General features: G+C 65.6%; 55 protein-coding genes and 1 tRNA gene (2 of these 56 running past the window's edge). 26 read left to right on the top strand and 30 right to left on the bottom strand.

Going from position 1 to position 55,437, the window contains the following annotated elements:
* Positions 1-1,072: the 3' portion of a PAS domain-containing hybrid sensor histidine kinase/response regulator family protein gene (locus D6B98_RS17560; protein WP_126258192.1), read on the top strand. The gene continues 449 nt to the left of window position 1, outside the view; only the last 1,072 of its 1,521 coding nucleotides appear in the window; its start codon lies off the left edge, out of view; the stop codon is at positions 1,070-1,072.
* Between the two features lie 138 nt (positions 1,073-1,210).
* Here the strand turns inward: D6B98_RS17560 and D6B98_RS17555 are convergent, their stop codons facing one another.
* The 4 genes from D6B98_RS17555 to D6B98_RS17540 all read right to left on the bottom strand — a co-directional run bounded on the left by D6B98_RS17555 (position 1,211) and on the right by D6B98_RS17540 (position 5,820).
* Positions 1,211-1,510: an acylphosphatase gene (locus D6B98_RS17555; protein ID WP_126258191.1), complete on the bottom strand. Its 300-nt coding sequence runs from the start codon at positions 1,508-1,510 to the stop codon at positions 1,211-1,213.
* A complete protein-coding gene (locus D6B98_RS17550; protein ID WP_126258190.1) occupies positions 1,507-2,373 on the bottom strand; it encodes an isocitrate lyase/PEP mutase family protein in 867 nt (288 codons plus the stop codon). Before D6B98_RS17550 ends, D6B98_RS17555 begins: the two co-directional genes overlap by 4 nt.
* Before the next feature lie 158 nt (positions 2,374-2,531).
* Positions 2,532-4,547, bottom strand: coding sequence for an acetyl-CoA carboxylase biotin carboxylase subunit (locus tag D6B98_RS17545; RefSeq protein ID WP_126258189.1), 2,016 nt, complete (start codon positions 4,545-4,547; stop codon positions 2,532-2,534).
* Between the two features lie 190 nt (positions 4,548-4,737).
* Positions 4,738-5,820 (bottom strand): zinc-binding metallopeptidase family protein, encoded by a 1,083-nt coding sequence (locus D6B98_RS17540; RefSeq protein ID WP_126258188.1) that lies wholly within the window; start codon positions 5,818-5,820, stop codon positions 4,738-4,740.
* A 221-nt stretch (positions 5,821-6,041) separates the two neighbouring features.
* On the opposite strand from D6B98_RS17540, the gene D6B98_RS17535 reads away from it, so the two are divergent.
* The 3 genes from D6B98_RS17535 (at position 6,042) to D6B98_RS17525 (ending at position 10,296) form a co-directional block, all read left to right on the top strand.
* Positions 6,042-8,519, top strand: coding sequence for a hybrid sensor histidine kinase/response regulator (locus D6B98_RS17535; RefSeq protein ID WP_126258187.1), 2,478 nt, complete (start codon positions 6,042-6,044; stop codon positions 8,517-8,519).
* A 158-nt stretch (positions 8,520-8,677) separates the two neighbouring features.
* Complete coding sequence (locus D6B98_RS17530; protein ID WP_126258186.1) at positions 8,678-9,937, top strand: arsenic transporter; 1,260 nt, start codon at positions 8,678-8,680, stop codon at positions 9,935-9,937.
* A 122-nt stretch (positions 9,938-10,059) separates the two neighbouring features.
* Positions 10,060-10,296 carry a hypothetical protein gene (locus tag D6B98_RS17525; RefSeq protein WP_164718682.1) on the top strand — a complete coding sequence of 79 codons (237 nt, stop codon included), beginning with the start codon at positions 10,060-10,062 and terminating at the stop codon, positions 10,294-10,296.
* 69 nt (positions 10,297-10,365) lie between these two features.
* Here the strand turns inward: D6B98_RS17525 and D6B98_RS17520 are convergent, their stop codons facing one another.
* Together D6B98_RS17520 and D6B98_RS17515 are read right to left on the bottom strand one after the other, a co-directional pair.
* The gene (locus D6B98_RS17520; RefSeq protein WP_126258185.1) at positions 10,366-11,730 is read right to left on the bottom strand and encodes an MFS transporter; all 1,365 of its coding nucleotides are present in this window, start codon (positions 11,728-11,730) and stop codon (positions 10,366-10,368) included.
* A gap of 28 nt (positions 11,731-11,758) precedes the next feature.
* Positions 11,759-12,526: a GntR family transcriptional regulator gene (locus D6B98_RS17515; protein ID WP_126258184.1), complete on the bottom strand. Its 768-nt coding sequence runs from the start codon at positions 12,524-12,526 to the stop codon at positions 11,759-11,761.
* 178 nt (positions 12,527-12,704) lie between these two features.
* Here D6B98_RS17515 and D6B98_RS17510 point away from each other — a divergent pair, with 178 nt between their 5' ends.
* From D6B98_RS17510 to D6B98_RS17500, 3 genes are read left to right on the top strand one after another with little or no spacing between them, the layout of a single operon-like run.
* Positions 12,705-13,904, top strand: a complete 1,200-nt coding sequence (locus D6B98_RS17510; RefSeq protein WP_164718681.1) for a mandelate racemase/muconate lactonizing enzyme family protein — start codon at positions 12,705-12,707, stop codon at positions 13,902-13,904.
* Positions 13,905-13,916: 12 nt separating this feature from the next.
* Positions 13,917-14,684, top strand: a complete 768-nt coding sequence (locus tag D6B98_RS17505) for a glucose 1-dehydrogenase (protein WP_126258182.1) — start codon at positions 13,917-13,919, stop codon at positions 14,682-14,684.
* A 21-nt stretch (positions 14,685-14,705) separates the two neighbouring features.
* Positions 14,706-15,737 (top strand): L-idonate 5-dehydrogenase, encoded by a 1,032-nt coding sequence (locus tag D6B98_RS17500; protein ID WP_126258181.1) that lies wholly within the window; start codon positions 14,706-14,708, stop codon positions 15,735-15,737.
* Positions 15,738-15,743: 6 nt separating this feature from the next.
* Here the strand turns inward: D6B98_RS17500 and D6B98_RS17495 are convergent, their stop codons facing one another.
* Entirely contained in the window at positions 15,744-16,604 is an 861-nt protein-coding gene (locus D6B98_RS17495) for a DUF3280 domain-containing protein (RefSeq protein ID WP_126258180.1), read from the bottom strand.
* 191 nt (positions 16,605-16,795) lie between these two features.
* On the opposite strand from D6B98_RS17495, the gene D6B98_RS17490 reads away from it, so the two are divergent.
* Together D6B98_RS17490 and D6B98_RS17485 are read left to right on the top strand one after the other, a co-directional pair.
* The gene (locus D6B98_RS17490) at positions 16,796-18,181 is read left to right on the top strand and encodes a sensor histidine kinase (RefSeq protein WP_126258179.1); all 1,386 of its coding nucleotides are present in this window, start codon (positions 16,796-16,798) and stop codon (positions 18,179-18,181) included.
* Entirely contained in the window at positions 18,178-18,840 is a 663-nt protein-coding gene (locus D6B98_RS17485) for a response regulator (RefSeq protein ID WP_126258178.1), read from the top strand. The genes D6B98_RS17490 and D6B98_RS17485 overlap by 4 nt, the downstream gene beginning before the upstream one ends.
* A 21-nt stretch (positions 18,841-18,861) precedes the next feature.
* On the opposite strand, the gene D6B98_RS17480 is transcribed toward D6B98_RS17485, so the two are convergent.
* Positions 18,862-19,845 carry a VOC family protein gene (locus D6B98_RS17480; protein ID WP_164718680.1) on the bottom strand — a complete coding sequence of 328 codons (984 nt, stop codon included), beginning with the start codon at positions 19,843-19,845 and terminating at the stop codon, positions 18,862-18,864.
* A 144-nt stretch (positions 19,846-19,989) separates the two neighbouring features.
* Between D6B98_RS17480 and D6B98_RS17475 the strand changes: the two genes are divergently transcribed.
* The gene (locus D6B98_RS17475) at positions 19,990-20,781 is read left to right on the top strand and encodes a DNA-binding transcriptional regulator (protein WP_126258177.1); all 792 of its coding nucleotides are present in this window, start codon (positions 19,990-19,992) and stop codon (positions 20,779-20,781) included.
* Between the two features lie 97 nt (positions 20,782-20,878).
* Here the strand turns inward: D6B98_RS17475 and D6B98_RS40870 are convergent, their stop codons facing one another.
* The 3 genes from D6B98_RS40870 to D6B98_RS17465 are packed head-to-tail and all read right to left on the bottom strand — an operon-like array spanning position 20,879 to position 23,225.
* Positions 20,879-21,262: a cytochrome P450 gene (locus D6B98_RS40870; RefSeq protein WP_245481410.1), complete on the bottom strand. Its 384-nt coding sequence runs from the start codon at positions 21,260-21,262 to the stop codon at positions 20,879-20,881.
* A gap of 27 nt (positions 21,263-21,289) precedes the next feature.
* Positions 21,290-22,054 carry a cytochrome P450 family protein gene (locus tag D6B98_RS17470; protein WP_245481409.1) on the bottom strand — a complete coding sequence of 255 codons (765 nt, stop codon included), beginning with the start codon at positions 22,052-22,054 and terminating at the stop codon, positions 21,290-21,292.
* A 22-nt stretch (positions 22,055-22,076) separates the two neighbouring features.
* Positions 22,077-23,225: an ABC transporter substrate-binding protein gene (locus D6B98_RS17465; RefSeq protein ID WP_126258176.1), complete on the bottom strand. Its 1,149-nt coding sequence runs from the start codon at positions 23,223-23,225 to the stop codon at positions 22,077-22,079.
* 215 nt (positions 23,226-23,440) lie between these two features.
* Between D6B98_RS17465 and mhpA the strand changes: the two genes are divergently transcribed.
* Both mhpA and D6B98_RS17455 read left to right on the top strand, forming a co-directional pair.
* Positions 23,441-24,949 carry a bifunctional 3-(3-hydroxy-phenyl)propionate/3-hydroxycinnamic acid hydroxylase MhpA gene (gene mhpA, locus D6B98_RS17460; protein WP_126258175.1) on the top strand — a complete coding sequence of 503 codons (1,509 nt, stop codon included), beginning with the start codon at positions 23,441-23,443 and terminating at the stop codon, positions 24,947-24,949.
* Positions 24,950-24,974: 25 nt separating this feature from the next.
* Entirely contained in the window at positions 24,975-25,826 is an 852-nt protein-coding gene (locus D6B98_RS17455; RefSeq protein WP_126258174.1) for a fumarylacetoacetate hydrolase family protein, read from the top strand.
* A 24-nt stretch (positions 25,827-25,850) separates the two neighbouring features.
* Here D6B98_RS17455 and D6B98_RS17450 read toward each other — a convergent pair whose 3' ends face one another.
* Positions 25,851-26,693: a hypothetical protein gene (locus D6B98_RS17450; RefSeq protein WP_126258173.1), complete on the bottom strand. Its 843-nt coding sequence runs from the start codon at positions 26,691-26,693 to the stop codon at positions 25,851-25,853.
* A gap of 214 nt (positions 26,694-26,907) precedes the next feature.
* On the opposite strand from D6B98_RS17450, the gene D6B98_RS17445 reads away from it, so the two are divergent.
* The 3 genes from D6B98_RS17445 (at position 26,908) to D6B98_RS17435 (ending at position 30,105) form a co-directional block, all read left to right on the top strand.
* Entirely contained in the window at positions 26,908-27,792 is an 885-nt protein-coding gene (locus tag D6B98_RS17445) for an IclR family transcriptional regulator (protein ID WP_126258172.1), read from the top strand.
* An 82-nt stretch (positions 27,793-27,874) separates the two neighbouring features.
* Complete coding sequence (locus D6B98_RS17440; protein WP_126258171.1) at positions 27,875-28,861, top strand: Bug family tripartite tricarboxylate transporter substrate binding protein; 987 nt, start codon at positions 27,875-27,877, stop codon at positions 28,859-28,861.
* Positions 28,862-28,884: 23 nt separating this feature from the next.
* Positions 28,885-30,105, top strand: coding sequence for an ABC transporter substrate-binding protein (locus tag D6B98_RS17435; RefSeq protein ID WP_126258170.1), 1,221 nt, complete (start codon positions 28,885-28,887; stop codon positions 30,103-30,105).
* Between the two features lie 55 nt (positions 30,106-30,160).
* Here D6B98_RS17435 and D6B98_RS17430 read toward each other — a convergent pair whose 3' ends face one another.
* Together D6B98_RS17430 and D6B98_RS17425 are read right to left on the bottom strand one after the other, a co-directional pair.
* On the bottom strand, positions 30,161-30,652 hold the full coding sequence (locus D6B98_RS17430) for an SRPBCC family protein (protein WP_126258169.1): 492 nt from the start codon (positions 30,650-30,652) through the stop codon (positions 30,161-30,163).
* Positions 30,649-31,041 (bottom strand): ArsR/SmtB family transcription factor, encoded by a 393-nt coding sequence (locus D6B98_RS17425; protein WP_164718679.1) that lies wholly within the window; start codon positions 31,039-31,041, stop codon positions 30,649-30,651. Before D6B98_RS17425 ends, D6B98_RS17430 begins: the two co-directional genes overlap by 4 nt.
* Before the next feature lie 285 nt (positions 31,042-31,326).
* Here D6B98_RS17425 and D6B98_RS17420 point away from each other — a divergent pair, with 285 nt between their 5' ends.
* On the top strand, positions 31,327-32,382 hold the full coding sequence (locus tag D6B98_RS17420; protein ID WP_164718678.1) for a serine hydrolase: 1,056 nt from the start codon (positions 31,327-31,329) through the stop codon (positions 32,380-32,382).
* A gap of 8 nt (positions 32,383-32,390) precedes the next feature.
* Here D6B98_RS17420 and D6B98_RS17415 read toward each other — a convergent pair whose 3' ends face one another.
* A complete protein-coding gene (locus tag D6B98_RS17415) occupies positions 32,391-33,095 on the bottom strand; it encodes an SDR family oxidoreductase (RefSeq protein WP_126258166.1) in 705 nt (234 codons plus the stop codon).
* A 117-nt stretch (positions 33,096-33,212) separates the two neighbouring features.
* On the opposite strand from D6B98_RS17415, the gene D6B98_RS17410 reads away from it, so the two are divergent.
* Positions 33,213-34,052, top strand: a complete 840-nt coding sequence (locus tag D6B98_RS17410; RefSeq protein WP_126258165.1) for a GNAT family N-acetyltransferase — start codon at positions 33,213-33,215, stop codon at positions 34,050-34,052.
* Between the two features lie 107 nt (positions 34,053-34,159).
* Here D6B98_RS17410 and D6B98_RS17405 read toward each other — a convergent pair whose 3' ends face one another.
* On the bottom strand, positions 34,160-34,606 hold the full coding sequence (locus D6B98_RS17405; RefSeq protein ID WP_164718677.1) for a hypothetical protein: 447 nt from the start codon (positions 34,604-34,606) through the stop codon (positions 34,160-34,162).
* 1,476 nt (positions 34,607-36,082) lie between these two features.
* On the bottom strand, positions 36,083-36,655 hold the full coding sequence (locus D6B98_RS17395) for a hypothetical protein (protein ID WP_126258164.1): 573 nt from the start codon (positions 36,653-36,655) through the stop codon (positions 36,083-36,085).
* Positions 36,656-37,047: 392 nt separating this feature from the next.
* Between D6B98_RS17395 and D6B98_RS17390 the strand changes: the two genes are divergently transcribed.
* Positions 37,048-37,707 carry a peroxiredoxin gene (locus D6B98_RS17390; RefSeq protein ID WP_126258163.1) on the top strand — a complete coding sequence of 220 codons (660 nt, stop codon included), beginning with the start codon at positions 37,048-37,050 and terminating at the stop codon, positions 37,705-37,707.
* Between the two features lie 94 nt (positions 37,708-37,801).
* On the opposite strand, the gene D6B98_RS17385 is transcribed toward D6B98_RS17390, so the two are convergent.
* The gene (locus tag D6B98_RS17385) at positions 37,802-39,532 is read right to left on the bottom strand and encodes a methyl-accepting chemotaxis protein (protein ID WP_126258162.1); all 1,731 of its coding nucleotides are present in this window, start codon (positions 39,530-39,532) and stop codon (positions 37,802-37,804) included.
* Positions 39,533-39,646: 114 nt separating this feature from the next.
* Between D6B98_RS17385 and D6B98_RS17380 the strand changes: the two genes are divergently transcribed.
* A complete protein-coding gene (locus D6B98_RS17380; protein WP_164718694.1) occupies positions 39,647-41,092 on the top strand; it encodes a cryptochrome/photolyase family protein in 1,446 nt (481 codons plus the stop codon).
* Positions 41,093-41,160: 68 nt separating this feature from the next.
* Positions 41,161-41,487 carry a histone gene (locus D6B98_RS17375; protein WP_126258161.1) on the top strand — a complete coding sequence of 109 codons (327 nt, stop codon included), beginning with the start codon at positions 41,161-41,163 and terminating at the stop codon, positions 41,485-41,487.
* A 77-nt stretch (positions 41,488-41,564) separates the two neighbouring features.
* On the opposite strand, the gene D6B98_RS17370 is transcribed toward D6B98_RS17375, so the two are convergent.
* Positions 41,565-42,437, bottom strand: a complete 873-nt coding sequence (locus D6B98_RS17370) for a DMT family transporter (protein ID WP_126258160.1) — start codon at positions 42,435-42,437, stop codon at positions 41,565-41,567.
* 98 nt (positions 42,438-42,535) lie between these two features.
* A complete protein-coding gene (locus D6B98_RS17365) occupies positions 42,536-42,982 on the bottom strand; it encodes a hypothetical protein (RefSeq protein WP_126258159.1) in 447 nt (148 codons plus the stop codon).
* A 292-nt stretch (positions 42,983-43,274) separates the two neighbouring features.
* Here D6B98_RS17365 and D6B98_RS17360 point away from each other — a divergent pair, with 292 nt between their 5' ends.
* The gene (locus tag D6B98_RS17360; RefSeq protein WP_126258158.1) at positions 43,275-43,538 is read left to right on the top strand and encodes a hypothetical protein; all 264 of its coding nucleotides are present in this window, start codon (positions 43,275-43,277) and stop codon (positions 43,536-43,538) included.
* A 33-nt stretch (positions 43,539-43,571) separates the two neighbouring features.
* Here the strand turns inward: D6B98_RS17360 and D6B98_RS17355 are convergent, their stop codons facing one another.
* A complete protein-coding gene (locus tag D6B98_RS17355) occupies positions 43,572-44,033 on the bottom strand; it encodes a host attachment protein (RefSeq protein ID WP_126258157.1) in 462 nt (153 codons plus the stop codon).
* 38 nt (positions 44,034-44,071) lie between these two features.
* Entirely contained in the window at positions 44,072-44,482 is a 411-nt protein-coding gene (locus D6B98_RS17350) for a DUF3775 domain-containing protein (protein ID WP_126258156.1), read from the bottom strand.
* Positions 44,483-44,719: 237 nt separating this feature from the next.
* On the opposite strand from D6B98_RS17350, the gene D6B98_RS17345 reads away from it, so the two are divergent.
* The 3 genes from D6B98_RS17345 to D6B98_RS17335 all read left to right on the top strand — a co-directional run bounded on the left by D6B98_RS17345 (position 44,720) and on the right by D6B98_RS17335 (position 46,428).
* Positions 44,720-45,010, top strand: a complete 291-nt coding sequence (locus D6B98_RS17345; RefSeq protein ID WP_126258155.1) for a hypothetical protein — start codon at positions 44,720-44,722, stop codon at positions 45,008-45,010.
* 169 nt (positions 45,011-45,179) lie between these two features.
* Positions 45,180-45,347, top strand: coding sequence for a hypothetical protein (locus tag D6B98_RS17340; RefSeq protein WP_347338956.1), 168 nt, complete (start codon positions 45,180-45,182; stop codon positions 45,345-45,347).
* A gap of 112 nt (positions 45,348-45,459) precedes the next feature.
* A complete protein-coding gene (locus tag D6B98_RS17335) occupies positions 45,460-46,428 on the top strand; it encodes an AraC family transcriptional regulator (protein WP_164718676.1) in 969 nt (322 codons plus the stop codon).
* Positions 46,429-46,506: 78 nt separating this feature from the next.
* Here D6B98_RS17335 and D6B98_RS17330 read toward each other — a convergent pair.
* The 3 genes from D6B98_RS17330 to D6B98_RS17320 form a co-directional block, all read right to left on the bottom strand.
* A tRNA-Arg gene (locus D6B98_RS17330) sits at positions 46,507-46,583 on the bottom strand.
* A 149-nt stretch (positions 46,584-46,732) separates the two neighbouring features.
* On the bottom strand, positions 46,733-47,260 hold the full coding sequence (locus D6B98_RS17325) for a hypothetical protein (RefSeq protein ID WP_126258153.1): 528 nt from the start codon (positions 47,258-47,260) through the stop codon (positions 46,733-46,735).
* Between the two features lie 160 nt (positions 47,261-47,420).
* Positions 47,421-47,993: a hypothetical protein gene (locus tag D6B98_RS17320; protein WP_126258152.1), complete on the bottom strand. Its 573-nt coding sequence runs from the start codon at positions 47,991-47,993 to the stop codon at positions 47,421-47,423.
* A gap of 180 nt (positions 47,994-48,173) precedes the next feature.
* Between D6B98_RS17320 and D6B98_RS17315 the strand changes: the two genes are divergently transcribed.
* Positions 48,174-48,557 carry a VOC family protein gene (locus tag D6B98_RS17315; protein WP_126258151.1) on the top strand — a complete coding sequence of 128 codons (384 nt, stop codon included), beginning with the start codon at positions 48,174-48,176 and terminating at the stop codon, positions 48,555-48,557.
* Between the two features lie 149 nt (positions 48,558-48,706).
* Here the strand turns inward: D6B98_RS17315 and D6B98_RS17310 are convergent, their stop codons facing one another.
* Complete coding sequence (locus D6B98_RS17310) at positions 48,707-49,204, bottom strand: hypothetical protein (RefSeq protein WP_126258150.1); 498 nt, start codon at positions 49,202-49,204, stop codon at positions 48,707-48,709.
* 255 nt (positions 49,205-49,459) lie between these two features.
* Here D6B98_RS17310 and D6B98_RS17305 point away from each other — a divergent pair, with 255 nt between their 5' ends.
* On the top strand, positions 49,460-49,813 hold the full coding sequence (locus D6B98_RS17305) for a GrlR family regulatory protein (protein ID WP_164718693.1): 354 nt from the start codon (positions 49,460-49,462) through the stop codon (positions 49,811-49,813).
* A gap of 55 nt (positions 49,814-49,868) precedes the next feature.
* Here the strand turns inward: D6B98_RS17305 and D6B98_RS17300 are convergent, their stop codons facing one another.
* The 4 genes from D6B98_RS17300 to D6B98_RS17285 form a co-directional block, all read right to left on the bottom strand.
* Entirely contained in the window at positions 49,869-52,556 is a 2,688-nt protein-coding gene (locus D6B98_RS17300) for a PAS domain S-box protein (RefSeq protein ID WP_126258148.1), read from the bottom strand.
* Positions 52,557-52,677: 121 nt separating this feature from the next.
* Complete coding sequence (locus D6B98_RS17295) at positions 52,678-53,592, bottom strand: DMT family transporter (RefSeq protein WP_126258147.1); 915 nt, start codon at positions 53,590-53,592, stop codon at positions 52,678-52,680.
* Between the two features lie 77 nt (positions 53,593-53,669).
* Positions 53,670-54,485 (bottom strand): NUDIX hydrolase, encoded by an 816-nt coding sequence (locus D6B98_RS17290; RefSeq protein WP_126258146.1) that lies wholly within the window; start codon positions 54,483-54,485, stop codon positions 53,670-53,672.
* Positions 54,486-54,489: 4 nt separating this feature from the next.
* A protein-coding gene (locus D6B98_RS17285; protein WP_126258145.1) for a dihydrodipicolinate synthase family protein crosses the window boundary here: on the bottom strand, positions 54,490-55,437 show its 3' portion. The gene runs 6 nt beyond the window's last position; the window shows 948 of its 954 coding nt (coding positions 7-954); its start codon lies off the right edge, out of view; its stop codon occupies positions 54,490-54,492.

The following is a 55,437-nucleotide window of genomic DNA, read 5'->3' as shown; positions in this document are numbered from 1 at the left end:
GTTCGACGCGCTCGGTCAACTCACCGGCGGGGTCGCCCACGACTTCAACAACCTCCTGATGATCATCAGCGGCAGCCTCCACATGCTGAAGCGAGGGGCCGACGACGCGGCCAAGCTTCAGCGCGCGATCTCGGCGATCGAGACCGCCACCAGGCGCGGCGCCGCGCTGACCAACCAGTTGCTCACCTTCGCGCGGCGGCAGAGCGTCAACCCGCAGGCGATCGACTTCGCCGAACGCATCGCCGCCATCCGCGAGGTGCTCGATGCCGGCGTCGGCAGCTCCGTCCGGCTGGCCTTCGACATCCGCCGCGACGTCTGGCCGATCAAGACGGACGCCTCCGAACTCGAGACCGCGCTGCTCAACCTCGTCATCAATGCCCGCGACGCCATGCCCGATGGCGGCACGGTGACCATCGGCGCGCGCAATGTCGTGCTGGACGAAGCGCCGCTCGTCGGCGATTTCGTCGCGATCGACGTCTCCGATACCGGGCTCGGCATCCCCTCCGACGTGCTCGACAAGATCTTCGAACCGTTTTTCACGACCAAGCCGATCGGAAAGGGCACGGGCCTCGGCCTTTCTCAGGTGCACGGCTTCGCGCATCAGGCCGGCGGCACCGTGAAGGTCGCAAGCGAGCTCGGCAAGGGCACCACATTCACCGTCCTTCTGCCGCGCGGAGAAGACGCCCCATCGCAGGACACGACCGGGGAGCCGGCGTTCCGGGGCAGCGGCACGGTGTTGCTGGTGGAGGACAATCCGGACGTCGCCCTCGTCAGCATCGGCCTGCTGGAGCAGCTCGGCTATCAGGTGCGCCGGGTCGCCGACGCCGAAGCCGCCTTGCGCGAGATCGAGACCAACGGCGTCGACTTCGTGTTCTCGGACATCGTCATGCCCGGCAAGATGGACGGCCTCACCCTCGCCTATCATCTCCGCCAGATTCGCCCCGGCCTGCCCATCCTGCTCGCCACCGGCTACAGCGAGGTCGCCGCCGGCGTGCGTGGCGACTTCCCGATCCTGCGCAAGCCGTATGAGATCCACGAGCTGAGCGAGGCCATCGCCAAGCTGCCGAGGTGAACTTTTTCTTCTTCACCTCTCCCCGCCCCTCACTGCGTCATGGCCGGGCTTGACCCGGCCATCCACGCCTCGCCGCTCGGCATAAGAACGTGGATGACCGGGACAGGCCCGGGCATGACGACTCTTCGTCAGAGCCACCTACACCGTCGGCAACACCGAAAACGCCTCCCCTGCCCGGCGCAAGTTCAGCTCATCCGCACCGGCGGTCTCGCTCGTCACACTGTCGACGCGCGAGGATGGCGGGCCGTGGCGGCAAAGTGCGACCATGTCGGCGACATGCTTCGGCGCGCCGGCGAACAGCGCTTCCACGCTGCCGTCGCGGCGGTTGCGAACCCAGCCTTCAAGGCCGCTTGCCGTCGCCTGATACTCGACCCAGGCCCGATAGCCGACGCCCTGCACGCGCCCGCGGATCATCACCTGGAGAATTGCCCGGCTCATTTCTTCAATCCGAGGAGGTCGGCGCTGCGCGCCCTGACATCGGCCTCGCGCATGATGCGGGCCGTCAGCTCCGAGGATGCGAGCCCTCTGAGGCTTTTTGGCGAAGCACCCTCGCGAAGCGCCTTCAGGGTCTCGTACACGGCCTGTGTCGCGGCGGCGATCGGCGCATGGCCCTGCAGCGCGATGCGAACGCGCTGACCCGCGAGGTAATCGAGCGCGTTCAAGTCCTCGGGCGCGCCGCCGAGCACGATCGGCAGGCGCGTCGCAGCGCTCACCGCCTCGAGCTCGGCGCGCGACTTGATGCCGGTGAAGAACAGCGCATCGACACCGGCGGCTTCATAGGCCTTGGCGCGGCGGATCGCATCTTCGAGCGAGGTGATCGAGGCCGCTCCCGTGCGGCCCATGATCACCAGCGAGGCATCAGTGCGGCCGCCGAGCGCGGCCTTCATCTTGCCGACGCCTTCCTCGAGCGAGATCAGCTGCGTCTTCGCCTCGCCGAAGGCAGCCGGCAGCAGCGTGTCCTCGATGGTGAGGCCGGCGGCGCCCGCGGCCTCCAGCTCCTGCACGGCACGGCGCACGTTGAGCGCATTGCCGTAGCCGTGATCGGCATCGACCAGCACGGGCAGCGCGGAGGCGCGCGACATCCGCCGCATCTGCTCGGCAAGTTCGGTGAGCGTGATCAGCGTGTTGTCGGGATCACCGAGCACGGCAAGCGAGGCGACCGAACCGCCGAACATGCCGAGCGGAAAGCCGAGATCCTCGGCGATACGGATCGAGATGGCGTCGTAGACCGAGCCGGGATGGACGCAAGTTGCGCCCGACAGGATGGAGCGAAGTTGCTCGCGGCGGGAACGAAAGGCCATGGGTGCCTCACTCATTTGTAGCGACGCAGCCGCAACAGACTCGGTCATTGCGAGCGCAGCGAAGCAATCCAGGATCTTTCCGCAGAGGCAGTCTGGATTGCTTCGCTGCGCTCGCAATGACGGTGTTCGCGGGGACGCTGAGATCCCCACGAAGCGCTTTACGCAAACTCCAGGATCAGCGCGTCCACCGCCAGCGTCGCGCCGGCGCTGGCGTGGATCTTCTTCACCGTGCCGTCCTGCTCGGCGCGCAGCACGTTCTGCATCTTCATGGCTTCGACCACCGCCAGCGTCTCGCCGGCCTTGACCTCCTGCCCCTCGCTCACCGCGATCGAGACCACGAGGCCGGGCATCGGACAGAGCAGCTTCTTGCCGCTGTCGGAGGCCGTCGTCACCGGCATCAGCCGCGCAGAGGTCGCCTCCGCTTCGGTCCAGACATAGACCGGCACCTCGACACCCTGATGCGCGAGGCGGATGCCGTTGGCGATCGGACGCGCCTGCACCGCGACGAGGTGGCCGTCGATGGTGCCCTGCCAGACCGGATCGCCGGGCTTCCACGGCGACTGCAAGAGATGCGCATTGCCGGCCTTGCCCTCCGCGTCAACGAAGTGGATCGCGATCGCCTCGCCCTCGCGCGCGACCTCGAGCTGGATCTCCTGGCGGTCGAGCCAGACCGCGCGGCGCCGCTCGCGCTGCACGACGCGGCCGCCCATCTGGCCCGAGATCTGCCGCTTGCGCTCCCCCAGCACGTGATCGATCGCGGCGCCGACCGCGGCGATGCGCCGTGCGACCTCGCCTTCCGGCACGCGCACCGCAAAGCCCTTGGGAAACTCCTCGGCAATGAAGCCGGTCGACAGCCGCCCCTCGCGCCAGCGCGGATGATGCATCAGCGCCGACAGGAACGGGATGTTGTGACGGATGCCGTCGACATAGAACGAATCCAGCGCGGTCGACTGCGCCTCGATCGCAGCCGCGCGCGACGGCGCGTGGGTGACGAGCTTGGCGATCATCGGATCGTAGTGGATCGAGATCTCACCGCCCTCCTGCACGCCGGTGTCGTTGCGGATGGTGATGCCGTCCTGGCTCGCTTCCGCCGGCGGGCGATACTTCACGAGCCGCCCGATCGAGGGCAGGAAGTTGCGGAACGGATCTTCGGCATAGAGACGCGATTCCACCGCCCAGCCGGTCAGCGTGACGTCCTTCTGCGCGAGGGCGAGCTTCTCGCCGGCGGCAACGCGGATCATCTGCTCGACGAGATCGATGCCGGTGACGAGTTCGGTAACGGGATGCTCGACCTGGAGGCGCGTGTTCATCTCCAGGAAATAGAAGCTCTTGTCCTGCCCGGCGACGAACTCGACGGTGCCGGCGGAATCATAGTTCACGGCCTTGGCCAGCGCGACGGCCTGCTCGCCCATCTTGCGGCGCGTCGCCTCGTCGAGCAGCGGCGACGGCGCCTCCTCGATGACCTTCTGGTTGCGGCGCTGGATCGAGCATTCGCGCTCGCCGAGATAGATGACGTTGCCGTGCTTGTCGCCCAGCACCTGGATCTCGATGTGGCGGGGATCGACGATGAACTTTTCGACGAAGACGCGGTCGTCGCCGAACGAGGCCTTCGCCTCGGCCTTGGCGAGATTGAAGCCTTCGGCGACCTCGGCCTTCGAATGCGCGATGCGCATGCCCTTGCCGCCGCCGCCCGCGGAGGCCTTGATCATCACGGGATAGCCGATCTCGTCGGCGATCTTGACCGCGTGCTTGTCGTCCTCGATGACGCCGAGATGGCCCGGCACGGTCGAGACCTTGGCCTTGGCGGCCGCCTTCTTCGACTCGATCTTGTCGCCCATCGCCGCGATCGCGCCGGGGTTGGGACCGACGAAGACGATCCCGGCCGCCTCCAGCGCGCGCGGAAACGACTCGCGCTCGGACAGGAAGCCGTAGCCGGGATGCACGGCCTCGGCGCCCGTCTTGCGGCAGGCCTCCACGATCTTCTCGATCACCAGATAGCTCTCGGCGGCCGCCGGCGGACCGATCAGCACGGCCTCGTCGGCCATCTCGACATGGAGGGCGTCGCGGTCGGCCTCGGAATAGACCGCAACGGTCTGAATTCCCATGCGGCGAGCGGTCTTGATGACCCGGCAGGCGATTTCACCGCGATTGGCGATCAGAATGCGTTTGAACATGCTTTTTCTTGAGTCTCGACCTTGGGCGGGACCCTTCCCTGACCGTTGGGGCCTATGGGGGACGGGGCGTGTGGCTTCCGTGGTACATCAAAATGGGCTGGAGGCAACGGTCTAAATCCGGCCCGCTGCTGGCGTACCAGCGCAAGACCGAGACCGGTTCGGGAACGGGGCTGCCGAGCCCCCTTGTGCCCTACGCCTTCCCGGGCCCGGACGCGGACTTGGCCACATCCTGGACCAGGCCGTGAATGAAGCCCAGCTTGCCGACCACCGCGGGCGACAGGATGAACGGGTAGAGGTCGCGCAGGCCCATGGCGCGGTTGACGTTGTTCATAGCGAAGGTGAAGGGCAGCCATGCGTTGACCAGCGCCTCGACATCGCGGGCCTCGTAGGGGTTGAAGCGGATGCGCGCCGTCAACTCCCCGTCGCGGTCGACCTTGGGGCGCACCTCCATGCCGAACTCGCCAGCCATTTCCAGAGCATCCACGATGTGGACATAGTGCGCCCAGGTCTCGGCAAAATCTTCCCAAGGGTGGGTCGTGGCATAGGCCGAGACGTAGGTCTGCTGCCAATCCGGCGGCGGGCCTTCGGCATAATGGCGCTGCAGGGCCTGGCCGTAATCGATGGAATCATCACCGAAGACGGCGCGGCATTCCTCGAGCTTGCCGCCGCCCTGCACCAGCACGTCCCAGAAATAGTGCCCGACCTCGTGACGGAAATGCCCGAGCAGCGTGCGGTACGGCTCGCCCATCTCGAGCCTGCGCCGCTCGCGCTCGATGGTGTCGGCTTCGGTGAGCGCGATCGTGATCAGACCGTTGTCGTGGCCGGTCAGGATCCTCTCGCCGCTGTTTGGATCGTCGGCGAGGAAATTGAAGATCAGACCATGCTCGTGGTCTTCATGCCGCGTCCGGAGCGGCAGCTTCCAGCGGATCAGGGAATAGAACAGACGGTGTTTCGCCACCTCCAGCTCGCGCCAGCCGGCGAGCTGGGCCGGATCCGAGAGGTTCGGCACCATCCCATTGTGGCGGCAGGCGCGGCAATAGCCGGTGGCGTCGTCCGCGTCCGTGAGCCAGTTGCAGGCGTCGTAACCGGCGTTCCGGCACAGCATCCGGCTTTCGCCCTTGCTGGCCAGCATCCTCCAGGCCTCTCCGTCCGGCTCGATCGCCGACATCGTCTCCTGCTCCGGCAGGAAAGCGACCCGATGGCCGCAGCGTTCGCAGGCGCGATTCTCGAAATACAGCACGTTGCCGCAGGTCTGGCAGAGAAAGAGCTTCAAGATTTAGCCTCTTCGGAAAGGAGAGCTTCATGGAAGCTGGTCATTGCGCCTCGCGACGACGCGTCCGCCGGCTGATCGTTCCAGTCTCTGGAACAAATTGCCAGACCGGGTATTGGCATGACGTAGTCTTTGCGGTCCGCGCAAGTCCTCATTTTCCCGCGACGCGCTCCCTCGTAGGCAATGGCCATCACGCTCCGTCTGTGTGAATATCGGTCCGGCACGTGCGCTCCCGCATGACAACGGCCGATGCCTTGAACGATCCCTTGCCCGAGACCATCGCCGCCGAAAGGCTGCGCCAGCACCTCGAAGACGTCGCGCGCGAGCGCGACAACGCCTATCGCGCGCTCCAGGAGCGCGAGGCCGAGCTGGCACGCGTCCAGCGCATCGGCAAGGTCGGTGGCGTCGAGGTCGACTTTCGCGAGGGCTTCAAGAATCGCCGTTCACCTGAGTATCTGATCATCCACGGCCTGCCGCCGGAAGCTGCCCAGGAGTCGCACGAGGATTGGGTCAATCGTCTCCATCCCGACGACCGCGACGCCGCCGTCAAGCACTTCATCGATACACTCGCCGGCACCAGCGAAGACTACACCGCGGAATACCGCATCATCCGCCCCAATGACGGCGAGACTCGCTGGATCCGGGTCGTCGCCAAGATCGAACGCGACAAGGATGGCCGCGCCGTCCGCCTCGTCGGCGCCCATATCGACATCACCGACCAGATGCTCGCCCGCGAGACCCTGCGCGAGAGCGAGGAGCGCTTCCGCCTGATCGCCGACAGCGCGCCGGTGCCGATCTGGGTGACCAAGCTCGACCGCAAGCGCTCCTTCGCCAACCAGGCCTATGTCGACTTCGTCGGCCTGCCCTACGATCAGGCCATCGACTTCGACTGGCGCAAGGTGCTGCACCCCGACGACCTGCCGCACGTGCTGCAGCAATCCGTTGAGGGCGAAGCGTCACTCAAGCCCTTCGTGCTGGAAGCGCGTTACAGGAATGCCAGCGGCGAATGGCGCTGGCTGCGCTCGGAATCGCAGCCGCGTTGGGATCCGACCGGCAAGCATATCGGCTTCATCGGCGTGGCCCACGACATCACCGTCGCCAAGCAGGCCGAGATCGAGCTGCGACAACTCAACGAGACGCTGGAACAGCGCATCGCCGAGCGGACTGCCGAGCTCGAGTCCAACGAGTCCCGGCTCCGCGCCATCCTGGCCACCAGCAACCAATATCAGGGCCTGGTCAACCTCGAGGGCGAATTGCTCTATGCCAACCGCACCGCGCTCGACGGCATCAAGGCGAGCGCCGCGGACGTGATCGGAAAGCCGTTCTGGGATACGCCCTGGTTCACAGGCACCGAGGGCATGAGCGCCGCCGTGCGCGAGGCCTTCGACACCGTGCTCAAGGGCGAGCCCGTGCGGCTGGAGATGCGCCTGCGCCTTCCCATCGGCGAGCGCGATTTCGACTTCGGCATGCGCCCCGTGCTCGACCGCCAGGGCAACATCACCGGCGCCGTGCCCGAGGCCGTCGACATCACCGAGCGACGCCTCGGCGAGGAAGCCTTGCGGCAGTCGCAGAAGATGGAAGCGATCGGCCAGCTCACCGGCGGCGTTGCGCATGACTTCAACAACCTCCTCACCATCATCCGCTCGGCCACCGATTTCCTGCGCCGCCGCGAGCTGCCGGAAGAGCGCCGCCGCCGCTATGTCGATGCCATCTCCGAGACGGTCGAACGCGCTTCCAAGCTGACCGCGCAGCTTCTGGCATTCGCGCGCCGGCAGCCGCTGAAACCCCAGATATTCAACGTCGGCAGCCAGGTGGAGGCCGTCGCGCAACTGGTCCGGCCGCTGGTCGGCGGCCGTATCGACATCGCGGTGGAGATTCACGACGCCGACTGCTTCACCGTCGCCGACATCGCCCAGTTCGAGGCCGCGCTGATCAACCTCGCCATCAACGCCCGCGACGCCATGGACGGCGAAGGCCGCCTCACCATCGCCGTGCGCAAGGTCTCCGGCATCCCCAGCCTGCGCGCGCAGTCTGCGCGCAGCGGCGACTACGTCGCCATCTCCGTCGCCGACACCGGCAGCGGCATCGCGCCGGAACATCTCGAATCGATCTTCGAGCCGTTCTTCACCACCAAGGAGGTCGGCAAGGGCACCGGCCTCGGCCTCAGCCAGGCCTTCGGCTTCGCGAAGCAGTCCGAGGGCGACATCGCCGTGACGAGCAGGCAAGGCAAAGGCGCCACCTTCACCATCTACCTGCCGCAGGCACAGAGCCCTGTCGCCGAGAAGGAAGCCGCGGCGCTGACCCACGAAGCCGCCACCACCGGGCGCGGCTACCGCGTGCTCGTGGTCGAGGACAATGACGATGTCGGTCAGTTCTCGACCGAGCTGCTGGAAGATCTCGGCTATGTCGTCCGCCGCGTCGCCAACGCCAACGCGGCCCTTGCCATCCTCGGCGAGAACGAATTCGCCGTCGACCTCGTCTTCTCCGACGTCATCATGCCCGGCATGAACGGCGTCGAGCTCGCCGGCATCATCCGCGAGCGCTATCCCGGCCTGCCCGTGGTGCTCACCTCCGGCTACAGCAACGTGCTCGCCGAAAACGCCCATCGCGGTTTCGAACTGATCCAGAAGCCGTATTCGGTGGAATCGCTGTCGCGCATCCTGCGCAAGGCGATCACGGAGAAGCTGTCGGTGGCGCGGTAGATGTGAGCCAGCAGAAAGCTGTCGTCCCGGACACGCGCGCTTCCAAGCGCGCGCCGATCCGGGTTTTGCAGGTTTTGCCCGCCACATGGGCGGCGCCGTATTGAGGCTGGCGGATCCGTCCCGGGCACGGTAGTCAGGGGCGGATTTTGGAGATCGACTTGCCGACCCCGCCGTCTGCCGCCATCTGGGCCTGGAGCATCATCGTCGTCGCGACCGCAGCCGTCATCATCCGTCCGTTTCGCCTGCCCGAGGCGGTCTGGGCCGTGATCGGCGCGAGCGCGCTGGTGCTGCTCGGCCTGCTGCCATGGCAGGACGCGCTCACCGGAATCGAAAAGGGCCTCGACGTCTACCTCTTCCTGATCGGCATGATGCTGATCGCCGAGCTCGCACGGCTCGAGGGCCTGTTCGACTATCTCGCCGCGCTCGCGGTGGAATACGCGGCCGGCTCGCCGCAGCGGCTGTTCCTGCTGATCTATCTCGTCGGCACGCTGGTGACGGTGCTGCTCTCCAACGACGCCACCGCAATCGTGCTGACGCCCGCCGTCTATGCCGCGACGCGCGCGGCCGGCGCAAAGCCGCTGCCCTATCTCTTCGTTTGCGCCTTCATCGCCAATGCTGCGAGCTTCGTGCTGCCGATCTCCAATCCGGCCAATCTCGTCGTGTTCGGCGCGCGCATGCCGGCGCTGACCGAATGGCTGCGCCTGTTCGCGCTGCCGTCAATGGCCTCGATCCTGCTGACCTACATCGTGCTGCGCCTGACCCAGCACCGCGCGCTGAAGGAGGAGACGATTGCGCGCCGCGTGCCGCATCCCAAGCTCGGCCGCGGCGGCAAGCTGACGGCCGTCGGCATCGTCGCGATCGGCGTCGTGCTGGTCACGGCGTCGGCGCTGGACAGGCAACTGGGCCTGCCGACCTTCATCTGCGGCGGCATGACGGCCACGATCGTGCTGCTGCTCAGCCGGCAGTCGCCTTTGCCGGTGCTGCGGGGCGTGTCCTGGAGCGTGCTGCCGCTGGTCGGCGGGCTCTTCGTCATGGTGGAGGCGCTGATCAGGACCGGCGTGATCGCGCAGCTCAGCGCACTGCTGCACCAGGCGGTGGCCCAATCGGCTCCCCAGGCGGCCTGGAGCGTCGGCATTGCGACCGCGCTTGCCGACAACATCGCCAACAACCTGCCGGTCGGCCTCGTCGCCGGCTCGGTCGCCGCTAGCGATCATTTGCCCGCACCTGTCGTCAGCGCCATCCTGATTGGCGTCGACCTCGGCCCCAATCTGTCGGTCACCGGATCGCTCGCCACCATCCTCTGGCTGGTCGCGCTCCGCCGGGAAAAGATCGAGGTCGGCGCCTGGCCGTTCCTCAAGCTCGGCCTCCTGGTGACGCCGCCCGCATTGATCGGGGCGCTGGCGGCGGCCATCAGGTAAGGCGCAGCTTTCGAAATTGAATGCAAGCTGTTTGCGGTGCGTCAATGCCGGTGGCGACGCCATGGCTAAGAATCGAGTGTCGCGCAAATCGGATGGATATCGCGCGGCAAGGAAGGTTCATCATGCCGATCCAATCGAAGGCGTTGCCGCAGAGCTCCTTTGTGCGCCGCGCGTTCCGGCGCCTCACCGCAGCGAGCGAGGGCGGCGCCGAGACGGCCCACCCCCTGCTGGTCGTCACCGCATTGGTGCTGTTCACCCTGTTCGCCATGGTGGAAATCGACCTCCACTCGGCCCAGCTTCAGGCGATCGGCCTGCTCGGCCATGGCACGGGAATCGATCCGGTCTTCCTGGGTCCGTAGTCGCCGGCGCGCAGCACCCCGAAAATATCTCCCGATCGCGGCGACGACGCCGCGACCGGGCAGCCTTTCTCAGTCGTTCTCGTAGCCGTAGACTTCCGGCAGGATGAAGATCGCGGCAAGCAATCCGATCAGCGGAAAGATCGCGACCATCAGCGTGGCATTGGCCTGCCCGATCGCGGCGAACACCGTCGGAAACAGGAAGATCGCCAGGAACGACGGCAGCTTCACGAACATGTAGGCGAAGCCGCTCGCGGTGCCCCGATACTTGGGCTTGGCGACCATGGTCGGGATCGTCATGCAGTTCGACGCGTCCCAATAATGGCCCCACAACATCGCAGCGGCCGCGAACGGCAGCAGGATCTTGTTGTCGGTGTAGAGCGCGAAGGCCGCGACCAGCAGCGCGGCCAGCACGATCGAGAAGCCCGCGATCGAGATGCCGCGGTGGCCGATCTTCGGCGTCAGCAGCGGACCGACCCAGCCCGACAATGCGGCGAAGGAGAACAGCGCCATCGTCACCAGATTGATGCCGAGCACGCTCGACACGCCGACCATGACGAACAGGACCGGCAGATAGAACGCGAAGGTCGAGAACTCGCTGGCCTGCACGAAGCAGGCGATCCAGCCGTAGAGCGTCGCACGCCAGCGGATCGGATCCTTCCTGAGATCGGCGAGGAATGCGCGGGTCGAGACCTTCGGCACCTCGACGTCCCGGTCCGGCAGCATGTCGAGATTGTCGTTGAACATCTCGCGCGCGACCTGCTTGGCCTCGCGGTAGCGGCCCTTCTGCACCAGCCATACCGCCGTCTCCGGCACGTCGTGCCGCATGATCAGGATGATCAGCGCCGGCACCGCGCCGAGGCCGAGCGTCACCCGCCACAGCATCTCGTGATTCATGTCGATCAGGAGGAAGATCACGATGACGCCGATGGTGAGGACCTCGCCGACCGCGAACATGAACTGCCAGCGGTTGCCCATGACCTCGCGCTCACCCTTGGCCATGGATTCCATGATGTAGGTGTAGCCGGTCGAGATGTCGGAGCCGAGCGGAATGCCGAGCAGGAAACGGATCACGATCAGCCAGGTGATATCGGGCACGAAGGCCTGCGCCAGCGCCAGCACGATGAACAGCACCATCGTGGCCAGGAACATGACGCGGCGGCCGATCTTGTCGGAGAGCCAGCCGCCGAGCAGTGCGCCGATCAGCGCGCCACCCTGCGTGCCGGCCGCAGCAAGCCCGAGCATCAGTGCAGTGGGGTTGTACTGTTCCTTGATGAAGATCAGCACGAAGGCGATCGAATAGAGGTCCCAGGCCTCGACCAGGATCGAGGCCATCATCAGCCAGCCGACCTTGTTGCCCTTGGGGCTGTAGTTCGTGATGAGGTAGCGGACCGCGGCTTCGCTCGCGGTCGGTTGTGGCATCGCCATCGTTGACATTTTCTTGGGTCCTCTTCTTCGAAACTCTCTAGGTGCCGAGCAGCGGCTCGATGCTGCAATCGAGCAGGCGCGGGTCGATCCCCGCCTCCATGCCCGTGAACATCTCGCCCATGTAGTCGATCAGGGCATCGCTCGCCCTCACCGCGTCCTCGACGCGGCGGTTGGCAACAGCCGCGAGAATGGCGAGATGATGATCGATCGTGCCTGACAGATCCGCCTGCCCCGGCATGAAGCGGTGGTGGATGTAGCCGATGCGCCGATACAGCGTGTGCAGCGGCCGCATCGTGTGCACCAGGAACGGCTCGCCGGCCGCCTCCAGCACCAGCGCGTCGATGCGGCGGTCGATATGATTGAATTGGTCGAGCGTCAGACTGGCGCGGCGCTCGCGCAGCAACCGCTCGATATGCAGCGCCTGATTGCGATGCGACAGGCTGGCGCGATCAGCGGCGAGGCGGATCACGAAACGCTCCATGTCGCGGCGCAGCCCCAGCAGCATGCGCTCGCGCGCCAGATCGATCGGCGCGATGTGCAGGCCGTGACGGGGCCGGATGATGATCAGGGTATCGGCCGAGAGACGATTGACGGCGTGATGCACCGGTGTGCGCCCGAAGCCGGTGATGTGCTGCAATTCCAGCATCGTGATGAATTGTCCGGGCTTGAGCTCGCAGTGGACAAGGAGCTCTTCGATCTTCTGGTAGGCCAGCTCGAAGAAATTGAGCCGGTTGCGCCGCGAGGGCTTGCCCTCGCCGTCGTCGTCCTTTCTCACCACCTCGAGCGCGCGCTTGCGCTTTGCCATGTCGTTCTCTCCCGTCGGCCCGCGCTCTCGTTGCTGGATGGCGCCCTGTTTGTGCGAGCCTTAAAACATGTTGTGATATATTACAAGCGGGCGTAAAACTCCCGCGCGACCTGCAACAATGTTGCAGTGCGAAATGAGACGACGGACGCGCGACGTCTGTAATGGGAGGACAATTGCCGTGAAGATCACGTCGATCGAGACGCTGCGTACCGAGGAATTTTCCAACGTCATCTGGGTCCGCGTTCACACCGACACAGGTGTGATCGGGCTTGGCGAAACGTTCTACGGCGCGGGCGCGGTCGAGGCGCAGATCCACGATACCTTTGCCGGCCGCCTGCTCGGCCGCAATCCCCTGCACATCGAAGCGATCCATCGCGACATGCTCAACCTGCCGATGGCACAGTCCTCCACCGGCGTCGAATATCGCGCGGCCTCGGCGATCGACATCGCGCTGTGGGATCTGTTCGGCAAGGTCTGCAATCAGCCGGTGCACCAGATGCTCGGCGGCCTGTGCCGTGACAAGCAGCGCATCTACAATACCTGCGCCGGCACGCAATATGTCCGCTCGACCAATATCAGCCCGGTCTCGAACTGGAATCTCGGCGCCGCCAAGGGGCCCTACGAAGACCTCGACGGCTTCATGAACCGCGCCGACGCGCTGGCCGAAAGCCTGCTCGAAAGCGGCATCTCGGCGATGAAGATCTGGCCGTTCGATCCGGCGGCGCAGGAGAACAAGGGGCTCTACATCACTGCCGCCCAGATGAAGCAGGCGATCGAGCCGTTTGAGAAGATCCGAAAAGCCGTCGGCGACAGGATGGAGATCATGGTCGAGCTCCACTCGCTGTGGAACCTGCCGACCGCCAAGCAGATCGCGCGCGCGCTCGAGCCCTACAAGCCGACCTGGTACGAGGATCCGATCCGGATGAACTCGCCGCAGGCGCTCGCCGAATACGCCCGTTCGACCGACGTCTGGGTCTGCGCCAGCGAGACGCTGGGCTCGCGCTTCCCCTACAAGGACATGCTCGACCGCGACGCCATGCACGTGGTGATGGCCGATCTGTGCTGGACCGGCGGCCTCACCGAAGGCCGCAAGATCGCCGCGATGGCCGAGACCTATCACCGGCCCTTCGCGCCGCACGATTGCATCGGCCCGATCGGCTTCATCGCCGCCATCCACATGTCGTTCAGCCAGCCCAACACGCTGATCCAGGAATCGGTGCGCGCCTTCTACAAGGGCTGGTATAATGAGCTCGTCACCACGATGCCGGTGATCAAGGACGGTTTCGTCTATCCGATGGAGGGTCCCGGCCTCGGCGTCGACCTCCTGCCTGATGTCTTCGACCGCTCCGATCTCACCGTGCGCCGCTCCAACGTCTAAAGGACTTCCGACATGAGCACTTCCCTGTTCGATCTCTCCGGCCGCACCGCGCTCGTGACCGGCTCGTCCCGCGGGCTCGGCCGCGCCATCGCCGAGGGCATGGCGAAGGCCGGCGCCAGGATCATCATCAACGGCGTCGATCCCAAGCGGGTCGAGCAGGCCGTCGCCGAATTCCGTGCGGCCGGCCATCAGGCCGAAGGCGCCGCGTTCAACGTCACCGACGAGCCCGCCATCCTCGCCGCGTTCAGCGACTTCGACAAAAAGGGTATCGCGGTCGACATCCTCGTCAACAATGCCGGCATCCAGCACCGCAAGCCGCTGGTCGAGTTCACCACCGACGAATGGCGCAAGGTGATCGAGACCAACCTCACCAGCGCCTTCGTGATCGGCCGCGAGGCGGCCAAGCGCATGATCCCGCGCAAGCACGGCAAGATTATCAATATCGGCTCGCTCGGCAGCGAGCTCGCCCGCCCCACCATTGCGCCCTACACCGCGGCCAAGGGCGGCATCAGGAACCTGACCCGCTCGATGGCGGTGGAATGGGCCCAGCACGGCATCCAGGCCAATGCGATCGGCCCCGGCTACATGCTGACCGACATGAACGAGGCGCTGGTCAACAATCCCGACTTCAACAATTGGCTGATGGGCCGCATTCCCTCGAAGCGCTGGGGCAAGCCGGACGAGCTGGTGGGTGCGGCGATCTTCCTGGCGTCGGACGCCTCCACCTACGTCAACGGCCAGATCATCTTTGTCGATGGCGGCATGATCGCCGCGATGTGATCGCGAACCAGGAGCAGCCCCATGCGTGCCGTCGTCATTCACGCCCCGAAGGATCTGCGGATCGACCTCTACCCCGATCCGGCGCCCGGCCCGGGCGAGGTCCGCGTCAAGATCGCCAATGGCGGCATCTGCGGCTCCGACCTGCATTACTACCATCACGGCGGTTTCGGCGTCGTCCGCATCCAGCAGCCGATGGCGCTGGGGCATGAGATCGCCGGCGTGGTCGCTGATGTCGGCGACGGCGTCACCTTCGTGAAGCCGGGCACGCGCGTTGCGGTCAACCCGAGCAAGCCGTGCGGTGTGTGCCTGCATTGCCAGGAGGGCATGCGCAACCAATGCCTCGACATGCGCTTCCTCGGCAGCGCGATGCGCTTTCCCCACGTGCAAGGCGGTTTCCGTGAGTTCATCACGGTCGACGCCGCGCAAGCCGTGCCGATCGCGGACAAGCTCTCGCTCGCGGAAGCGGCGGTCGCCGAGCCGCTGGCGGTCTGCCTTCATGCCGGCAAGCAGGCCGGCCCCCTGCTCGGCAAGCGCGTGCTGATCACCGGCTGCGGCCCGATCGGCGCGCTGATGATCCTGGTGTCGCGCTTCGGCGGCGCGGCCGAGATCGTGGTGACCGATGTCGCCGAGGCGCCGCTCGCGGTTGCCAGAAAGCTCGGCGCCAGTCACGCCATCAACGTCGCGGCCGATGCCACCGCGCTCGATCCCTGGCGCGCCGGCAAGGGCGTGTTCGACACGTTGTTCGAAGCCTCCGGCAACCAGGCCGCGCTCCGTACCGCGCTCGATGTGCTGCGCCCCGGCGCCACGCTGGTGCAGCTCGGCCTCGGCGGCGAGATGACGCTGCCGATCAACTCCATCGTCGCCAAGGAATTGCAGCTGCGCGGCACCTTCCGCTTCGACCCCGAGTTCGAGTTGGCGGTGCGCCTGATGGGCGAAGGCCTGATCGACGTCAAGCCGCTGATCACGGCCACCATGCCGTTCGACAACGCCGTCGCCGCCTTCGAGCTCGCCAGCGACCGCTCGCAGTCGATGAAGGTGCAGCTGACGTTCTGAACCGCGCTACTGGCTCTCGATCAGCCGGTCACTGACCAGCCGAACCGCGCCGCGCTTCCAGGAATAGTCCGCGCCGAGACGCAGGCCGCTGTCGCCGCGCACCAGCACTGCCCCGGTGCCGGCATCGCGCAGCTGAAAGCCGAGCGTGTATTCGGTGCGGCTGACTCGCCGCACCACGCCGATCAGCGCTTGATCGGCGCCGAGCGCCTTCGCAATTGCCGCCTCGCAACCGCCGCAGTCGCGCAGCGCACCCGCCGTCGCCGCCTCCCGGCTGACCTCGACGATCCGGTAACGGCCGGATTGGCCGAGCGCCTCGCGCACCGCGCCGGTGGCCTCCGCGAGATGCGATGCGTCCGACGCAGCTGACGCGCCCACCGAGGCTGCGGTCGTATCCTCGAGCTCGAAATCGAACACGGCGAGCGCAATCGGCGCGGGCGCTGCGAGCGCAGCCATGATCTCGCGGGAGACGAAGATCTCGGCGCGCTCCCATGCTTCATCATTGTCGCCGCGGAAGCTGTAGAGCTTGTCCATCACGAGCCTCTTGGCGCCGATGTCGATCACCGCGACCTTGGCCCATTGCACCAGCGTGCTCGTCTTCTGGATCCCGCCGATGACCTTGAACGCGGCACCGTCCTCGGCAGAAGGCACCAGCCGATAGCGTCCACCCTCGCCGATATCCCGCCTGAGCGCGGCCATGAACGCCTGAAGCCGGCGTTCGTGGGCAGCAATCTGGTTGGTCGGCTCGGCCGACGTGTCGGTATAGCTGAAATCCTCCATGGCAACGCCAATGGCGGCCTCGGCGGCAGCAGGAGCATGGGGCAGGACCAAGAGGAGAACAGCAGCAAGGATCAATCGGAAGAAGTGCATGAGCAGGGCCTCGCCAAGACCAGCGGTTGGCAAATCTCGGCGGCAGGCCGAGGCCTCTGCAACGGCGACCGTCCCGGTGAGCCCCGGGAAAATTTCACGACGTTGCACTGCGGTAACGCGCGGCGCTTTCCGCGGCCAGCGTTCTGCCGTTTAATGCGGAGGCGACAAAACCGTTCGCGCAAGGTGCCCCGATGTGGAACCGCCCGAGATTCGATCTCAAGGTCCGTCTGACGTTGCGCGTGGCCGCCATAACCGCCGCCTGCTTCGCCGCAATCTCCGCCTATTTCCTGATCGCCGCCGACCGCGACGCCCATGCCCGCATCGACGGCATCGCCGCGATCGTGGCGAAGTCGCTGGAGCTGCAACAAGGCAAGATCCAATGGCTGCCCGGTCCGCGCTCGGACTTTCCCAACCTTGACCCCGTCGCGGCCTATGTGATGACGCCCGGCCTGTGCCTGGCATTCCGCGGTGCGAGCGGCGAGATGCTCCAGCGGTTCTGCAGCGGTGCACCGGCCCCGGCGAGCCCGCCGCCGCAGGCCTTCGCGGCCTTCTATCGCAGCCTGTTCGATCCGGGCCGCGAGGCCGCACGGCCCGTGACGGTGCGCGGAGCCAAGCTCGGCGAGATCGTGGTGTCGGTCGATCCGGCGGTGCGGACGGCGGAGGCCTGGCACGACGCCGGCCGTCTGACGATCGCGCTTGCGATCGCGCTGCCGCTGTTGTGCCTCCTGGTCTACGCCGCGCTGGCACGCGCGCTGCGCCCGACCCGTCTGATCTGCACCGGCCTCGAGCGGATCGCGGCCAACGACCTCACGGCGCGGCTGCCGCCGTTCGATCTCGCCGAACTGTCCGCAATCCGCGACGGCTTCAACCATCTCGCCGAAAGCCTCGACAATGCGCTGGCCGAACGCAGCGAGCTGACGCGCAAGCTGATCGCGCTGCAGGACGATGAGCGCCGCCATCTCGCCCGCGAGCTGCACGACGAGTTCGGTCAGTCGCTGGCCGCCATCCGCGCGCTGGCCTCCTCTGCCCGCCACACCGCGGCGCAGGACTGCCCTGCTTTGCTGTCCGAATGCGACGGCATCGCGCGAACCGCGACCGGCATGATGGAGACGCTGCGCGGCGCGCTGTTCCGGCTGCGGCCGCCCGACGTCGAGGAGCTCGGCCTCGTTGCGAGCCTGGAAGGCCTCGTCGCCGGCTGGAACGGCCGCAGCCGCGGCGAGACGCGCTTCACGATCCAGTTCGACGGCGCGTTCGAGACCCTGCCGGCCGCGATCAGCGCCAACCTCTACCGCATCGTGCAGGAGGCGCTCACGAACGCCGCCAAGCATGCCGGCGCCACCAAGGTCGGGGTCCAATTGACGATGGCCGGAGAGGAGATCGCACTGGCAATCGACGACGACGGCCGGCCCGGCGATGCCTCGAGCAAGTCCGGCATGGGCCTGCTCGGCATGCGCGAGCGCGTGGCCGCCTTGCGCGGCCGGATGAGCTTCGACGTCGGCCCCAACGGCGGCTCGGCGCTGCGCGTCGTCATTCCGCTCGCCGCCACCGAGCCGCCGGTGCTGGAGCATGCGGCATGACCGCGGCCGATGCGTCGATCCTGCTGGTCGACGACCATTCCGTCGTCCGCGAGGGCTATCGCTCGGTGCTCCAGAAGCAGCCGGGCCTGCGCGTCATTGCCGAAGCGGCCGACGGCGCCGAGGCCTACCGGCTGTACAAATCGGAGGCGCCCGATCTCGTCATCATGGATTTGAGCATGCCCGGCATCGGCGGCATCGAGACGGTCAGGCGGATCAGGCAATGGGACAAGGGTGCAAGGATCCTCATCTTCACCATGCACCAGAATGCGAGCTTCGCCGTGCAGGCGATCCGCGCCGGTGCCAGGGGTTACGTCACCAAGACCAGCCCGCCGGAAACGCTGGTGCGCGCCGTGATGGACGTGCTCGCCGGCAAGATCGCCATCAGTCCCGACATCGACCACGAGCTCGCGCTGAGCCGGCTCGGCGGCGAAAGCTCGGCCGCCGACGTCCTCACCGCCCGTGAGTTCGAGGTGCTGCGGCTGCTGCTCGCCGAGAAGACGACGGACGAGATCGCCGGAACGCTCCATGTCAGCCCGAAGACGGTGGCGAACCTGCATTCGCTGATCAAGGACAAGCTCGGCGTCGGCTCCGACATCGAACTGGTCCGCCTCGCGCTCCGCCAGGGCCTCTTGACGGAGCCCGATCTCGGCGAGGGCTGATCGTCTTCGCGCCACCGCGGATCATTCGCGCGCGACCACCTGGTCCAGCCACGCGCAGTTCAGCGGCGGCACGCGCGGATCGGCGACGCGAACGCCACGGGCGGCCGCATCCAGCCGCATGTCGCGCAATCGCTTGCGCTGCTCTTCCGGCATATGGAGCCGCTCATGGCCCCACAGCGACGGCCCGTCGAAGGTCTCGTGCGGCTGCCAGGTCTCAGGATCGATCACGCGCCCGCCCCAGCCATATTCGATGAAGAAGCCGGAGGGCGTGTTCACGTAGAACGACGTCATGTGATCGTTAGTATGCCGGCCCAGCGTGTAGGCAACACGGCCCTCGTCCAGCTGCGCCAGGTCGTAGCCCTGACCGACATCGTCGAGGCTGCCGAGCTCGACCATGAAATGATGCATCGCTTTCCGCCCGGAGCCGACCATCGCAAAGCTGTGGTGGCGGCCGTTGACGTGGAAGAAGTACAGCCCATAGGGCTTCAGGCCGAAATCGGAGACGTGAAAGCCCAGCACGTCGCGATAGAACGGCAAGAGCAGTTCGACATCCTCCACATTGAGCACGACGTGCCCCATGCCCAGCGCGCCGGTGCGAAAACCCGAGATCGGCCGGCCCGGCCTGAAGGGCTCGGTCGCAAGCTCCGGCTTGCAGAAGGCCTCGAGCCGATTGCCCGCCGGATCGGCGAACGAAATCAGCTCGGTGACATGCCGCTCATCGGCAAGCGAGCGCGATCCAGGCGTCACCTTGACGCCGTGGCTTTCCAGCCGGCCGGCGAGGCGGTCGAGCTCTGCGCTTGACGGAACTTCCCACCCCATCACGGCGAGGCCGGCATCGCTGCTGCCATCGACGATCAGCCGCTGCTTGCGATCGTCCATCCGGAAGGCGCGCATCTTGCCGCCGCGGTCGACCTGCTGCATGCCGAGCAGCCCAGTCGCCATCCGGCCCCATTGGTCGAGCTGCGATGAATTGATTCCGATATAGCCGAGCGCGGTGATTTCCATCGAAGTCCTCCCGAAGGCATCGCGTGTGCCGCAATGCGGCGAACTTGATACCGGCCGCGCACGATCCTACGGTGGCGTTCCGCAATCGCTTCGCGCTCGCAACGATAATCGCGGGACCGTGCACCACAAGGGAGGAAATGCGAAGTGTCCAAGGAGCGGACGGGGCCGAGAGCGCCGCGGCAGTCCGAAGGCGTCCGCGCCTTCAAGCGCGGGCTCGACGTGCTGCGGGAGGTCAACCGCTCCGGCGGCATCCGTGCCGGCGACGTTGCCCGCGCGCTCGACCTGCCCCGCCCCACCGTCTATCGCCTGCTCGAAACCCTGGAGGAACTCGGCTACATCGCCCGCAGCGCCAGCGACGACCGTTTTCGCGTGACCCGGCGGGCGCTGAGCCTCGGCGACGGCTACGATCCCGGCGTCGTGATCTGCCAGGCGGCGGCACCCTATCTCGCCGAGCTCAGCAAGACCCTGGTCTGGCCGGTCGATCTCTCCACGTATGAGAACGCCGCGATGGTCGTGCAGGAGACCACTCACGCGCGCAGCCCGCTCTCGATCGACCGCGGCATGATCGGCAAGCGGCTGCCGATGCTGCGCACCTCGGCCGGCCGCGCCTATCTCGCCGCCTGCCCCGACCACGAGCGCGAGCTGATCCTCAATCACCTGCGCCGCATCGACGAGGCGGACGACCGCCCCTTCCTCGAGAAAGGTCGGCTCGCCCGCATGATTGCCGAGACGCAATCGCGCGGCTACGCCATCCGCAGCGAGGGAGAGTACAATGCGAAGACCGCGTCGATCGCCGTGCCGATCGTGCGGGGCGGCGCGGTGTTCGGCTGCATCTCCATCATCTGGATTCGCTCGGCATTGGCGATCGAGGACGCGATTGCGCAGTTTGTCGGACCGATGCGCGATACCTCCGAGGCGATCCCGGTCGGCGCCTAAAGCATGATCCGGAAAAGTGCGCAGCGGTTTTCCGAAAAGATCATGCTTAAACAACAACCTAAAGCGCGATGACGATTCATCCTAATCGCATCGCGCTTTAGCTCACCCGTACCGGCAAGGATGCCAGGCCCCGCAACACGTTGTTGAGCGCCAGGACGGGCTCGCCGATATCGAAGTGCCGGACCTTCTCGACCAGAACTTCGAGCAGCGCGGTCATCTCCAACCGGGCCAGATGCAGGCCCGCACACATGTGGCTGCCATTGCCGAACCCGAGATGATCGCTGGCACGCCGACGCACATCGAAGCGCTCCGGATCCTGCCACTTCCGCTCGTCGCGATTGGCCGATGCATAGAGCAGCAGCACGCGACTGGCCTTCGGGACGGTGACGTCCCCGATCGTCGCGTGATCGGTCAGATGGCGCGTAAATCCCCGTATCGGAGATTCCAGGCGCAATGCTTCGTTGATCGCGCCCGGAATCAAGGCGGGGTCCTGCCGCACAAGATCCCATTAATCGGGATATTTGCCGAACAACAGGATCAGGTTCGCCGTCGCAAAGATCGTCGTGTCGAGGCTCGGCCCCAGATAATCGCGCATCAGCACCGGGCAGCGCTCGGGCTCGATCTCTCCACGGTCCGCGGCCGCGAAAATCCTGTCACCCCAGCTGCCCGGCCGCAGGCGCCCGCGGATGGCGGAGCCGCCGAGATAGTGACGCATCTCCTGCACATCGGCCATGGCCGCGCAGGCGCGATCATTCATCGCACCGAGCACGTTGAACGTCGCCGACGCCCATCGCAGCATGCTGCCGCGCCCATACTCCTCCAGACCCACGAGCTTGGATACGATGGTCAGCGGCAGATGCTGCGCCAGATCCGTCACGGCGTCGAACCGCCCACGGCTCACGAGATCCTCGACGAGTCGCCGCGCCTCCGCCCTGATCTCGGGTCCGATCTCGTCCAGCGCTCTCGGCAGCAAGGGAGCTGCGATGATCGCACGCAAGCGATCGTGCAACGGCGCATCGCTCGCGAGCGTCGTGCCTCTCGACATCTCGTTGACATGATCGTTGGCGGCAACGCCCTCGGCCGAGGAGAACAGGCCGGAATTGCGCAAGGCTGCACGGACGTCCTCGAAACGGCCGACCGCGTAGAGCCCGCTGCGCGGGAGCCAGACGGCTGCCCCCAGATCGCGCAACGCGCGATAGTGCCGATAGGGTTGGCGCAGGACGTCGTCGGCGTAGAGATCGACGTCATAGACCGGACATTCCGCCACAGGCATGATCCCCGCTCCGTTCTGCCGCTCAGCGCACTGCAATCCATTCGCCCTTGTCGAGCTTGCCGAGCGTCAGCGCGCTCGGGTCCAGTCCGGTGTGGTCGTTCGGCCCGTAATTGTAGATCCCGCGTGATCCCGCGATGCCCTTCAGCCCCTCGATCGCGCTTCGCAGACCTTCCCGAAATTCCGCGGTTCCGGGCTCTCCCGTCCGCAATGCCGCGGGCACCGCCTGCTCGATCAGGATCAACGCGTCGTAGGCCGAACCTGCAAAGATGTTGCGGCTGCCGGGTCCAAACTTGGCCTCGTAGCGCTGGATGAACGCGAGCGCCGCCTTCTTGGCGGGATAATCGTCCGGGAAAGACGCAGCGCCCACGGCCGGGCTCAGCGGCACGAAGATGCCGTTGCCCTGGGTGCCCGTCAGCTTGCGGAAATCGCCGAATGTGGCACCGAGCGTCCCGTAGATCTGCCCCTCATATCCCTTCTCCCGCAATTGCATCAGCGGAAGGGCCGCCGGTGCGCCCGAGGCCGCAATCAGAACCGCATCCGGCCGGGTTGCGATGATCTTGAGGATCTGCCCAACCACCGTGGTATCTGTCCGCGCGTATTTCTCGTCGGCGACGAGCTCGATCCCGGCAGTCGCGCACATGTCGGCGCCGACCTTGCTCCAGGCATCGCCATAGGAATCGCCAAAGCCGATCAGCGCGAGCTTCTTGACGCCGGTCTTCTTCATGTTCGCGAACAGCGGCGCCGCCTCGTGATCGTCATTGGTTGTGGTCTTGAATATCCAGCGCCGCCTGGCATCGACCGGGGCCACCAACGCATTGACGGGCGCAAGCGTGATCACCGGCAACTTGTATTCAACCGCCGGATCGATCACGGCGAAAGAGCCCGGCGTCGAGGTCGGCCCGACGAGGATGTCGATCTTGCTCTCCTGGTAGAGCTTCCGCAGCGCGCTGACCGCCGCGGTGCTGTCGGAGGCTTCGTCAAGGAAGAGATAGTTGACCTTCCTGCCGGCAATCTCGGCCGGGCCGAAAGCCGTGCCGTTCCGCTCGGCATTGCCGATCGCTGCGGCCGGTCCGGTTGCCGAGAGGATGATCCCGACGTTGATATCGGCAGCAAAACCCGGCGCGGCGCAGAGTTGCACCGCAAGGCATACGCCCAGCATCGTTCGCAGCATCGCCATCTCCTCCCGGCGGCCGCCTCGCAGGCAGCCTGCACTTTATTGCTGTTGCACTGATCCTCCTTAGCCACATGGAGCCTGAAGTGCTTAGTGCGATCGTCGAATCGTCCGGCTGGCGGACAGTGGGCGGAAGCCGGGACCGGCGTCCGCTGGGCGGACACTTCGGCCAGCGGCGTTGATGCTGCGGCGCAGCTTGGGGAAGAGATAGCTCCATGCAAGATAACGCCACGCCCGAAAACTTCGACGTCGTGATCGTCGGCCGCGGCCCGGTCGGCGCCACGCTCGCCAACCTGCTCGGCCTGTGCGGCGTGCGCACGCTGGTGCTGGAGCGCGAGGCGCGGACCTATCATTTGCCGCGCGCGGTGCATTTCGACGACGAATGCATGCGCGTGTTCCAGACCATCGGCCTGGCCGACGCCATCCTGCCGCACGTGATCCTGAGCCCCGGGATGCTGTTTCTCGACGCCGACGGCCGCATGCTGCTGGACTGGTCCCGTCCGCAAACGCTGACCCCGATGGGCTGGCATCTCAGCTATCGCTTCCACCAGCCCGAGCTGGAGGATGTCCTGATCGGCGGCCTCTCCCGCTGGCCACACGTCGCCTTGCGCAATCGGTGCGACGTCTTCGCGCTCGATCAGGACGAGCGTGGCGTGCGCGTCCGCTACGAAGACCTCTCGAACGGAAAGCTCACTGAAGTCCACGCAGCCTATGTGATCGGCTGCGACGGCGCACGCTCGCTGGTCCGCCGCTTCATCGGCTCCGGCATGGACGATCTCGGTTTCCACGAGCGCTGGCTGGTCATCGACGTGCTGCTCAAGCGCGCGCGCGACGATCTTGGCGACTACAGCCTCCAGCATTGCGATCCCGCGCGCCCGGCGACCTATGTGCGCGGCACCGGCATGCGGCGGCGCTGGGAGATCACGGTTCTTCCGGACGAGGACTCCCAGGACGTCGCGCAACCAGCCAAAGTCTGGGACCTGTTGTCGCGCTGGATCACACCCGACGATGCCGAGATCGAGCGTGCTGCGGTCTACACTTTTCATTCCGCGATCGCCCAGCAATGGCGGAATGGACGGTTGCTGCTCGCGGGCGATTCCGCACATCAGACCCCGCCCTTCCTCGGCCAGGGGATGTGCGCGGGCATCCGCGATGCCGCGAACCTTGCCTGGAAGCTCGACGCCATCATCCGGGGCGGTGCCAGCTCCGAACTGCTCGAGACCTATCAGAGCGAGCGCCTGCCGCATGTGCGCGAATTCATCGAGCTCGCCATTCGCCTCGGCGGATTGATCAACACCAAGGCGATCGAAGCGGGTCTGGCTGCGGGCGAGCCCCGCGAGAACGCGCCGGTGAAGCTCGAGGTGAAGAAGCCCCTGCTCGGCCCCGGGCTGGCACCCCGCGACCTGCCTCTCGCCGGAGATCTGGCGCCGCAGTTCGAGCTGCGAGACGGCAGCCGCAGCGACGACCAGGTCGGCTACAGCCATGTGCTGTTCATCGCAAACGCGGCCGCTCTCTCCCTGCGCCCGGCCCTCGCCCAGACAGGACTCAAGATCCTGAGCAGCGATGACGCGCCGGCCATCGGCGACTGGCTGCGCAAGCACGACATCATCGCCGCGCTCGTACGCCCCGACCGCTATGTGCGCGGCACGGCCCGTAGCGAAGCCGAACTCGACCAGTTGATCGCCGCCATCCAGCCTTTAGCCTGCGTGCCGTCCGCGGCCTGACCGAACATTTCTCAGGGATGATCTCATGAAGCTGCTTTCTTTCATCGCCGACGGCCGCTCCTCCTTCGGCGCCGTCAAGGACAATGCCGTCGTCGATCTCGGCGCGCGGATGACGGGCTGCACGACGCTGCGGCAATTGCTCGAAACCGGCCGCGTGGCCGAGGCGACCAGGCTGGTCGCGTCCACCGCGCCCGATCATCCGCTCGAGCGCATCACCTTCCTCCCGGTCATCCCCGATCCCGGCAAGATCATCTGCGTCGGCCTCAATTATCGGGACCACGTCGCGGAGACCGGCCGCACCGTCACCGAGAAGCCGGCGCTCTTTGCGCGCTTCGCCTGTAGCCAGGTCGGCCATCTCCGGCCGATCGTGAAGCCGAAGGTCAGCGACGATTTCGACTATGAAGGCGAGCTCGCGCTGGTCATCGGCAAGCAAGGGCGCCACATCCCACCAGACCGTGCGCTCGGGCACGTCGCCGGCTATTCCTGCTACAATGAAGGCAGCGTCCGCGACTGGCAGCGCCACACCAGCCAGTTCCTGTCCGGCAAGACCTTTGCCGAGAGCGGCAGCTTCGGTCCGTGGCTGGTGACGGCGGACGAGATTCCCGATCCATCAAAGCTCAGCTTGCAGACGCGCCTGAACGGCACCGTCGTGCAGGACACCACCACCGATCTCCTGATCACCGCCATCCCCGAGCTGATCGCCTACATCTCCACGATCTGCCCGCTCGACCCCGGCGACGTCATCGTGACGGGCACGCCCGGCGGCGTCGGTGCCAAGCGCACGCCGCCCCTGTGGATGCGCCCGGGCGACACCGTCGAGGTCGAGATTTCCGGCATCGGAACCTTACGCAACAAGGTGATCGCCGAGCCGGCCTGACCGCCGCCTTCGCGATCAGAACGTTCACGCCAGATAGAGCGCCAGATAGCCCTGCATCGCATAGAGCGCGCAGAGCGCCAGGCTCGACCACACTGCGGCGCTGAAGTACAGGAACATCCAGGTCAGCTCGCCCTTCCAATGCGCGATGTCGTGGGTCACCACCCAGCGCGTCGAGACGTCATGCAGGCCTTCGAGGAAGCCCATGAACGTATTGCCCTCGGCGTGCCCTGCCCGCCAGCGGCTGAGATACATCGGCACATCGACGGTGACGAGGAAGGCGAGGAAGCAGGCGATGCCGACGATGCCTGACATCAGCGCCCAGCGCACCACGCCCTGGAATTCCGGCATCAGGCGGCACAATGCGATGCCGGCGAGGAAGAAGGTCACCGCCCACAGCGAGTTCTCGATCGCGTTGTAGAGGAAGTTGGTCGTCACCACCGCATACCAGGAGAAGCACTCCGCGAGGATGATGATGGGCACGATCACGAGCGCGATGTTCACCGCGGTCTCCGCACCCGTCATGTGACCCAGCTGATGCAGGATGATGGCCCATTGCGCCACGAAGCAGAGCTCGGCCACGGTCGCGACCGTCCGGCCGACCACGACGCTCGACAGCCAGGTGTCGAACAGGCAGATGCGCTGCACGTCGGCGCGCGGCAGGAATGAGCGAAACGCGCAGCCGAACACATAGCCGGCGCAGAGCAGGAACATCAGCCCGATGCCGGAGCCGCCACCGTAGCTGCCCGAAGGCGTCGGGTAGAACTCGCGGTACAGCATGAACCAGACCAGGATATTGGCGCTGCTTACAAGCGTGAGAGATCCCCACCACCACGCGAGGGGGTTTGACCGCGCCTGCCACTGCAACATTGAGCCGCTCCGCAAATAATTCGATCTGACACGTCGTCGTAATAATCCTGTCACAAGACGGCATGCAATCACGACAAAAATCTGTGTGCTTGGTCCTGCCGCGCGCGCTTTTCGGCGAAACGCCGGCGTCGTACGGGTGTCCACATATCGGACAATTTTAGCGAGAATGGCGAATCTATTGGACAGCGCCAGCATTCGCGTCTGATACTTCGGTATGGCCGCGACAACCCCATCCAAGCCGCGACATCCGCTCTCCTCCGCCGCCGCCGTGCTGGCGGAGAGCGTCGATGACGCCGCCTTCGCCACGACGCTGGCAAAGGGGCTCGTCGTGCTCGAAGCGTTCAAGGCCGGGAGCCCGCTGCTGGGCAACATGGAGCTGTCGACGCTGACGGGCATCCCGCGGCCCACAGTCGCGCGGCTCACCCACACGCTGGCCGAACTCGGCTACCTCCGCTACGACGCCGAGCGGGCCAAGTATCGCGTCGGTGCGCGGGCGCTGCGGATCGCGCATCCTCTGCTCGCAGGAATGCAGTTCCGCCAAGTGGCGCGGCCGATGATGCAGGAGCTGGCGCTCAGCGTCCGCGGCACGGTCTCGATCGGCCTGCTCGACGCCACCTCGATGATTTATGTCGAGACCGCGCGCTCCGGCGATGTCGGACCGCACGTGCCCGACATCGGCATGCCGATTCCCGTGGTGCTGACCGCGATGGGACGCGCCGCGGCGGCGACCCTGCCGCCGGCCGATGCCGACCGGCTCGAGCGGAACATCGCCGCCGAAGACGCCGAGCTATGGTCGGCCTTTCGCGACAAGTACCGCGCCGGGATCGCGCAATGCAGAAGCCGCGGCTTCTGCACCTGCTGGGGCGAGTACATGGCCTCCATCCATGCGGTCGCGGCACCGCTGTTCCACGCCGGCGAATCGAAGCAATCGTTCTCGATCAATTGCGGCATCCCCGCATTCCGCCTCCAGTCTGGCCAGCTGGAAGGCGAGATCGGTCCGCGCATCGCGGCGCTCGCCGACAGCATCCGCGCCATCGTCGGGCAGGCAGAGCTCGCGCCGCCGCGCAAAACCAGGAAAGTCACAAGCGCCGCAACATGACATGCATGGCCGCGCGAAGGACTGAAGATTCTCGCCGCGGTGATGGAAGACGACCAACGATAAAAACGGGAGGAAGACCACAGTGGCATCGCTCGAAGTCACACGCCGAGCCCTGCTGGGCGCCATCGCAGGCGGCCTGGTCGCCGGCTCGGTCCTGACGGCACGGGCCGAGGATGCATGGCCCTCGCGCCTGGTGCGGCTGATCTCGCCCTACGGCCCCGGCGGCTCCAACGACATCTCGCTGCGCCTGCTCGCCGAAGAGTTCGGCCGCAGTCTGCGTCAGCAATTCATCGTCGAGAACAAGCCGGGCGCCGGCACCCGCATCGCCAACGACATGGTCGCTCATGCGCCCGGCGACGGCTACACGCTTCTATACGTCGCGGCCCCCTACGCCACCGCCGAGGCGCTGTTCGGCAAGCTGACCTATGACCGCAAGGAGCTGCAGCCGGTCGCAATGGCCGTGATCGCGCCGCTGTTTCTCATCATCAGCGCGGACGCACCTTTCAAGACGCTTCCCGAGCTGATCGCCTACGGCAAATCCAAGCCCGATGGGCTGACCTTCGCCTCTCCCGGCGCCGGCTCGCAGCCACATCTTGCCGGAGAGCTGCTGTTCCGCGACGCCGGCGTCAAGGGTCTCAACATCCCGTTCCGGGGCGATGCCGCCTCCTACACCGAGCTGCTCGCCGGCCGGGTCGATGCCACGCTGACGGCGCTGCCGACCGCCCTGCCCTACATCCAGAGCGGCAAGTTCATCGTGCTCGGCGTCGCCTCGCCCGAACGCAGTGCGCTCTACCCGCAGGCGCCGACCTTGCGCGAGCAGGGTTTTCCCAACGTCGCTGCCGCCGGCTGGTACGGCTTCATGGCGCCTTCCACGACGCCGCGCGCGATCGTCGACAAATTCCAGGCCGAAGTCCTGCGCGCGCTCGCCGAGCCTGCCATCAGGGACAAGCTGACAGCTCAAGGCCTCGAAGTGCGCGCCGGCACCGCCGCCGAGTTCGGCCGGTTCATCGACAGCGAAACGCAGAAATGGACCAAGCTGATCCGCGACGCCGGGCTCAAGGGCGAATGACCGTGTGCGAACAGGGAATGGAAATGAAGAACCGTCTTCTCGGACGCATCGCGGCCTCCGCACTCGCTCTGGCGCTGTCGATCGCACAGGCTCACGCGCAGAAGAAATACGATCAGGGCGCTTCCGACACCGCGATCAAGGTCGGACAGACCGTGCCGCTGAGCGGTCCCGCCTCGGCCTACGCCGTGATCGGCAAGACCCAGGCGGCCTATATGAAGATGATCAACGACCAGGGCGGCGTGAACGGCCGCAAGGTCGAGCTGATCCAGTATGACGACGCCTATTCGCCGCCGAAGACGGTCGAGCAGGTCCGCAAGCTGGTCGAAAGCGACGAGGTGCTGCTGACGTTCCAGATCATCGGCACCGCGCCGAACGTCGCCGTGCAGAAATATCTCAACGCCAAGAAGATCCCGCAGCTGTTCGCGGCCACCGGCGCGGCACGTTTCACCGATCCCAAGACCTTTCCCTGGACCATGGGCTTCAACCCCTCCTACCTCGTCGAGGGCCGGATCTACGCGCAGTATCTCCTGAAGAACCACCCGAACGCCGGGATCGGCGTGCTCTATCAGAATGACGATCTGGGCAAGGACTATCTTGCCGGCCTCAAGGCGGGCCTCGGCGACAGGGCGAAGATGATCGTGGCCGAGACCTCCTACGAGATCACCGAGCCGACGATCGACTCGCAGATCTTGCGGTTGAAGGACGCCGGCGCCGACGTGCTGTTCAGCGCCACGACGCCGAAACAGGCGGCGCAGGCGATCAAGAAGGTCGCCGAGATCGGCTGGAAGCCCCTGCACATCATCGACATCAACGCCTCCTCGCTCAGCGCCGTGCTGAAGCCGGCGGGTCTGGACAATTCCAAGGGCGTCGTCAGCGTCGGTTACGTCAAGGATTCCGCCGATCCCGAATGGAAGGACGATGCCGGCATGAAGCGCTACCTCGCCTTCATGGCGAAATACTATCCCGAGGGCGACAAGGAATCGAACCTGAACGTCTACGGTTACATCACGGCCCAACTGCTGGTGCAGGTGCTGAAGCAATGCGGCGACGATCTGACCCGCGAGAACGTGATGCGGCAGGCAGCCAACCTCAACAACGTCGTGCTCGATCTGACGCTTCCCGGAATCTCCGTCACGACAACGCCGACCGACTATCGCGTCAACAAGCAGTTCCAGATGGTGCAGTTCGACGGCCAGCGCTGGCAGAAGCTCGGAGACATCGTGACGGACGAGGCGAAGGAGTGAGGCGGCGAGACGCGAAAGCGGTCCCGGCGAGTCCTTCGCCGGGACCGCCTTGGCATCAACGCTTCATGCCCGCCACATAGGCCGCGAGCTTGTCCAGCGTCTGATAGCCGTATTCGACCGCGCCGAAGCCGATCATGCCGTCGCGCTGCTCGGCGCTCGAGGCCAGCTGGCGCATCATCAGCACGGTCTTGCCGTTGCTCTGCTCGGCAAAGGTGACGGTGAAGCGGAACATGCCGGGATCCTCGTCCTGGTCGAGGCCGTGATCCATCTCCATCAGGGACGGCCGCTCGATGCGGCGGAAGCGCATGCGGTTCGGATAGACCGTGCCGTCGGGGCCGATCATGTTGAAGCGCCAGACGCCGCCGACCCGCACGTCGATCTCGAAGGTCTCGATCTTGAACCCCTTCGGCCCGAACCATTGCGGCAGGTGCTTCGGGTCGGACCAGGCCTCGAACACCAGATCGCGCGGCGCGTCGATCACGCGCGACATCACGATCTCGCGGTCGAGCGACCATTGCGACAGTGCGGGATTGGCAGACTTCGTCATCGCTCAGAACCTTTCCGTTTGGTTGTTCGGGACGGCCGCTTGACGGCCGCCCTCTCCTTCTCTTTCTTGAGCTTCATCACATAGGCCTCGAAGCGGTCGAGCCGCGCCTCCCAGATCGCGCGCTGCCGCTGGAACCAGTCCTCCGCACCGAGCAGCGCATCCGGGCTGAGACGGCAGGTGCGCACGCGGCCGGATTTCTCCGACATCAGCAGTCCGCTCGTCTCCAGCACGCGAATGTGTTTCATGAAACTCGGCAGCGCCATGTCGAAGGGATCGGCGAGCTCGCCGACCGAAGCCTCGCCGGCGCACAGCCGCATCACGATCGCCCGCCGGGTCGGATCGGCAAGCGCTGCGAAAACCTGGTCGAGGCGGGTCAATTGGTTATCCATGAAGCTAACTATAGGCGACTTGGTCAGCCGCGTCAACAATTGTTAGCTCATAAGCTAAGTGATTTTGATGCCGCGTGGCGATGCGGAACCTGCAGCGCGCAATTGTGAATTGGGCCGCGGGAGGTTTCCGGATAGAGCAGATCGGGGGCGCATCAACATCGTTGATCAGAGCAAGTGCCCCCTGTTGTCACCCCATCCCCGATCACTCGGCGAATCTTCACCCGCGCTGCCCTCGTTCCCCTTGCGATCGCGCTTGGCCCGCGCCGCGCCTTTGCGGATTCCGACATGATCGCGCAGATGCGCGACATCGTCGCGAGCGAGCTGGCGCCGACCGCGACGCCGGACCATGCCGGCGGCCTCGCCGCGGCCCTTTATGCCGGGCGCCATGTCGAGTTCTTCAGCTACGGCTTTGCCGATGATGCCACCAAACGGAAGGTGACGCCGGACACGCTGTTCAACCTCGCCTCGTTGCGCAAGCCGTTCGAGGCCACGCTGGTGGCGCTCGGCGCGGCGCGCGGCGAGCTGCGGCTCGACGACCGCCTGCCGAAATACCTGCCCGAGCTGAACGGCAACTACATCCGCAACGTCACTGTTGGCCAGTTGGCGGCGCACACGTCGGGCCTGTTGCTGCCGACCGACCATCCGCCCTGGCCGAACGAAGAGTACACGCGCGAGCATTTCATCGCCTTGCTGAACGCCTTCATGCCGGCGCCTGGCATCGCACCCGGCCGGCAACGCATCTACACCCATGCCGGCTACGTGCTGCTTCAGCTCGTGCTCGAGCGCTGCTACGGCATGCCGATCCATGCGCTGATCCAGCACCGCATTCTCCGCCCCCTCGCCATGGACTCCACTTTCGTCCCCGAGCGCGGCGCGGACAATCGCGCCGTCATGGACCGGGCCTGGATGCCGCGCCTGGTCCAGGGTTATTCCGACCAGGGCATGGCCATCGGCCCGATCGGCAACCAGCAGAGTTATTTTGACTTTCCCGGCACGGGCCAGATGTTCGGCTCCGTGCGGGATTTGGCGATCTTCGCGGCGGCCTGCGTCGACGGCCGCGCGATCAATCCGAATTTGCGCGAGGCGTTGCGGATGACGCAGCGCGAGGCCTTCCGCGTCGACGAAAAATTCGGACAGGGTATGGCCTGGGAGACCGTGCATCTTCCGGGCGTCACCATCATCGACAAGCCCGGCGGCCTCAACAACGCCTCCGGCTATATCGGCCTGGTGCCGGCGCGGCGAATCGCCATCGTCCTGCTGGCCAATCGCGGCGAATATCCGCACGAGATCGCCCGCTACAGGATCCTGCCGGAGCTGGCGCGGCTTGTCGCTTCACATTGAGGCGGCGCTCAGACCGAGCGCGTCAGTCCGCCGTCGACGCGGATGTTCTGGCCGGTGATGTAGGCGGCGCCGTCGGAGGCCAGGAACGAGATCGTCGCCGCGATCTCCTCCACCTTGCCGTAGCGCTTCATCGGCACGCTGTCGCGGCGCGTATCCTGCTGCGGCAGGCTGTCGATCCAGCCCGGCAAGACGTTGTTCATGCGGACGTTGTCGGCGGCATAGGTGTCGGTGAAGATCTTTGTGAAGGCGGCAAGGCCGGCGCGGAACACCGCCGAGGTCGGGAACATCGCGCTCGGCTCGAACGCCCAGGCGGTCGAGATGTTGATGATGGCGCCGCCCTTCTGCGCCTGCATCAGCGGCGTCACCAGCCGCGTCGGGCGGATCACGTTCAGGAGATAGGTGTCGAGGCCGGCGTGCCACTGCTCGTCGGTGATCTCGGTGATGGGAGCGCGCGGTCCGTGGCCGGCGCTGTTGACGAGCACGTCGATCCGTCCCCATTTCGCCATGGCACCGTCGACGAGACGCTTCAGGTCGTCGTTCTCCGTGTTCGAGCCGGTGACGCCGAGCCCGCCAAGCTCGGCGGCCAGCGCCTCGCCCTTGCCGGAGGACGACAGGATCGCGACGCGAAACCCGTCCGCTGCCAGCCGCCGCGCAGCCCCTGCCCCCATGCCGCTGCCGCCGGCGGTAACGAGCGCAACTTTCTCTGCTGCCATGACCGATCATCCCTTTGAGTTGAGGCGAGCTGCAGGCTCGGCCTATCATGCGGCCTTCTACAGCCAGACCTGTCGGCAGGTCCATGGTCGAAGGATGCATCCCATGAGCAACGCGCGATGAGTGACTTGCTGATCCGCAATCTGCGCCCCGAGGAAATCTCCCTCACCATCGACTGGGCCGCGGCCGAGGGCTGGAATCCGGGCCGCTGCGATGCCGCCTGCTTCGCAATCCCCGACGCGCAAGGCTTCTTCGTCGGCGAGATCGATGGCAAGCCGGCCGCGACCGTCTCTTGCGTCAATTACGACGATCGCTTCGCCTTCCTCGGCTTCTACATCGTGCGTGCAGACCTTCGCGGCTCCGGCCACGGCCTGCGGATCTGGAACGCGGCGATCGCCCATGCGGGCTCCCGCGTGATCGGGCTCGACGGCGTGGTGGCGCAGCAGGACAATTACAGGAAGTCCGGTTTCCAGCTTGCTTACGCCAATATCCGCTACGGCGGCGTCGCCGCCGCGCCGGCGAGTTCACCCGCCGATATCGTCGCGCTCGACACGATCCCGTTCGCGCTTGTGGACGCCGACGACACCACGGTCTTCCCAGCCCGGCGCAGCGCCTTCCTGCGCGCCTGGATCAACACGCCAGGCCATGTCGGCCGCGCGCTATTGCGCGACGGCAAGCTCGCCGCCTGGGGCGTGATCCGGCCGTGCCGGACCGGTTACAAGATCGGCCCGCTGGTCGCCGACGACCGCACGGCGGCGGAGGCGATCGTGCAAGCCCTGCTGGCCAGCGCGGATGGCGAGGTGTTTCTCGACGTTCCCGCCGTCAATCGCGAGGCCATCGTGCTCGCGGAGGCGCTCGGGCTCAAGCCGGTGTTCGAGACGGCACGGATGTACACGGGCGCGATCCCGCCGCTGCGCATCGATCGCGTCTTCGGCGTGACCAGCTTCGAGCTCGGCTAAAGCATGTTCCGGAAAAGTGCGCAGCGGTTTTCCGAAAAGATCATGCTCAAACAACAACCTAAAGCGCGATGACGATTCATCCTAATCGCATCGCGCTTTAGCGCCGCTCAGTAACAGCGCGTGATGTTGACGGTGTGCTCGCTGCCACCGCGTCCGGGCACCGTCACCTGCTCCGTCGGACAGCTCGGCACGTAGGGCCGGTCGGACGGCACGACGTTGGGCGGGAAACGATGCGTCCAATCCCACGGAACGTCATAAGTGTAGGTGTAGCGCACGTCGGCGGAGAGCGGCTGGGCTGGGTCGACGAAGGGCTGGCTGTAGCCGGCGCTGTCGTGGAAGAAGCCGCCGCCGCCGGGCCAGTAGACGAAGGGGTTGTTGCGCCGGTGGAACCGGGCGCCCGGCGCGATGGGCGGACGCGCGATTGCGCCGGACCGCGCCGCGGTCACCCCGTGCGGCGCAGCGCCACCGGGTTGTGCAGAACTATCGCTGAGGCTAAGGAGCAGCGCGGCTGCGCTGAGTGAGGCGAGCAAGGCCCCATGCATTCTGTAGGTCATGATACGCACCAACTCGTTTGGCTTCGGCGGCTCCCCGCAGCTACGCTAGGCCGGGCCGTCGCCCACCCGCAAACGTATAATTAATCTTTGGTTAAGGCACGGGATTAACCGGGGAACCGATGCGTCAAAGCGCGCCCGATTGCCGCCTTCTGGCTCGTTCGGCCTCGCAGGGCGACGTCGTCGGCCCTGACGGGGACAACGCCGGCACCCTGACCGGCCGCTATCGCTGGTGGAGCCGCTCTCTCACCATCCGTTGCGTTGCCCGGCGGGCAAAACACCCGAGACCTAGGTCAACGCCCGTCGCCGAAAATATTCCACTTTACCGAAATTCGGAAATGACGTATGTGTCGCGCAACCCGGCCCAAGGAAGAGGGGCGTATCGCGATCGTCACGAACGCGGGCCGGGCGGCGGTGGACGCCGATGGCATCGGCGCGAAGGGTTTTGCAGGGCGGAGAGCCGTGAGCGAAACGTCTCGCGCACACGACCGGTGCGATCGGCGTACGGCAAAATCGTGTGGTCCTGACGCCCGGGGTCTGGCGTCAAGTCTTGCGGTGATGTGGCGGCCCGACCGGGCACGCGCATCGATCAGCCGCAAGGCGACGGGGGCAATAGTGCAACGCTCCCCGGGGAGAGCACGACATAAGCCGTCAAACCACTGCGCAGGGAAGGCCGGATGTTTGGCTCCACCTGTATGCCGCTGTGCAGCTTTTCTTAAGCACACGCTTTCGCACAGTGGACCGTGGGTGCCCGGCTGGCACCCGGTCTTCCCTGCGCCCTCTTTCAATTGATGAGGGTGAGGCGACAAGCAAAGCTCGGGCGAAGTGCGCCGCGAGGATGCGACGCCGTGTCCGCATGAAGGCGAGTACGTTGCAAACCCTATGCATCACCGTCACCCTGAGGTGCGCGCGCTGCGGCGCGATAGCGTCGCAGAGCAAGCCTCGAAGGGCGACGGCCCCGCTGCATCAGCTCGGCCGCACATCCTTCGAGGCTCCGCATGCGATGCATCCGCATCGCACGCCTCGCACCTCAGGATGACGGATCAATTATTGTCGCGGCGGAGCGATTCTGACGATGCTGAGGCAGTATGCGCGAAGACTCCGGTCTCGTGCCCCGGACGCAGCGCAGCGTCCCTGGCGTTGCGAAGCATCGTCCGGTGCGGTGCGCTGCAGAGCCGGGGCCCATGCAACAGCGAGCTCGCGGCTTGCTGGGTCCCGGCTCTGCGCAGCAACGCCAAGAGCGTTGCAGCGCGTCCGGGACACGCGATTCATGCATTGCCGTCCCCACGCACTCCGTCATTGCGAGGAGCCCTTGCGACGAAGCAATCCAGGCTGCCTGCGCGGAGAGATTTCTTCTGCGCTCGCGATGACGATGTTGAGACAGTTGTGCGCCCAAACTCCACTCCCGTGCCCCGGACGCTGCGCAGCACAAAGTGATGCGCTGCAGAGCCGGGGCCCATGCAGCAGAGAGTGCGCGTCTTACATGCCGATGTCGAACACGTTCGGCAATTGGCCCGCCAGCGGCAGCGCGGTGGCGCCGAGGAAGGTCGCCACCATCGCCATCAGGCGACGGTTGTTGTGGCGCTTGCCGCGCATCTGGCCGGCGATCCACTCCAGCATCTCGCTGTTGACCTTGGAGGCGTAGGACGGCGCCCAGCTCTCGATCTCGGTGTCGGCCGACAGCGCGACGCTGCGCGGCGGCACCTTCAGGCCCGAGGCGCTCGCGGCATAATGGGCAACGGCCTTGGCGAGCAGGTCGTCGAAGCGGCCGCCATCGCTGCGCTCGGTCGCGGCCTCGTTGATCTCGAACAGGACCTCGGCCTCAGCCCGGCTGACCGGCTGGTCGTTGACGGCGGTGGCGGTCAGGATCCGCATGCACCAAGCGGTGTCATCGGCATCGAGCGAACGGGAGAAGTGCACCCTTCCCTTGGTGGTCGGGCCTTCGCCGGTGATCACACCGTCACGCACGATGGAGAGTGCGTGGGCCGCGGTGTCGCGGCAGGACGGTTCGAGGGACGAGGACTCGACAGATTTAGGCGCAGCGGCAGACATAGTTCACTTCCAGACTTCTTCTGATCGGCCAGCATTTTCATGCCGGCGTAAAGGGGTGGTTAACGATTCGATACGGCGATCGCGACTTTTCGAGATGGTTGCCAATTGGTCGCTGTCAGAACCGTTTTGGTTCCAGGACGCGCCGGGCGAGCGTGATGGAAGTCATAAAAGGCATAATCGGGGCGAGCGAGACCGTGCGACCCCGGGTGGAGATGTTTCGCCGCAGGTGCCGCTGTAACAATAAGTTGCTAGGAAATCGGGCCTTCAAGGAAGAAATTCACATTTTACTTGAACCGGTTCAGCGGCCGTTCACTTGGCTTGGTAAGGCCCTATAATGAGGATGACGGCCAGAGAAAAATTCCCCAGTAGATTCAATGCGATGAGGTAACATCATGACACTCCCGATCGGCACCACCGCACCCGACTTCGAAGCCGAGACCACCGAAGGGAAGATCAAGTTCCACGACTGGATCGGTAACAGCTGGGCGCTCTTGTTCTCGCACCCCAAGGACTTCACGCCGGTTTGCACGACCGAGCTCGGCGCCCTCGCCAAGCTGAAGCCGGAATTCGACAAGCGCGGCGTCAAGCTGATGGGACTCTCGGTCGACCCGGTCGACAACCATGCCCGTTGGTCGGAGGACATCAAGGAGACGCAAGGCGCAGCGCCCAATTATCCGATGATCGGCGACACCGATTACAACGTCTCGAAGCTCTACGGCATGCTGCCGGCCGCGATCTCCGGCGATCCCCTCAAGCGCACCGCGGCCGACAACCAGACCGTCCGCAACGTCTTCATCATCGGGCCTGACAAGAAGATCAAGCTGGTGCTGGTCTATCCGATGACCACGGGCCGGAATTTCCAGGAGATCCTGCGCGTCATCGACTCGCTCCAGCTCACCGCCAAGCATCGCGTCGCCACGCCGGCCGACTGGACCCAGGGCGACGACGTCATCATCGCCGGCTCGGTCTCCAACGACGAGGCCAAGACGATCTATCCGCAGGGCTGGAAGGAGCCGAAGCCTTATCTGCGCATCGTGCCGCAGCCGAAATAGTCGACGTCATTCCGGGGCGGTCCGAAGGACCGAGCCCGGAATCTCGAGATCCCGGGTTCGGTGCTTCGCACCGCCCCGGGATGACAACGCTGAATTAAGCCGCCCGCACGCGGTCGAGGAAACCGTCGACCTCTGCCTTCAGATGCAGGCTCTCGCCGGACAGCGCCTGGGCCGAGGCAAACATCCGGCTCGAGGTCTCGCCCGTCTCGCCGGCGCCCTTGGCGGCGTGCCGGACGTTGACGGCGACCTCGGCCGTGCCTGAGACCGCCGCGCGAACGCTCGCCACGATGTTGTGGGTTGCGCTTTTCTGCTGCTCGACCGCAGCCGAGATCGAGCCGGCAATCCCGCTGATGCGCTCGATGGTCTCGCTGATCGCCTTGATGGCGGCGACCGATTCCTCGGTCGCAAGCTGCATGCTCTCGATCTGGTTCGATATCTCGTCGGTCGCTTTCGCGGTCTGGCCGGCCAGCGTCTTGACCTCCTGGGCCACCACCGCAAAGCCGCGGCCGGCATCGCCCGCACGCGCGGCCTCGATGGTGGCGTTGAGCGCCAGCAGGTTGGTCTGCTCGGCGATCGAGGTGATCAGCTTGACGACGTCGCCAATGCGCGCGCCGGCTTCCGAGAGCTGCGCGATGCGCTGGTCGGTGGCCTCGGCCTGCCGGACGGCCTCGGCGGAAATCTCGTTCGATTCCTGCACGCGTCGGGCGATCTCGGAGATCGACTGAGACAGCTCGTCGGAGGCCGATGCCGCCGAACGCACGTGCTCGGAGGCATGTTCGGAAGCGCCCGCGGACTGCGCCGAGAGATCGGCGGTGGAGCGTGCGACGTCGGTCAGTTGTCGTGCCGCGCGCTCGAACTCGCCCGACGATGTCAGCACCTTGTCGAGGATGCCGCCGACGCTGCCGCGGAACTCCTCGACGAAGTTGCGCAGGTCGGATTTGCGCTGCTCGGCCGCCGCGGCCGAGGCCGCCGCCTGCTCGCTGCGCATGCGCGCCCGCTCCAGCGAATTGCTCTTGAACACGGCGACCGTGCGGGCGATCTCGCCGATTTCGTCGGCGCGATCCTCGCATTCGATCGTAACGTCGCTCTGGCCGTCGGCAAGTGCGGTGAGCGAGCGCGTAACGGAGGTGAGCGGTCGGGTGACGCGGCGGACGACCAGCAGGGTCAGGCCCAGCACCAGAAGCGCGGCAAGTCCGGCGGCCGCGGCCATGCTCTCGATCGCGTGGGCCAGCATGCTCTCGTACTGCACCATGGGGATGCCGACATAGAGAATACCGACGACCTTGCCGGCCGCGTCAGCGATGGGGAAATAGGCGGTCATGAAGGTCTTGCCGAACAGCGTGGCCGGACCTTTATAGGCCTCGCCACGGCGCAGCGGCGCCTGTCCTGGATGGTCCGCGGCAAGCTGGGTGCCGACGGCGCGATCGCCGTTTTCCTTTTTCACGTTGGTGGAGCGGCGGACGAACTGCCCGCTCGCATCGTCGAACACGAACAGGGTCGCATTGCCGCCGACATAGGACACCGCGCGATCGACGATGGCATGATCCTTGAAGTCGGGCATCTTGGGGATTTCGGCGCGCACCACCGCGCCATCCCGCATCGTGATCTTGGCGGCCGGAACGATCTCGGTGAAGGCGAGCGCCAGCGTGCGCAGGTTGACTTCGATGTCGCGCAATGCGCGGTCATTGAAGGCGGAGGTCAGCGACCAATAGCCGGCGCCGACCACGAGTGCCGTGTTCACCGCGATCAGCAACACGGCGCACAGAACCGCTTTGGTGCCCAGCTTGAACTGCGGCAAGAACTTCCCGGTCAGAACCTTGGACATGAATGGAACCACCCCCGTAATCCCTGCATAATCCTGCAGTGGTATTACAGTCCCATTAACGACAGTTCCCTACCGCCGCCCCCGCATGCTTTCCAAATCGTAAACGAGGATCCCCTGACCGCGCCGAGCGTGCCGTCCATCATCGTCTGGTTTCGCGACGACCTTCGCCTGGCCGACCATCCTGCTCTGCACGCCGCTGCGAAGACCGGTGCGCCGGTGGTCTGCCTATACGTGCTCGACGACGGCCTCGCCCGACCGCCCGGCGCCGCGACGCGATGGTGGCTGGCGCAGTCGCTGCGAGCGCTCGGTGCCGCAATCGCTGCGTGCGGCGGATCACTGGTCCTGCGCAAGGGACCGGCGGCCAGGATCATTCCGGACGTGGCACGCGAAAGCGGTGCCCGCGCCGTCTACTGGAATGGAATTGCACAGGCACCGCATCAGGCCGTCGAGAGCCAGCTGGAGGCGGCGCTGGCAAAGCTCGGCGTCGATTCGCAAAGCTTCCCCGGCGATCTGCTGGCCCCGCCCTCGGCCATCCGCACCAAGGAGGGCCGCGGCCTGCGCGTGTTCACGCCGTTCTGGCGGCGCGTGCTGTCGCTCGGCGATCCGGCAAAACCGCTGCCTGCTCCGAAGCAGCTGCGCCCCGCACCGAAGATCGCCGGCGATGTGCTGGAGAGCTGGCGACTGGAGCCGGCCAAGCCGGATTGGGCGGGCGGCCTGCGCGAAACATGGACCCCGGGCGAGGCCTCGGCCCGGCAGCGCCTGCGCGACTTCCTCAGGCACAGCGCGCGCGCCTATGTCGGCAACCGCGACCGTCCGGACCGGGACGGCACCTCACGGCTCTCGCCGCATCTGAGGTTCGGCGAACTCAGCCCGCGCCAGATCTGGCACGCGGCACGGTTCGCGGCGGACGAAGACCCGGCACTCCGTCCCGGCATCGAGAAATTCCTGAGCGAGCTCGGCTGGCGCGAGTTCTGCCGCCATCTCCTCCACGATCACCCCGACCTCGCCACCAGAAACCTGCAAGCGAATTTCGACGGCTTCCCCTGGACGCGCGACATCAAGGCACTCGCCGCCTGGCAGCGCGGCCGCACCGGCTATCCGATCGTCGATGCCGGCCTGCGCCAGCTCTGGCACACCGGAGCGATGCACAACCGGGTGCGGATGGTGGTGGCTTCCTTCCTGGTCAAGCACCTCTTGATCGACTGGCGCGAGGGCGAAGCCTGGTTCTGGGACACGCTGGTCGACGCGGACGCCGGCAGCAATCCCGCCAATTGGCAATGGGTCGCCGGCTGCGGCGCCGACGCTGCGCCCTATTTCCGCGTGTTCAATCCGCAGCTGCTGGGCGAGAAGTTCGATCCGGATGGAACCTATGTCCGGCGCTGGATGCCGGAGCTGAAACAGATGCCGGCCAAGCTGATCCACCGCCCCTGGCAGGCAACGCCGATCGAGCTCGCGAGCGCAGGCATCACGCTCGGCGAGACCTATCCGCACCCGATCGTCGATCATGCCAGTGGACGCGAACGCGCGCTCGCAGCCTATGCGAAGATCCGCAAAGGTTGAGCGTTGCTTTGACACAATTATGAAACGCGCTATCGTCGTCGCTCCATACAAACCGTGGGGGACACGATATGGACGACGACAAGCCGATCACCGAACAAGCGATGGAAACGATCACCAATGCCGTGGAAGCGACCAAGGACGCGGCAGTCACCGCCGTCAAGAAGGTCAGGAAGGCCGCCAAGAAGGTCGCGAAGAAAGTAGCGCCGAAGAAGGCTTCCAAGAAGAAGGCCAAGAAGGCCGCGAAGAAGGGTTCGAAGAAGGCCGCCAAGAAGGCCACCAAGAAATCCTCGAAGAAAGCGGCCAAGAAGACCGTGAAGAAGACCGTGAAGAAGGCCGCCAAGAAAGCTGCAAAGAAAGCTGCAAAGAAGAAGAAAGCCAGGAAGGCGAAGCGCTGATCGAGCCGCTCAGACGGGTCTCCGGATGCGAGCGCCTCCGGAGACCCTGTCCCGCCGCGCTCTTTCCGGATCCCGATCTAGAAGCGGCGGTTGACCACGAACACCGCAGCGGCGCACATCGCCATGCCGGCGATCGCCAGTGCATCGAGCTCCTCGCCGAACAGCAGGTAGGCCATCAGCGCAGTCACGGCCGGCACCAGATAGAACAGGCTCGCGACCGAGGTCGCCGCGGCGTGGCGGATCAGCCAATACAGTAGCCCGATCGATCCGATCGAGAGCGCCACAGCGAGCCAGGCGAGCGCGAGCACGAACTCCCGCGTCCAGTGCACCACGCGCTCCTCGAACAGGAAGGCCCCGATCGCGAAGAAGATCGTGACCGCGACATATTGCACGAGATTGCCGGCGCGCCAGTCGATCTGGTTGCAATAGCGGCGCTGATAGAGCGTGCCGAGCGTGATGCTGATCAGCGAAACCACCGAGGCGAGCCAGCCTAGCCCGGCGTCCCCGGTCATGGGACGGTTGTGCAGAATCATCACCACGCCGCCGAGGCCGAGCACGAGCCCGGCCCATTGCACCGGTGTCACCTTCTCGCCGAGCCAGCGGTTGGCGATGGTCGAGGTCAGGATCGGCTGAAGGCCCGGAATCAGCGCGGAGAGCCCGGCGGGAATCGAATGCGCGATCGCGATCGCGGTGCCGCCAAGATAAAAGCCATGGACGAGAATGCCCGCGACCGCGCTGTGGGCGATGCCGGCGCTGTCAGGCCATTTCGGCCGCGCGAGGCCGGCGATGATCGCCATCAGGCCGACCACGATCGCCATGCGGATAGCGAGATAGGTCAAGGGATCGGCGTTGTTGACGACGTATTTGGTGCCGATGAATCCGGTGCTCCAGAGCAGGACGAACAGGATCGGCGCGGCGCGGGCGGTCAGGGCTTCTTGATTATGGTTCATTGCCGCCCTCATTGCCCCACCGGGGGGATATGCGGCAATGCGAATTTCGTCCGGACGATGCTGCGTTGCGATGGAGGCTTGCGACTCAGCGCAGCCGCTCACCACTCTTCCGGACAGGGGTCGATGATCTTCCAGAGCTCGACGCCGTTCTTGATCTTCTTCATGTCGGTGGTGAGCCCGCCATTGCGACGAATCCAGTCCTTCACCGTATCGGGATAGTAGGACATCAGGTCGGAGGTCCCCTCGGAGCTGGTGACCTTGATGCCGAAGGTGAAGGCCTTGTCGTAATAGGCCTGATGGAAGCCAAGGCTTGCGCGCGGCGTCACGCAGATCTTGTTCATCGGCACGATGCCGAGCACCAGCGTGCAGGCGGAATTGCAGATGCCGTCGATGATGACGCGCTCGCCCTTTTCGCGGACCCGCTTGTACTTGGCCTTGTATTCCTCGACATAGCCGCCGTGGTCGCGGGTGATATGCAGCTCGGCTCGCGCCGGCGTAGCGGCGGCGAGACAGAGCAACAGCAGGCTCAGGTGCGTGATGCGCATGGCGAGGTGACGGCGATAGCCTTCAGGGAATGCACCGGCCTCGAAGGAGCCCCAAAAGGCCGGCGACAGGATTCTTTACCGAATAGTCTTTGGTCATACTTGTGTGGGGAATTCGTTAAGCATCCCGAGAAGGCCAAAAATGGGCAGCCTTGGCCGCCACTTGGGCAATTCTGTCACACCCACCCGGGAATCTGCGGGTTTGCCCGGGATTTCCGGGCGCCGGACGGGTGCCCCGGCGGCTCGAAATGGCTATAAATGGCTGACCTATTCGCGCGGGTCCCGGAGAATCGAGATGAGCAAGTTGACGCTAATCGCCGCGGTTGCGGCCCTGTCGGCCGCAATCCTAGCCCCTGGCCTGGCGGAGGCGGGGGGCCATCACCGGCACCACCGCGCCTACGCCAACCCGCTGCCCTACCCGATCAGCTATCTGCACAATTACGGTCCCGGCATCACCCCCGGCACCTTCGCCTATTACGACGGCCCCTCGACCAACCATTGTTACCAGAGCGCGGCCGCCTATCGCGGTCAGGACCGCCGCCGGCACCCCTGCTACTAAGGGACGCCGGCCGCGGCCTGTTTCCGGGCGCCTCTATTTGGCGGCGCCCGACAGCAGCAATTGCTTCTCGATCTCGTAGACCGGCAGCTTGACGAGATCCTTGCCGACCTCGCCCTGAAGCGCCTTGCGCACGAGGTCCGAGTAGTCGGCGCGGATCATGCCAAGCGCACGCGGCGAGGCCACCATGGTCAGGGAAGTGGTCTCGCCGGAGCTGACGGCGGCATCGAGCCGGCCGGCCAGGCTTCGCAGGAAAGCGCGCTCGGCCTCGTCGTGCCAATCGGTCTGCTCGACCGAGCTGCGGGCACCGCCGGCAGCGGCATGCACTCGCCCCGGCGCATCGCTCCCTTGCGCGCTGGTCGACGGATTCGGCTGCTCGTGCACCTCCTTGGTGTGAAGGTTGGGAAACATCTCGTCGCCGAGGTTCTCCAGAATCAGCGCCTTGCGCCCGTCGCACACCACCAGCCAGTCGCCCTTATCGATTCTCATTTTATCCATTGCAACTCTCCTTGAAACTTACCGACGCGCATCGAGCATCAGAGATGGTCTTCGAATTCCTCGAAAGACTTGCCGAACTGCGCCATCGCCTCCTCCAAATAGTCGGCGAGCATTGGCGTGCCGATCAGGTAGGAAGCCGTGCGCGCGTTGTGCGCCTGCGCGGCCTGGGCATGCAATTCGCGCCAATTGGAGAGATCGCCGTCGCCGCGGCCAAGCCAGGTCAGCGCCACCAGATCGATCTGCTCGTCAACATTGAGATCGCGAATGAAGCCCGCGAGCTCCGCACGGTCGGTGGTCCCGCCGCGCCCGTTGCGGCCATAGCTCATGTCATCGTCGCCAGACTCCAGGATGACGCCGCCTCCGGCCGCCTCGCTGTCGGACCGGCGCGATTTCGAGATGACGAAGAAGACTTTCTCCGGCGAGATCGACAGATTTGGAATGACTCGCATCCAGTTCACCTTGCCCGGCAGCGAGCCCCATGCTGCCGCCACACAGCAACACTATGAGCCGAGGCGGATTTGCGAATTGCGCAGGATCAAGGTCGGAACGGCATTAGGCATGCGGCCAAGCCCAGCCCGGTGGGCGGATTTGCTGAAGATCTGTTCATCAGGATTACATTTCGGCTCCGCCACAATTTGATCAGAACCACTTCGATATCCTGTCTTGCGTAAGCGGAGGAAGACATCATGACTCGCAAGATTGGCCTCGTCGCCGCAGGCCTGTTCAGTGCCATGTTGGGTGCTCTGGCGGCATCGCCAACGGCGTCTGCCATGCCTATCGCGCCCGCGCCTGCAACATCCGATATCGCCGGCGTCGAGCAGGTGCGCATGGTCTGCGACGCCTGGGGGCGCTGCTGGTGGCGCCCGAACTACTATGGATATTACAGGCCCCGGCCGTATTACGCCCCTCGATATTATGGGCCGCCGCGCTATTACGGCCCGCGCCATTATGGCTATTACGGCTATCGCGGCTGGTAACATGTGAAGGGGCCCTCCGGGGCCCCTCGCTCTTGCGAGATCACGTCTTGCGCCGTTGTCGTCAGCCTGAAGCGATTCCAGAACTGATCTAGATCAAAGATGAAACCGCCCACACCGTCATTCTGCGGTGATGGCCGAGTTGATCGTCTTTCGATGCCCCGAGACGGGCATGAACGTGCAGACGCATCTGGAGAAGCAGGAGAGAACAGAGGGGCGGAGCTTTGCGTCCTTTGCCTGCCCCGTCTGCCCACGCCTGCACTTCATCGACCTCGCTTCCGGAAAGCCGATGAGCGGGGAGCGTGGACGTGACATTGATCCGACAGACATCATGACATGATGTCCGCAATAGTACGGCCTGAAATTCGGTTTACTGGAACGCGATGTTTCGCCATTGATGGCGCTGCATCGACGTTCATTTGATTGTCACTTTTCAGCAGCCTGTCAGACCCATGTTGTTCGACGCTCTCACTCCGTCCTCCGCGCTACAGCTGATCGGCTTTGCCGACGTCGACGCGTTTCGACCGATCGAGTCGATGGAGGATGCCCGAAGCATTCCGCTCGACATCCCGAACTTCGCCGCGGCCCGCGCCGTCGTCTCCCTTCCGGCGTGCCGCATCATCGTGATGAGATCGTTCGCGCGCATCCTGGACACGGCCTATCGGATGCCGGGCGGGATGGTGATCCTGTCCATGACCGACGACCTCCAGGTCAACCTCAAGGGCCTGGATATCGATGCGCGCTTCTTCGTCACGCTCCGCGGCAACGATGAATGCCATTTCGTCGAGCCGCAGACCAATCATTACGCGATGATCATCTTCTCCCCCGGGCTGAAAGACCGGGGCTGGTTCGATCGCGCCGACGATTTGCGGGCCCGTGTCGCGAACCGGCCGGCCCTGCTCCACACGCGGCAACTCCTGCTCGACATCCTGCGGACCGCCTCGGTGCAGCCGCTCCTGTTCGAAACCACCGAAGTCGCGCTCCATCTCCAGGAAGGCCTGCTGCTCGCGCTCGACGATTTGTTTCAGACCGATTCGATGTCGGACCTGAGCGCCTCGGCCCAGGCCGAGCGTTCGATCAAGCTGGTGCAGCGGATCGACGATTACGTCGCGGCCCATCCGACCGCTGCGATCTATACCGCTGATCTCGCCGGCGAGTTCGGCGTCTCGATCCGGACGCTCGGCGGCGCGGTAAGCAAGGTGCGGGGCATGAGCCTGCATCAGTACATCCGGCTCAAGAGGCTGTGGGCGACCCGCGCCCGCCTCCTCAAGGGTGGCGGCGCCACCGTCACCACATGCGCGCGCGCCCAGGGCTTCCACCATCTGGGTGAATTTGCCGCGGCCTACCGCGCGATCTTCCACGAGACGCCCTCCGACACGCTGGCGCGTGGACGGCAGAGCGGTGTCCGTCAGGCTGACTGACCCAGCGAGCCCTTGCGACGGTGCCCAGCCTCAGCGCCGGTTCGGAACATATCTGGAACGGGCTGGACAAAGGAGGACTGGCGCGCTCGGAAGGATTCGAACCTCCGACCCTCGGAATCGAAATCCGATGCTCTATCCAGCTGAGCTACGAGCGCCTGGGCCCGATTGGACCAGAACCGGGAAACACCGCACCGTGGCTGGCGAGCCAGCGCACCGACGGGCGTTCGGATGGATTGGAATTAGCAGAGAGACTGACCAATAAAAAGCCCTCCCCGCCTCGTTTCGAAGCGGGGCGTGGCCGTTTTTACCAGGTGTTGCCGAAGAAGCCGAATTGCGGACGCTGCGCGACCATCATCGGCCGGTCCTGCTGTTGCGGTACCGAATGTGCCCTGGCGATCTTGCGCTTCGGCGGCTGCGCCTGAGGCGCCTGAGCAGGCTGGGCTTGCGCTTGAACCTGCGGCTTGGTGTCCGCCTTGTTCGCTGCGGCGGCGCCCGCCTTCGGTCCTCCCGGCGTGAACTGGGCGAACGTCTCGCGCACCCGCGCCTTGGCCGACATCTCGGCGAGGGCTGCCGACGTGCTGTCCTGCACCGGCGGCTGAGGCGCAACCACAGCGGCAGTTTTCATCGCAGCCGGGACGAGCGTGGGCTGGGTAGTGTCGAGCACGACACGCTCGGGCAGATGGCGATCGGAGCGAATCCGGATCAGCGGCTGATCATTGCTTGCGGTGGCGACGGCCTGCGCTACCGGCTGCGATGGCAGAACGAAGTCCGCTGCGAACAGCAGTGCGAGCAAAGCTCCACCGACAAAGACGAAATATCGAAAGACAGGCATTGGCCACGCTCCGCCCCCCGCATCCCCGCGTGGGCTCTCCGCCTCAACAGGCGATCTCTTAATTGGTTCCTGGCCCAGCCTTCCGGTTCAAATGGCGACGCGAGGTTTTTTGGCCAAGGGCCGCGGAGGGTAACTTTTCCGCTACCGGAACATGCCGCCTTTATGCGCGGCGTGCCGCAACCAAGGAACATTTCGCCTGATCGGCATTCACGTTGACGAAGCCGACGGGAATCCGGGCGTAGGTCTTGCGGCTCCTCATGCCGACCGGGTCTGCCAGCACGCGACTGCGATCGGTGAGATGGCTGCCATCGCGCCGCGCAAAGGCGCAGACGATCTCGACATCTTTTATGGCATAGTCGTTGTCGTTTCGCAGCGTGAACGTCACCAGGGCTTTCGAGCCAAGGCCGCCGCGGCGCCAGGTCTGCGAGGAAATCCTGAGACGACCAAGGTCCGCCATGGCCGGGACCTGAGCTTCGGAAGCCAGCGACGCCGATCCGGCCGGATCGTTCGAAGGAGCCGTCTCGACGGCTGCCACCTCCGACTTGACCTGCTCAGCGCTATTGCCTTTGGACAGAGGCAGCAGCATCCAGACGCCGCAGCCGACGATGATGGCCGCCAGCAACCACAGAAGGCTGCGACCAAATGAGACGCTTGCAATCGTGACGGCTCGCGCCAGTCGCTCGCCGGTCCCTGCAAAGCGCCTCAATCCGATCCGGTCGAGCCTGGCGTTCATGGTTGCTTCACCGATCGCAGCCGAAGCCGTCGAGCGACGGAATGGGCCACTGCTTACCTTAATCCGGAAGACGACCTAGGGTTCCCGCACGCTTGCGAATCGGCAAGGACGGTGGCGATCACCGACCACGGCCGCTAACATGCGCGGCAACATCGCGCAGGACCATCAGGAGACATCGAAATGCCAGTCGTCACTTGGGATCACGTCCATCTGCGCAGCCCCGATCCGGAGGCGACCGCAGCCTGGCTGCGGGACATCCTCGGTGGCGAGATCGTCCGCGCGCCGGGGCGGATCGACGTGAACCTTGGCGGCGCCAGGATCTTCATCGCGCCGCTCGAGGGCGACAGCGCGGTCAACCCGCCGCCTCCGCACCCGCATCAGGGCCTCGACCATTTCGGGCTGACCGTGAAGGACATCGATGCCGTCGCGGCCGAGATCAAGGCCAAAGGCGTCACCTTCACGCGCGAGCCGACCACGATCCGGCCCGGGGTGCGCATCTGCTTCATCCGCGGCCCCGAAGGCATCTCAATCGAGCTGCTCGAGCGGGACAACAAATATACCTGACACCGCGCGCGCCGCGTCGACGCATCGGGCAACATGCCGCCGAGGCCGCTAAAGCATGATCCGGAAAAGGGCGCAGCGGCCTTCCGAAAAGACCATGCTCAAACAATAACCTAGAGCGCGATGACGATTCTTCCTCGCCTCATCGCGCTTCAGGTCATACTGCCCGGCATGAAGCAGCGGACGGTGACGCCCATATAGCCGTAGATCGGCCACACCATGGTGCGCCCCACCCGGTTCGGCTCGGAGATCACGGCCTCCTCGGGGACATCGACCCAGACCAGCTCCTGCGGCTGTCCTTCCAGCCCGGAGCCGTAGCGCGGGAGGCGGACGCGGTAGTGCCCGTCCTTGCTGTCCCAGTCACTATCCGAGAGCGCCGAACCGTCGGCATCGGAGCAGCACGGCCCCTTGCCGCTGCGCAGGCCGTCGAACCAGGCTTTCAAATCCGGATTGGTGTTGGCGAACTGGCCGCGGTCGCGTGCCTGGCCGATGGGGGCTGCGAGCGCAAGCAAGACCAGGGCCCCTGCCAGTCTCGTCGCGCCTCGCCAGCGTGTTACGCTGCCGGAGCGCCGTCGTTCCGTTTTGCAATTCGTGGGACGCGCACTGTACAGACGCGGCTCATCGCCGCCGGAATCGATCCAGTTCCTCATCGTCTTGCTCCAGCACCCCGCGGCCAGTGCAGCTAGTTGTTGTGCATTTTGCGGGCCAACTCTGATTCGCAACGACCGGCCTCGCCCCATCATCAGACCGTCATGATTGCGTCAAGCACAAGTCGGGACAACTACGGCTCGCGGCAACCTCCGGCGGCGGCCGGCAAACTGCCGCGTTGCGCGGGGCGATACGCTTTGGCATAAAAGCCGGACCGGCTACGCCATTGGGCGATGGCGGCCGGCCCGTGGGACGTTATGAAGAACGGCCTCTATTCGATTCACGTGACCCTGCTCGATGGTCGAGTCGGCAAGGGCAGCGGCGTGATCCTTTTTCGCGACGGCAAGATTCTTGGCGGCGATGCCTACCTCTATTACACCGGCAGCTACGTGGTGAAGGACGACACCAGCTTCAAAGGCGAGGTGCTGGTGCAGCGGCACACCTCGCCGCGGGGCGACGACAATCCGCTGTTCGGCGGCCCTGCCCCGGTCGGCATCGGTGTCAACGGCACCTACACGGACACGCGCGCGGAGATGACGGGCACGGCGCTGGTCGGCAAAGCCAGCCTGATCTTCGGCGCAACGCTGCACAAGCTCGCTGACGTCGACTAAAGCGGATACCGGTTCGCGTCAAGAACGCGCGCCAAAACCAAAAGCTGGAGCGCGACTATTCCGCAGCCTGCTCCAGCGGCGCCACGCGCGGCAGGATGATCTGGATGCGCGTGCCGTTGCCCGGCTCGGAATCGAGATCGAGCCGCCCGCCGAGCCGATTGGTGACGATGCTGTAGACGATGTGCAATCCGAGGCCGGTGCCGCCCTGGTCGCGCCGCGTCGTGAAGAACGGATCGAAGGCGCGCCGACGCACGTCGAGCGACATGCCGCAGCCATTGTCGGAGAAGATGATCTCGACATTGTCCTTGCCGGACTCCCGCACCTGGATGTCGATCGTCCCCGGCCGGCCGTCCGGGAAGGCGTGCGCCACCGAATTGAGGAACAGATTGGTCAGCACCTGGCCATAGGGGCCCGGATAGCTGTTCATGGTGAGATCGGGCTGGCACTCGACATTGAGCGTCAGATTGTGCTTGCGCAGGCCCGGTCGCAGGCTCATCACCACCTGCTCGGTGAGGTCGCCGAGATCGAAAGTGCGCTGGTCCGAATAGTTGCGGTCGGCGGCGACCTGCTTGAACGACTGGATCAGCTCGGCGGCGCGGTTGAGATTGGAGACGAGCTGCGAGGACGCATCGCGGCTGGTGCTGAGGAAATCGTTGAGTGTGGAGCGGCGGAGCTCGCCGCGCTCGACCTCGGCGGTGAACATCGCAGTCTTGCGCTCCAGCGCGGAGGCGACAGTGAGGCTGATGCCGACGGGATTGTTGACCTCGTGCGCGACGCCGGCAACGAGGCGCCCGAGCGCGGCGAGCTTCTCGGCCTCGATCAGCGAGGCCTGCGTCTCGCGCAGATTACGCAGCGCGGTCTCGGCGGCTTCCTTGGCCTTGCGCATCTCCTGCTCACCGCGCTTGCGCTCGCCGATGTCGAGCGCGACGGTGACGATGCGCTCGATCTCGCCCTCGGCATCGAGCAGCGGCAGCTTGTTGACAAGCCATTGCCGCATGTTGCCGGAGACGTCCTTGTATTCCTCCTCGTAGAAGCCGAGCCCCTTTCGCAGGGCCAGCACGCGCTTGTCGTTCTCGTCGGTCTTGGCCGCGCCATAGCGCGACATCAGGTCCGCCGTGGTGCGGCCGAGCGCGTCGCCGGGCTCGATGCCGAAGATGCCGGCCATGTAGCGGTTCATCAGCACATAGCGCAGGTCGCGGTCCTTGACATTGATCACCGCCGGAACGGTGTCGATGACCTGCTGGAGCAGGCGCCGGCCTTCGGCAATGGCGTCTTCCGCCCGCTTCTGGTCGGTGATGTCTCGCAGCGTGCCCTCGTAGCGGACGATGTTGCCCGCTTCGTCCCGCACGCCGGTGGCGCTGTCGGAAAGCCACAGGATGTCGCCGCTGCGCTGGCGCACCTGATACTCGAATTCGCGCACCATGCCGTCACGCGCCATCAGCCGCTGGTATTCGGCGCGCGCCTCGGGATGGACATAGATCGTGTGGGCAATGTCGTTGATGCTGGCGATGAGATGCTGCGGGCTGTCGTAGCCCATCATCCGGGCCAGCGCCGGATTGGCGTTGAGGAGCTCGCCGGCCGGCGTCGTCACGTAGATGCCGTCGATCGAGCCCTCGAACAGTTTCCGGTAGCTCTCTTCGGCGAGGCGCTGCTCGGTGAGCGCGCGCACCGCCGCCTCGCGTGCCGTGTCGGCCTCCTCCAGCGCGCGGCGGAAGACTTCGGCGGCACGCGCGATGTCGCCGATCTCGTTGTCGAGGTCGGCCGACGGGATCGAGGTGTCTTTCCGGCCCGCCGCAAGCGCGCGGATGGAGCGTGCGATCTGAGCCAGCGGACGAACCGTCCGCCGCACCACGAAGCCGGCCGCCAGAATGCCGATCAGAACGCCGATGCTGCCCAGCACGATGCTCTGCCATCGCGCCTCCGTCAGCGTGCGGGCAAAGTCGCGCGACAGCACATGGCCGCGCCGGTCGCTGACCTCGCGCAGCAATTCGGTGACGCGGCCGATCAGCCGCCCCTCGGTTCCCAGCACCTCGCGGTCGATATCGGCGATCTGCCGCTCGCGGACGGCCACGGCCATAATGGCCTCGGCATAGTCGTTCACCGCCGCCTTGAGCTTGGCATCGCCGATGTCCAGTGCCCGCATGTTCTGGGCGGCCTGCTCCGCGGCGGACGGGTTGCGCGCGAGCAGCCCGAGCGCGATGCGGCTCTGGGTCTCCAACAGGCGCGAGGCCAGCTCACGGTCGGCGGTGCCGGAGACGGCCACATCGAACTGTTCGCGCAGCGGCGGCAGGCCGGCGAGCAGCTGGGCGCGGCGGTCGATCAGGGTCGATATCCGCTCGAGGCCGGTCCGATAGGTCGCGAGGCGTTCGGTGACCCCGTCGATCATGTCCTGCTGCTCTGGCGCGAGCTCGATGCGGGTCTTTTTCAGGATGTCGCTGAGCGTCGAGGCCGCCTCGCCCACCTGCTGGAACTGGATGCCGGCGCCGGGATCGGTGACGAAGTCGCGGGCGGCGAGGCGCAATTCGTTCATGCGGCGGTCGATGTCCTCGGCGAGGTCGCCGACGCTCTGGAGCCGCTGCAGCTCGGCGAAGGTGGTGTCGATGTGCCGGATCGCGATCACGCTCGCGGTCGAGGTGACGATGATCACCGCCAGCACCAACAGAAAGCTGCCGAAGGTGAGCTGGCCGATGGAGAGCGAGAAGGTTCGCTTTTTCTCAGGGGTCGGCGTCAATTCGGCGGACATTGGGATGATGAGAGGACCGGGCTATTGGCGGCCCAATATACGACGTATTGCCGCCCGGGGGGAACATGCCTCCGGACGCCGTTTATGCTTAATATCGCGGTCCCGGAGCCCCGTCCCCGACCTATGACGGTTTGACGCGCGCGAGCCGCCGGGCCGGGATCGTCATGGCGGCGACGCCGAGGACGACGCAGGCCAGCCCGATCCAGGCGGTCGGGCTCAGGCTCTCGCCGAGGAAGGCGACGCTGATGGCGACGCCGATGGGCACACGGAGATAGGCCTGCGCGGTGGTGCCGACCGAGCCAAGGGTCTGGATCAGGCGGAAGTAGATCGCAAACGCCGCGGCCGTCGAGAACACGGCGAGCGCAAGCAACGCCAGCACGGAGCTCAGCGACGGCGACAGCGTCCAGGGCTGATCGACCGCGAGCGAGGCCGGGATCAGCACGGCGGCCCCCGCCAGCAGCGAGCCGGCAGCCGGCGCCATCGGGTCGAGGCCCCCAAAGCTGCGGCCGAAGATCGCGGCGCAGGCGTAGCAGATGGTGGCCGCGACGATGGCGGCCTCGGCGAGGAGGCCGCCGCCGATGTCATGGAAGGCATCGACGCCGACGATGAGGCAGATGCCGGCCATCCCCGCCACCACGCCGAACAGCTTTCGCGGGCTCGTCGCCTCGTGGCGGGTGACGACGGCCGTGAGCAGGAAGGTGAAGATCGGTGCGGCGGAGTTGAGAATGGTGGCGAGGGCGGCATCGACATGGCGCTCGCCCCAGGCGATCAGCGTCCAGGGGACGACGCTGTTGAGCACGGCCTGGAACGCGAAGCGCCGCCAGGTCGCGGCGTCGCTGGGCATCTTGATGCCTCGCGCCCACAAGACGCCGAGCAGCAAGAGGCCCGCGATCGTGGTACGCGCGGCGATCAGCGTGATCGGCGGAATGGTGGCAACGCCGAGCTTGATGAACGTGTAGGAGCCGCCCCACAGCGTTGCGAGCGCGACCAGCAGCGTCAGCTCGGCGGCGATGTTGGTGTCCTGCCTGATATCCATGGCCTGCTCCGTCCTTCACAATGGACGGAACCTAACGCGACCACGGTCCTCAATACTTCGTCGGGCGTCGAAGTGTATTAGCCCAGCGCCCCGACCTCGAACACCTCGCCGTCATAGCCGGCCTCGCGGGGAATGCGGAGCTGGCGGCCGGTGTCGGTCTTGGTCATGACCGGCATCACCGTGACGATCGACAGGCTGCGGGCATGCTCGAGCGCGGCTTGCACCGTTGGCTGCTTCGCCAGCCGGATCAAATTGCGCGTGGTCGGGAACGGCAGCTTGAAGCGGCCGCTTTCGCCGCCCTCCACCGCCTCGCGCGGCGACACCCAGATCGAATCGGTGGATTCCCGGCCGTCATGGGCGCCGAGCTGGTCCGGCGGCGCGGCCGCCAGGAAGAACCAGGTGTCGAAACGCTTGGGCATGCCCTCCGGCGTGATCCAGTGCGCGTAAGGCACCAGCGTGTCGAGCGCGAGCTGCAGACCGTTGTCGGCCAGGATGCTCAGGAAGCTGACTTTGTGCTCGTTGAGCGCGACGCGATGCGCGTCTGCGATCTCGCCGGCACGCCTGGCGTCAACGGGAGCGCCCGTCGCCTTTGACCGCGCCAGCAGGATGCCGCTCTCCTCAAAAGTCTCGCGGATCGCGGCGATACGAAAACCCCGGTCCGCCTCGCTCAAGCCCTCCCCGCCCGAATAGAGGTCCGCACGGGCGACGATCTCCTTGTCGCCGGCATCGACGCTGCCGCCGGGAAACACCAGCGCGCCCGAGTTGAACTCGATCTGATGATGGCGAACCATCATGAAGACCTCGATCTCGCCGCGGCTCTTGCCGTCGGCCTGCGCGCCGTCACGGAGCAGGAGGATCGTCGAGGCCGGGCGTGATGCTGATGTCTCGGCCATGCAGCTAACCTGCGGCGCTGGATTGCGGGCCGAGATTGGCGCGCTTGTCGAAGCGGGCGACGCGTGACAGCAGATAATCCACTTCGGCCTTCGCCGTCGCGGTGATCGTCGCGCCGGGCTTGCGCTGCGCGCTGGAGGCGATGATGCCGCGCTTCTGCAGCACGTATTTGCGCACGGTCAGGCCGACCCCGGGCTGCTGCTCGTAGCGGATCAGCGGCAGATGCGCGTCGAACAGATCATGCGCGGCATCGCGCTTGCCGGCCTTGGAGAGGTTGACGACGTCGATCAGAAGCTCCGGGAAGGCGTAGCCGGTCATGGCGCCGTCGGCGCCGCGCTCCATCTCGAAGTCCAGGAACGTGCCGCCATTGCCGCAGAGGATCGAGAGCGGCCGGAGCGAGCCGTCCTTCTGGAAGCCGCGCAGCGTCGTGATCTTCTCCAGGCCCGGCCAGTCCTCGTGCTTGAGCATCACGCAGTTCGGATTGTCCATGACGATCTTGCGGATCACGGCGGGGGTGAACACCACCTGCAAGGTGAGCGGGTAATCCTGCAGCACCCAGGGCACGTCGGGGCCGATCGCCTCGGCCGCCTGCTTGAAATAGCCGATGATCTGATCGTCGGTGCGCAAGCTTGGCGGCGGTGCGATCATCACGCCGGCCGCGCCGGCGTCCATCGAGGCCTTGGCCAGCGAGCGCATGGTGGCAAAGCCCGGCGCGGAGACGCCGACGATGACCTGCATCTTCTTGGCGCGCTTGACGTAACGCACCGCCACCTGCTCGGCCTCGCTGGCATCGAGCTTCGGGGCCTCGCCGAGGATGCCCAGCACCGTGACGCCGTCGCAGCCGACCTCCTCGTAGAAATCGGTCAAACGGTCGATCGAGCGCTCGTCGATGCGGCCGTCGTCATGGAACGGCGTCGGCGCGATTGCGAAAGTGCCCTTGGCGTCGGCGGTGAG

The organism is Bradyrhizobium sp. LVM 105 (assembly GCF_003957705.1).
Classification (GTDB): Bacteria; Pseudomonadota; Alphaproteobacteria; order Rhizobiales; family Xanthobacteraceae; genus Bradyrhizobium; species Bradyrhizobium frederickii.
The sequence above is the reverse complement of the archived record's forward strand: the minus strand, read 5'-3'. Positions and strand labels throughout refer to the sequence as shown.

Bases quoted from the DNA above. Each gene is read 5' to 3' on its own strand.
- D6B98_RS17405 (WP_164718677.1), bottom strand. From the start codon at position 34,606: ATGACCTACAGAATGCATGGGGCCTTGCTCGCCTCACTCAGCGCAGCC.
- D6B98_RS17445 (WP_126258172.1), top strand. From the start codon at position 26,908: ATGGCCGCGACAACCCCATCCAAGCCGCGACATCCGCTCTCCTCCGCC.
- D6B98_RS17495 (WP_126258180.1), bottom strand. From the start codon at position 16,604: ATGCACTTCTTCCGATTGATCCTTGCTGCTGTTCTCCTCTTGGTCCTG.
- D6B98_RS17385 (WP_126258162.1), bottom strand. From the start codon at position 39,532: ATGTCCAAGGTTCTGACCGGGAAGTTCTTGCCGCAGTTCAAGCTGGGC.
- D6B98_RS17430 (WP_126258169.1), bottom strand. From the start codon at position 30,652: ATGACGAAGTCTGCCAATCCCGCACTGTCGCAATGGTCGCTCGACCGC.
- D6B98_RS17375 (WP_126258161.1), top strand. From the start codon at position 41,161: ATGGACGACGACAAGCCGATCACCGAACAAGCGATGGAAACGATCACC.
- D6B98_RS17350 (WP_126258156.1), bottom strand. From the start codon at position 44,482: ATGCGAGTCATTCCAAATCTGTCGATCTCGCCGGAGAAAGTCTTCTTC.
- D6B98_RS17370 (WP_126258160.1), bottom strand. From the start codon at position 42,437: ATGAACCATAATCAAGAAGCCCTGACCGCCCGCGCCGCGCCGATCCTG.
- D6B98_RS17425 (WP_164718679.1), bottom strand. From the start codon at position 31,041: ATGGATAACCAATTGACCCGCCTCGACCAGGTTTTCGCAGCGCTTGCC.
- D6B98_RS17520 (WP_126258185.1), bottom strand. From the start codon at position 11,730: ATGTCAACGATGGCGATGCCACAACCGACCGCGAGCGAAGCCGCGGTC.
- D6B98_RS17365 (WP_126258159.1), bottom strand. From the start codon at position 42,982: ATGCGCATCACGCACCTGAGCCTGCTGTTGCTCTGTCTCGCCGCCGCT.
- D6B98_RS17435 (WP_126258170.1), top strand. From the start codon at position 28,885: ATGAAGAACCGTCTTCTCGGACGCATCGCGGCCTCCGCACTCGCTCTG.
- D6B98_RS17500 (WP_126258181.1), top strand. From the start codon at position 14,706: ATGCGTGCCGTCGTCATTCACGCCCCGAAGGATCTGCGGATCGACCTC.
- D6B98_RS17410 (WP_126258165.1), top strand. From the start codon at position 33,213: ATGAGTGACTTGCTGATCCGCAATCTGCGCCCCGAGGAAATCTCCCTC.
- D6B98_RS17290 (WP_126258146.1), bottom strand. From the start codon at position 54,485: ATGGCCGAGACATCAGCATCACGCCCGGCCTCGACGATCCTCCTGCTC.
- D6B98_RS17340 (WP_347338956.1), top strand. From the start codon at position 45,180: ATGAACGTGCAGACGCATCTGGAGAAGCAGGAGAGAACAGAGGGGCGG.
- D6B98_RS17420 (WP_164718678.1), top strand. From the start codon at position 31,327: ATGATCGCGCAGATGCGCGACATCGTCGCGAGCGAGCTGGCGCCGACC.
- D6B98_RS17450 (WP_126258173.1), bottom strand. From the start codon at position 26,693: ATGTTGCAGTGGCAGGCGCGGTCAAACCCCCTCGCGTGGTGGTGGGGA.
- D6B98_RS17415 (WP_126258166.1), bottom strand. From the start codon at position 33,095: ATGGCAGCAGAGAAAGTTGCGCTCGTTACCGCCGGCGGCAGCGGCATG.
- D6B98_RS17300 (WP_126258148.1), bottom strand. From the start codon at position 52,556: ATGTCCGCCGAATTGACGCCGACCCCTGAGAAAAAGCGAACCTTCTCG.
- D6B98_RS17455 (WP_126258174.1), top strand. From the start codon at position 24,975: ATGAAGCTGCTTTCTTTCATCGCCGACGGCCGCTCCTCCTTCGGCGCC.
- D6B98_RS17390 (WP_126258163.1), top strand. From the start codon at position 37,048: ATGACACTCCCGATCGGCACCACCGCACCCGACTTCGAAGCCGAGACC.
- D6B98_RS17490 (WP_126258179.1), top strand. From the start codon at position 16,796: ATGTGGAACCGCCCGAGATTCGATCTCAAGGTCCGTCTGACGTTGCGC.
- D6B98_RS17550 (WP_126258190.1), bottom strand. From the start codon at position 2,373: ATGGCCTTTCGTTCCCGCCGCGAGCAACTTCGCTCCATCCTGTCGGGC.
- D6B98_RS17315 (WP_126258151.1), top strand. From the start codon at position 48,174: ATGCCAGTCGTCACTTGGGATCACGTCCATCTGCGCAGCCCCGATCCG.
- D6B98_RS17555 (WP_126258191.1), bottom strand. From the start codon at position 1,510: ATGAGCCGGGCAATTCTCCAGGTGATGATCCGCGGGCGCGTGCAGGGC.
- D6B98_RS17355 (WP_126258157.1), bottom strand. From the start codon at position 44,033: ATGGATAAAATGAGAATCGATAAGGGCGACTGGCTGGTGGTGTGCGAC.
- D6B98_RS17295 (WP_126258147.1), bottom strand. From the start codon at position 53,592: ATGGATATCAGGCAGGACACCAACATCGCCGCCGAGCTGACGCTGCTG.
- D6B98_RS17345 (WP_126258155.1), top strand. From the start codon at position 44,720: ATGACTCGCAAGATTGGCCTCGTCGCCGCAGGCCTGTTCAGTGCCATG.
- D6B98_RS17310 (WP_126258150.1), bottom strand. From the start codon at position 49,204: ATGAGGAACTGGATCGATTCCGGCGGCGATGAGCCGCGTCTGTACAGT.
- D6B98_RS17320 (WP_126258152.1), bottom strand. From the start codon at position 47,993: ATGAACGCCAGGCTCGACCGGATCGGATTGAGGCGCTTTGCAGGGACC.
- D6B98_RS17515 (WP_126258184.1), bottom strand. From the start codon at position 12,526: ATGGCAAAGCGCAAGCGCGCGCTCGAGGTGGTGAGAAAGGACGACGAC.
- D6B98_RS17485 (WP_126258178.1), top strand. From the start codon at position 18,178: ATGACCGCGGCCGATGCGTCGATCCTGCTGGTCGACGACCATTCCGTC.
- D6B98_RS17325 (WP_126258153.1), bottom strand. From the start codon at position 47,260: ATGCCTGTCTTTCGATATTTCGTCTTTGTCGGTGGAGCTTTGCTCGCA.
- D6B98_RS17545 (WP_126258189.1), bottom strand. From the start codon at position 4,547: ATGTTCAAACGCATTCTGATCGCCAATCGCGGTGAAATCGCCTGCCGG.
- D6B98_RS17335 (WP_164718676.1), top strand. From the start codon at position 45,460: ATGTTGTTCGACGCTCTCACTCCGTCCTCCGCGCTACAGCTGATCGGC.
- D6B98_RS17360 (WP_126258158.1), top strand. From the start codon at position 43,275: ATGAGCAAGTTGACGCTAATCGCCGCGGTTGCGGCCCTGTCGGCCGCA.
- D6B98_RS17465 (WP_126258176.1), bottom strand. From the start codon at position 23,225: ATGCTGCGAACGATGCTGGGCGTATGCCTTGCGGTGCAACTCTGCGCC.
- D6B98_RS17470 (WP_245481409.1), bottom strand. From the start codon at position 22,054: ATGCCTGTGGCGGAATGTCCGGTCTATGACGTCGATCTCTACGCCGAC.
- D6B98_RS17525 (WP_164718682.1), top strand. From the start codon at position 10,060: ATGCCGATCCAATCGAAGGCGTTGCCGCAGAGCTCCTTTGTGCGCCGC.
- D6B98_RS17305 (WP_164718693.1), top strand. From the start codon at position 49,460: ATGAAGAACGGCCTCTATTCGATTCACGTGACCCTGCTCGATGGTCGA.
- D6B98_RS17480 (WP_164718680.1), bottom strand. From the start codon at position 19,845: ATGGAAATCACCGCGCTCGGCTATATCGGAATCAATTCATCGCAGCTC.
- mhpA (WP_126258175.1), top strand. From the start codon at position 23,441: ATGCAAGATAACGCCACGCCCGAAAACTTCGACGTCGTGATCGTCGGC.
- D6B98_RS17395 (WP_126258164.1), bottom strand. From the start codon at position 36,655: ATGTCTGCCGCTGCGCCTAAATCTGTCGAGTCCTCGTCCCTCGAACCG.
- D6B98_RS17505 (WP_126258182.1), top strand. From the start codon at position 13,917: ATGAGCACTTCCCTGTTCGATCTCTCCGGCCGCACCGCGCTCGTGACC.